Here is a 55,142-nt window from a genome sequence, read left to right on the forward strand (position 1 = left end):
CCCTGGCCCCCCCCCCCCCACCGCGCCGGCCGGGGGGGCCGCGGTCGTGAGGACCGCGGCCCGCCGGGCCTTGTCTCATGGGGACGCCCAGGGCCTCAGGCGTCGTCGGCGGGCTTCTCTTCCTCCTGGACGGCCAGGCCGAGCTGCTCCGCGAGCCACTTGTCGAACTCGATCGACGCGCGCACCCAGCTGACCGTCGACGACACGAAGTGCTCGAGGCTCACGCCCGTGCCGATCAGCATCTGCGCCTCGCCGATGAGACGGATCGTCGGCAGCTCGGCGCCCTCCTCCTCGTGGAGGTGGGTGTAGACCTTCGGCCACAGGGTCCTGCGGTTCCAGTCGTCGATCGCGTCGAGGATCCTGGCCTTCTCCGTGACGGCGTGCGGCCGGTCGTAGAAGGTCCGCACCGAGAAGACCTGCTGCTCGTCCTCGCCACGGAACATGAAGTACGTGCGGAAGTCCTCCCACGGCGCGGCGAGGTCGCCCTCGTCGTCGACGACGAACTTCAGCTCCATCTGCTCGAGAAGCTGCTTGACGAGATCCTGATCGGGAACGACGGGGCCCGCCGGTCCTGCGGCCTGAGGCTGGGGCTGGCCCCCGAAATTCGGAATCGAGGACGGATCGATGGTCACCGTGAATTTCCCTTCGTACGGATGCGGCCATCCTCTCCCATCCCCGGCGGGGGGTGGCAAGCCCCGCCGCCCGCGATCCGCTGCCGGCTGACAAAGATCCGGCCGCCGGAGCACAAAGGCGCCGGCGGCCGGGACGTCACACGAGCGCCGTCACTGCGCCGCGCCGACGATGAGGCCGTCCTCGAAACGGTCCACCCGTACGGTGTCGCCGTCCTTGACCTCGCCCGCGAGGATCTCCTTGGCGAGGCGGTCGCCGATCGCCGTCTGAATCAGCCGGCGCAGCGGGCGGGCGCCGTACGCGGGGTCGTTGCCCTCCTCGGCGAGCCAGGCCAGGGCCTCCGGCGTGACGTCCAGGGTCAGCCGGCGGTCCGCCAGCCGCTTGGCGAGCCGGCCGATCTGCAGCTCGGCGATGCGCGCCAGCTCGTCCTCGGCCAGGGCGGAGAAGACCACCAGGTCGTCGAGCCGGTTGAGGAACTCCGGCTTGAAGGACGCCCTCACCACGTCCAGGACCTGCTGCTTCTTCTGCTCCTCCTTGGTCGTCGGGTCCATCAGGTACTGGCTGCCGAGATTGGAGGTCAAAATCAGGATGGTGTTGCGGAAGTCCACCGTCCTGCCCTGCCCGTCGGTGAGCCGCCCGTCGTCGAGGACCTGGAGCAGGATGTCGAAGACCTCCGGATGAGCCTTCTCCACCTCGTCCAGCAGCACCACGCTGTACGGACGGCGGCGGACGGCCTCGGTGAGCTGGCCGCCCTCCTCGTAGCCGACGTAGCCGGGAGGCGCGCCGACCAGACGGGCGACGCTGTGCTTCTCGCCGTACTCCGACATGTCGATGCGGACCATGGCCCGCTCGTCGTCGAAGAGGAAGTCGGCCAGCGCCTTCGCCAGCTCGGTCTTGCCGACACCGGTCGGGCCGAGGAAGAGGAACGAGCCGGTGGGCCGGTCCGGGTCGGCGATCCCCGCCCGCGTCCTGCGCACGGCGTCGGAGACGGCCTGCACGGCCTCGCTCTGGCCGATCAGCCGCCGGCCCAGCTCCTGCTCCATGCGCAGCAGCTTCTGTGTCTCGCCCTCGAGGAGACGTCCGGCCGGGATGCCGGTCCAGGAGCCGACCACGTCCGCGATGTCGTCGGGGCCGACCTCCTCCTTGACCATGGTGTCCTTCGACGCCTCCTGCTCGGCCTCGGCCCGCGCGGCCTCCTCCAGCTCCCGCTCCAGGCCGGGGATCTCCCCGTACAGCAGCTTGGAGGCGGTGTCGAAGTCACCGTCGCGCTGGGCGCGTTCGGCCTGGCCGCGCAGGTCGTCGAGGCGCTCCTTGAGCTCACCGACGCGGTTCAGGCTCTCCTTCTCCTTCTCCCAGCGGGCAGTGAGGCCCCGCAGCTCCTCCTCCTTGTCGGCGAGGTCGCGGCGCAGCTTCTCCAGACGCTGCTTGGAGGCGGGGTCCGACTCGTTGTTGAGGGCGAGCTCCTCCATACGCAGCCGATCGACGGCGCGCTGCAGCTCGTCGATCTCGACGGGCGAGGAGTCGATCTCCATGCGCAGCCGGGACGCTGACTCGTCGACGAGGTCGATGGCCTTGTCCGGCAGGAAGCGGGAGGTGATGTACCGGTCGGAGAGGGTGGCGGCGGCGACGAGCGCGCTGTCGTTGATCTGCACCTTGTGGTGGGCCTCGTAACGGCCCTTGAGCCCGCGCAGGATCGCGATGGTGTCCTCGACGGTCGGCTCCGCGACGAGCACCTGCTGGAAGCGCCGTTCGAGAGCCGGGTCCTTCTCGATCCGCTCGCGGTACTCGTCGAGGGTGGTCGCGCCGACCATCCGCAGCTCGCCGCGGGCGAGCATCGGCTTCAGCATGTTGCCGGCGTCCATGGCGGAGTCGCCGCCGGCGCCTGCGCCGACGACGGTGTGCAGTTCGTCGATGAAGGTGATGATCTGGCCGTCGCTGTCCTTGATCTCGGACAGCACTGTCTTCAGCCGTTCCTCGAACTCGCCGCGGTATTTCGCGCCGGCGACCATGGCGCCGAGGTCGAGCGCGACGAGCCGCTTGTTGCGCAGCGACTCGGGGACGTCGCCCTTCACGATCCGCTGGGCGAGGCCCTCGACGACGGCGGTCTTGCCGACGCCGGGCTCGCCGATGAGCACCGGGTTGTTCTTCGTGCGTCGCGACAGCACCTGCACGACGCGGCGGATCTCCTGGTCCCGGCCGATGACCGGGTCGAGCTTGCCCTCGCGCGCAGCAGCGGTGAAGTCCGTACCGAACTTCTCCAGCGCCTTGTACTGACCCTCCGGGTCGGGTGTGGTCACCCGGCGCCCTCCCCTTGCCTTCTCGAACGCGTCCAGCAGCTTCTTCGCATCTGCGCCCTGCCGGTCCAGCACCTCGCCGACGGCGCCGCCCTTCGCGGCGATGCCGATGAGCAGGTGTTCCGTGGACAGGTAGTCGTCCCCGAGCTCCTTGGCGCGCTGCGCGGCGTCCGCGATGACGGCGAGCAGTTCGCGGTTGGGCTGGGGCGGGGCGACGGTGGAGCCGGTGACGCTGGGCAGCGACGCGAGGACGCGCTCGGCCCCGGACCGCACCGCCGCCTGGTCCGCTTCGACGGCGGCCAGCAGGTCGATGACGTTCTCGTTGTCCTGCCCCTCGAGCAGCGCCAGGAGCAGATGCGCCGGGGTCAGATCGGGGTGTCCGTCGGACACGGCCCGGCTGGTCGCGGCGTTGATCGCGTCCCGGCTCCTGTTGGTCAGCTCTGCGTCCACGTGCGCTCTCTCCTCCTCGCCGATGGAACTGTCACGTCCATACTGACTCCGACAACGTGCACAAAGTTGAGTCTATTCCACTCAGGGTGCCGCACGACAGGGCATCGGCCCACGGAGGTAGGTTCCGCCCCATGGCCATCGACCCTCGCAACCCCGACGCCTCGTACCTCAGCTTCTGGCGCGACCACCACATGTGCACGCTGACGACCCCGCGCCCGGACGGCACTCCGCACGTCGTGGCGGTAGGGGTGACGTACGACCCGCAGGGCGGCTTCGCCCGGGTGATCACCAACAAGCACAGCCGCAAGGTCGCGAACGTGCTGGCCGCCGGCCCGGAGGGGGCTCGGGTGGCGGTCTGCCAGGTCGACAAGGGCCGCTGGGCGACGCTGGAGGGCATCGCGACCATCCGCACGGAGGCGGAGGTGGTGGCGGACGCGGTGAGCCGCTACGCGGAGCGGTACGGACGCACCCCGAAGCCGAATCCGGACCGGGTGGTCATCGAGATCGCGCTGACCCGCGCGATGGGCCGGGCGTAGCGGGGGCGGGCGCAGGCGGGGCCGTTCGCACCCGGCCCGGGCGGCTACAGGCCGGGCCCGGTTCAGTCACGCCGCTGCCCGGATGTTTTCGGGCAGCACAACGGCGCCATCGTGTTTCAGGTCCACGATGGCGCCGCTGTGTGGGGGAAGCACCTGAGCGATTTGAAACGACGGGGGAATCGCTCAGGCACTGCGGGGGGTGGCGGTGGTGTCCGGCTCGGCCAGCTGGTGGTCACGCTGGTCGAGATTGACAAAAATCATGCCGTACCGAATGGCACAGCGGACGGGCTGCGGAGCCCCTCGGGGCCGGCGAAGACAGCGGTAGGCACGGACATCCTCGTCCTCCTCGCGCGCCACGACGATCGGCTCTCCGAACAGGGTGACCATCAACGAGTCGCCACGGTGCGGGATTGCCGTGACGAGGTCGATGAAGTGCCACCCGGAGCGGTAGGCCGTCGCCATCTCGCGCCGGAAGACCCTGTCGTCCGGAGGAATGGTCATGCGCCCGCGCCTGCAGGCGTGCTGTCCCACGAGAGATCGTCCTCGACGGCGACGACCGAGCGCGCAGGCTCGGAGTCCCACGAAGGTTCACCGCTGGTCGCAAAAAAGCTGAGACCTGCCGCCGCGACCGCAAGCGCGCAAAATATGCGAACCATCCTGTTCATGGAGAATCTCCACCCCATTCTGTCCAATACCCTCCCCCCGCGTCTAAGACGATGTCTCACACCGAACGCTTCTACCAGCGAGCACGGGCATCATGTTCCTGTAATTCAGGACCCTGAGGGGGTGTCAAATGACGTCGAAGCAGGATCATTTCGGACATAGCCATAGCGCTGGGGAACTATGCGAAGCGGGCAAAAAGCTCTATGCGGCAGCATTGCGTACCGGCCAACTGGCCCGGTCAGAGGCAGCGGACGCGCCCTGCCTGCTGGATCTCGCGCTGCTCAGGCCCGATCCCGACGACGCTCAGTGGCTGCGGCCCGTTCCCCCAGCACTGGCGCTCAATCAGCTGACGCACCCTCTCGAGCGGGAAATCCAGGAGCGTCGGCAACTTGCCCTCGCCATCGCGGACACTTTCGAGCCGTTCATGAGCATCACGGCACAGGACCTGTCGACCAGACACGCCATCACCGTGCTCGAGGGGCTCGGGCTCATCAACGCGACCCTTGACCGCGTCACCGCCGAGTGCACGGAGGAGCTGCTGACGGTCCAACCTGGCAGCGGACGCAAGCCCGATGCCCTGGCGCAGGGGCTGCGCAGGGCGGAACCGCTCATCAGGAATGGCGTGAAGATGCGCACCCTGTACCAGCACACGGCACGCCATCACCCCTCCATCCTGGCGTACGTGGAGCGTGTCGCTCCGTTCGGCGTGGAGGTGCGCACGCTCGAGGAGATCATCGAGCGCCTGATCATCATCGACCGCAGGGTGGCGCTCGTCCCCGCCCGCAGCGACCGGCAGGTCGCCCTCGAACTGCGCCACGAGGGACTGGTCCGCTATCTCGTCGGCGTCTTCGAGCAGTTCTGGCTCCACGCCACACCGTGGGAGGAGCAACTGTCGTATGCCCCCGAGTTGGACGGCATCACCAGCATTCAGCGCTCCATCGCCAAGCTGCTCGTCGAGGGCCACGTCGACGACTCCATCGCCCGCCGCCTCGGGATGAACGTGCGCACCTGCCGCGCCCACATCGCCAAACTGAACGCCACCCTGGGCAGCGGCAGCCGCGCCCAACTCGGCTACCTCATCGCGCAGTCGGGCATCCTGGACGACAAGGACTGACATACGTACTGCTCCGGCCCGTCATGGCGAGCCCTATTCACAACGCCGGGGAACAGGACCGGAAGCCCTCGCCATCTTGTTGCATCGCGTCGCCGCGCACAGATCCCCCGGCCATGCGCATCGCCTTGCCCGGCCATGGTCACCGTGGTTCCGACGCCACTTCGAGCATCCCAGACCGGGCAATGAGCACCCCGAGCTGCACGCGGTTTGCGCTGCCGAGCAGTTGGGCGAGGTGCGCGATGTGCTTTCGACACGTCCGCACACTGATTCCCAACCGCCGGGCTACTACCTCGTCCGTGTGCCCCTCCGCCAGCAGGCGGGATATCGCGAACTGACGCTCTGACACGCTGCCCAGAGAAGACGCCGGCGGTGTGGCTCCCAGCAGAGGCGAAGCCTGGTGCCACATCCGCTCGAAGACGGACACGAGGTACTTGACGAGCGCTGGGTGGCGCAGTTCCAAGGCGGCCGAAAGGCCGTCCTCACTCGCCGGGACGAAGGCCACCGCACGGTCCATGATGAACAGGCGCTGCGGCAGATCACTCAGGCTTCGCACCTCCAGCGCATCCCCGACCTGGTCGAGGAAACCCCTCAGTGCGGGACTGTGCACCGAAGCCCGCCCATAGAGGGTACGCATGCGCACCCCGTTGTCCCGGAGCCGTAGGTGCTTGGGCAGTGCGGCATCGAGGATCGACTCGCTGCGTGCACCCGGCTGTACGCACAGAAGCTCCGTGCGGCAAGCGTCGAGCGCCCTGTCGAGAGCAGCGTTGATACGGGGGAGCCCCTCCAACACCGTCATCCCGCCGACCGACCCGGCCGAGGCGTCGCCCTCGCGATAGCCAAAGCCTTCCAGCATCTGCGCGACCCTCGCCTGTCTCTCTCGCGAAGCGTGGATCTCCGCCTCGATGTCACGCAGCGCCACGTGCAGCGCAACCGACGGCAGTGTGGGAACCAGCCACTCCCTGTCGTCCGGGTCCGGGTGCAACAGCCCCAGGTCGATCAAGCACGGCGCCTGGGCCACCTCTCCGCGCCGCACACGACCACGCCGCAGCGCCTGCCCATAGCCCGATGAACCCGCCTCGCAAAGCTCGACAAGATCATGTGTGTGATGCGTCATCCCCGATCCCCCGCACCGGCTTACTCCCGCCACTGGCTCCAACCAGCGGTCCTACGAGGCCGGTTGAGGCCTATTCATACTTGAGCCGAATTCAGCCGCGGCCGTATGAGGGTGGTTTATGGCCACCGCCCGCATGAAGGCGGTAGCTCACCCCGATCCGGCCGCGGCGCAGTCGACTTCTCTCGGAAGCGGCGCAAACATCACGGATATTTGTTGCGCTGCACGAAGCGGAGCCGTCAGATGACGGCTGACCCGCCCCCTGTGGGCCGCCAGCGCCGCCAGGGTCAGTCACCGCGCGGACGCCAGGCGCGGGCCTGTCGGACAGCGACGGTGGACGCCCATAGCCACATCAGGACGCTGACGATCAGGACGATCCCCGACGCAGACCACAGCAGTTCGCGCGTGATGTAAGACTCTCCGTTCGCATTGACCGGGGCTGCAAGGCCTGCCGCGACCACGCTCCCGACAAGACCTGCGATGGCCAGTGGGGTGAGGACGGACCACGCCGCGCTGGTACGGAAGACGCGCAGGCCACCAGTGAGGACGGACAGGGGAGCGAGCGCACGTCCGTGGCGCAGGAATTCCGCCATGGCGCTGAGGCCGGCGGTCACAGCAAGCACGGTGATGCCGGTCACCCCGAGGAGAGTGCTCCAACGCCCCTGGTCCCGGTTGGGGATTCCGGCGGTCACCTGCTCCTCGCCCGGAGCACGCACTTGTGCGCCACGGGGGAACACCTCGTAGGACAGTCTCTTTACGGCGGCGGTGGAGAGGTCGCTTCCGTCACGACGCAGGATGACGAGGGGGAAGTCCGCTTCTGGGGCCGCGGCGCGCCGTGCGAGGTCGTGGGTGTCGGTGCGGTGGATGTCCAGGATCATCTCGTCATGCGGGGTCCATCGGATCAGTTCCTGCAGCCGGGGGTCCTCGGGTGTCTCGGTGATACGGCTTGTACCGGCGGGACAGGGAAGGCGCAGGGCGGCGAGGCCGGGGCAGTCGGCGTACAGGGCCATGGGGCTGTCGGGGCCGTCGGCCGGTGGGTCGAGAAGGACGGCTTCGGTGTCCGGCAGGCGGTCCAGGAAAGCGGTCATGTCCGCGGTGGTCACGTCGTCTCTGGCGCCGACGACGAGGGCGCTACGGCCTATGCGGTCGAGGGTGTGCTGTGCTTCGGCGCTCTGTGAACCGAACAGGCCCTGCCATGCGACCGCCTGCATGAGGATGATGAGGGCCACCGTGACACCGGTGACCAGCCGGGCGGTGGCGCCGGGGTGGGTGTGGGTGCGGCGTCCTGCCACAAGGGTGCCGGGCAGACCGTGTGCTTGCCCCCGGCGGGTGAGAACGCGTCCGCCGGCTGCGGTGGCGGTCGCGACGGCGGCGGGCAGGGTGAGGGTCGTACCGGCGATACCTGCCCATCCGATGAGGATGCGCGCAGCGGAGCCCTGCCCAGCGAAGTCGGGACCGTACATCGCGATGAGGAACATGACGGGGAACAGTGCGGCGATGCGGGGAAGCCAGACGGAGGGGGCCCCGCTGTGGGGACGCGTTCCGTTGGCGCTCCGGCGTGGTGCGAGGTCTGCGGTGACAACTGCCGCGAGGACAGCCAGGAGCGCTATGACGGGAGTGAGGGTGATCTGCCGACCGTGTTCGCGTAGGTACGCGGACGAGAGGATGTAGTCGGTGTAGGGGATGTGGGTGTTGTGCAGCAGGGTTGCGGTGACGGCCGCGGCACCAAGGAGCGCGCCAGCGAGCACCGGGAGGCCTGCTTCCCCGAGGGCGATGAGCGCTCGGTCCCTGCGCTGTCCGCCGAGTGCGGCGACCAGGGCGGTCCTGCGGTCGCGAGCGTGGGCGCCGGTGCGTGCGGCAACGAGGAGAAGGACAAGGCCCGGCAGGAGGAGCATGCCGGCCACAGCGGCCTGGAACATCCATTCCGCTTTGTCGTCCTGTCGTCCCGAGCCGGGTTCCAGGCCGGGCATGATCTGGCCGTCGGCAGGACCGAATCCGGTGATGAGCTCGCTCGGCCGCTCGGCACTGAGGCCGTCGCGCGGGCGGACGTAGGCGAGCCATTCGGTCGGCTCGTCCAGGCCGGATGCCTGGATCGTTCCGGCCAGCTTGCCGTAGCGGTGGTCGATGTCCTCTGCCGCACCCGCATTCCTCAGGGCCGGGGACAGCACTGCCTCACCGGGAGCAGGCCAGCGCTCCACTCCGGGCGGCAGCGGCGCGTTGCCCTGGTGCGGGGCCAGATACACGACGCTGAAGCGTCGTTCGCCGTCGAGCGAGTCGGCTCCCACAAGCCACACGGTGGAACCGAGGGAGCCTTCGCGTTCTGCGACGACAGGGGTCCTGGCGATGCGGTGCTGTTCCTTGCCCGTGTACACAGCGTGGACCGCGACGAGACTGCCCATGGCGAGGGTGAGGACCAGGGTGGCGAGGAGGAGGGCGACGAAGCGGGCACCGCCGGCCTCGGCTTTCCGGCCCGCAGTACGTCCGACGGCGAGGAGCTGACGTACCAGTCCTCTCGTGCTGGCGGCCATCAGTGCGCCTCTCGCGTGGCGACCGGTGCGAGGACTCCCGCGGTGAGGTGGAGGGCACGGTCCGCGCGGGCCGCGATGCCCGAATCGTGGGTGACGACGAGCAGTCCGCACGAGTACTGCCGCGGCAGGGCGAACAGCATGTCGGCGGTCTTGTCCCGGGTTTCGCTGTCCAAGGCGCCGGTCGGCTCATCGGCCAGCAGGACGGCCGGCTCGTTGATCAGAGCGCGTGCCACGGCCGTACGCTGCCGCTCTCCGCCGGAGAGTTCCTGGCTGGTCGCCGCTTGTGGCACGCCGAGTTCGTCGAGCAGGCGTTGTGCACGCTCGCGCACGTCACGCCCGCTGCGTCTGGCGAGGAGGGCGGCGAGGACGACATTGTCCAGCGGGCTGAGTTCCGGGAGAAGTTCACCGAACTGGAAGACCATACCGATCGACTCGGCACGTAATTGGGCGAGTTGGGATGCGCGGAGGCGGGTGGTCTCGGCGCCGGTGATGGTGACCGTTCCCATGTCCGGAGTGATCAGGCCCAGCGCGCAGGACAGGAGTGTGCTCTTCCCGGATCCGGACGGCCCGGTCACGGCGATCGACTCGCCCTCCCGCAAGGACAGCTGGAGACCGTCGAAGAGTGTTCGTCCGCCGATCCGATGCCTGAGCCCGGTGATCTCCAGTACCGTCCGCGTGTCTGCGGCGGTGCCCTCTGCTGTCTGCATGGGTACTCGTCCTCCCTGGGATGTAGGTGTCCGGGAACGCAGAAAATGCGGTGGGGCGTTCTAGACCGCCCCACCGCATCACAGTCGCTTAGTGTTCGTCGCCGGGGCGGTCGTCAGCGCCACAACTGTCCGGGCTGAGCTGGATGTTGACGCAGGCGGTCACCTTGCGGACGTAGTTGTTCTCGTTCATGCCGCTGTAGACCGTGGAGCCGTTGCCCCTGGAGTTGTCGAGGCGCAGACCAGTGTTGTCCCGACGGTCGTACAGGGTGTAGACGGAGTGCCTGTCTGCCGCAGTGTCGCTGATGGCGACCTGGCCGTTGGTGCCGTGGCTCCGGGCCTTCGCACCGTAGACCGACGAGTCCAGGTTTTCCCCCGCGCCGGCGAATGCCTGTCCGGCTCCGGAAAGTGCGAGTACGGCTGCGCCGCCTATCAGGATCCTGGATGCAGTTCTGCCGATGGACATAAGTCCTCCCCTGTTGTTGATGCAGTACTGGAAATGCGGAGACGGAGGAGCCTTGTTCTCTCACCGTCACGGCGCCGTAGGCTCCCATCCTGTCCCCGGCTGCCGCGTCATCGACTCTCTCGCAGCGGCGGCACGTCCAACACCGTCATGTTGTTGCACTGCACAAAGCGGAGCCCTGCACGCACCCTCTTCTATCGGCCGTTGAATTCAAGCCAGTGGAGACACTTCCTACTGGTGCAAGAGTGCCGACGATCCGGCACGCCTCCTGATTGCTGCAGCCCAGCCCCATGGGCGTGGAGTTACCAAGACTCAACCGGTCCAACATTCCTACGTGGCTAGGATTTGACCGACATCAACTTGATGCAGTTCAGAAAATCGGGGGGATTACATGGGGCGGGCTCCGACCAATCCAGCACACACGCACAGCCACCGACACCTCTGCGAACCCGGCCTCCGCCTCTACGGCGAGGCTTTACGCAAGGGCCGCATCACACATGCAGACCTCGCCGCCGCTCCCTGCCTCATCGAGATGGCGCTCCTCCACCCTGACCCGCACGACCCGGCGGTTGTGCGCCCGGTAGCTCCCGCCGCAGTTCTCGGTCGCCTTCTGGAGCCCATTGCAGAGAAGATCGGCAAACGGGCAGGGTTTGCCGCTCAGCTGGCCGACTTATTTGGTCAGTTGGACGCGATTCCGGCCACGGCGGCAGACCGTGCCGTCACTCTCATCGTCGGCAAGCCGCAGATCGACGCGGTACTCGGTGACACCCTGCAGACAGCCAGGGAAGAGGTCCTGACGGTGCAGCCGGGCAGCACCAGGAATCCGGAGATCATGCAGCAGAGTCTGCGTCGCTCTTTGACCCTGATCGGACAGGGTGTCCGGCTCCGGCACCTGTACCAGCATCCGGCGCGCTACAACCGTGCCATGAGGGAATACGTTGGCCAACTACCCCCAGGCGGGCTGGAGGTGCGTACCGTCGAGGCGACGATCGAGCGGACGATCATTCTCGACCGCACTGTCGCCTTCGTACCCGCGGCTGCCGGGCGGGAAGCGGCTCTCGAGATCCGCGACCCGAATCTGGTCGCCTGTCTCGTCCAGGTCTACGAGACGCTGTGGGCCTACGCGATACCGATCACGGAGCAGCTGAAGGCGGCGCCTGCCGACATACCGGTTACCGCCGTCCAGCGGAGCATCGCCCGGCTTCTCGCCGAGGGCCATACCGACGACGCCGTCTCCCGGCGTCTGGGCATCAACGTACGAACATGCCGCGCACACATCTCCCGGCTTATGCAGACGATCGGGGCGACCAATCGCACCCAGCTTGGTGCTCGCCTCGTGCAGTCGGGAATCGCCCAGCCCTCCATGGCGGCGGAGAACGCATGAGGTCAGACATGGACAACGGCCATTCGCACACACACGAAGCACACGAGCTCTGCGAAGCCGGAGCTTTGCTCTACACCGAGGCACTACGGCAGGGCCGCATCGCACGTGAAGACGTCGCCCCGGCCCCCTGCCTCATCGACATGGCACTGCTCCACTCCGACCCGCATGACCCCTCCGTCCTGTCCCCCGCACCACCCTCCGGGGCCCTCGCCAGGCTCCTGCGACCCGTCGCCCGCGACCTCCACGACCTCGCACGGACCGCAGCGGAACTCACCTCGGCTCTGGAACCCCTGATCTCCGTCTCGAATGAAGATCCCGGCCTCGCCCTCACCGTCCTCGACGGCGACCGGAAGATCGGTACGGCCATTGCGGATGCGGTCGGCGCCGCAGACGACGAAATCCTGACCGTGGAACCCTGCGTCACCCTGCCAGGCAAGTGGCCAAGCAGTTTCCTCGACCACGCCGAGCCCATCAGACAAGGCACGGCATGCCGCCTCATCCGCCAACTGGCGCCGGACGGCACCCCGAACATCGAGAGGAGCCTGCACCAGCTGCCCGACGGTCGCATGCGGATCCGTACGGTGGATCGAACCGTCGAAGCGCTGCTGATCGTCGACCGTACGGTGGTCTTCGTCCCGGTCCCACCACAGCGGGACAGGGCACTGGAAATCCGGCACCCCGCGCTGATCCAGTACTTCACCCAGTTCTACGAAGTGCTGTGGGCACTGGCCACACCCTGCACCGAAAGCGTGCCTACCACTCCGTCCGACGCTCCCGTGACCGATGTGCAGCAACGCATCGGGCAGTTGCTCGCCGCAGGCCATTCCGACGAGATCGTCGCCCGTCGTATCGGCGTCAGTGTGCGGACCTGTCGCTCGCACATCTCCCGACTGATGCAGGCGCTCGGCGCTTCGAGCCGCACCCACCTCGGTGCACTGCTCGCCCAGTCGGGCATCGTCGACGTGGGCGACCGTGCGGTCCCGCCCGCCCAGGGCACGTGATCGCCGCATGCAACAGGGCCGGAGAGCTGCCCGCTCTCCGGCCCCTCGCTCGCCGCACTCGGCGACAACCGCCGCCCTACTCCGGGCGCTTGGGCCGCCAGACGACCAGCGCGCTCGCCTGCTGCACGTCCTGGTACGGCACGAGGTCGCGCCGGTACGAGGCGTGCACCTGGGCCTCGCGCTGCTGCATCGCGACCGCGGCGCCCTCGACGGCCGCCGACAGCTCGGCGACCCGCTGCTGGAGCGCGGCGACCTGGTTCTCCAGCTCGATGATGCGCTTGATGCCGGCGAGGTTGATGCCCTCGTCCTGCGACAACTGCTGGACCGTACGCAGCAGTTCGATGTCACGGGCCGAGTAGCGCCGGCCCCGGCCAGGCGTGCGGTCGGGGGAGACGAGACCGAGGCGGTCGTACTGCCGCAGGGTCTGCGGGTGCAGGCCCGACAGCTGCGCGGCGACCGAGATGACGTACACCGGTGACTCGTCGGTCAGTTCGTAAGGGTTGCGACTGCGCCCCGACCGGTCCATATCAAGCTCCCTTCGCGGCCTGGAACAACTCCGCCCGCGGATCCTCGCCCGCGGTGGCTTCGCGGTAGGCCTCCAGCGCTTCCTTCGCCTTGTCGCCGAGCTCCTGGGGGACAGCTACCTCGACGGTGACCAGCAGGTCGCCTCGGGAGCCGTCCTTGCGGACCGCGCCCTTGCCGCGGGCACGCATCGTGCGGCCGCCCGGTGTGCCGGCCGGCAGCTTCAGCGTGACCGGGGGCCCACCGAGCGTCGGCACCTTCACCTCGCCGCCGAGCGCCGCCTCCGTGAAGGAGACCGGCACGGTGACGGTGAGGTTGTCGCCCTTGCGTCCGAAGACGGGGTGGGCGTCGACATGCACGACGACATACAGATCGCCCGCAGGACCGCCGCGCTCACCGGGGGCACCCTTGCCGCGCAGCCGGATGCGCTGCCCGTCCGAGACACCCGCGGGAATGCGGACCTGCATGGTGCGCGAGGACCGGGCCCGCCCGCTGCCCTTGCAGACCTCGCACGGGTCCTGGGCGATCAGGCCGCGGCCCTTGCAGTCCACGCACGGGTCGGTCAGCGAGAAGGAGCCGCTGCCGCCGCGCGAGACCTGGCCGGTGCCGACACAGGTCGGGCACACGCGGGGCGTGCCGTTCTTGTCGCCGGTGCCCGAACAGGCCTTGCACGCGGCCGAGCTGGACATCCTCAGCGGGACCGTCGCCCCGTCGACCGCCTCGGTGAAGCTGAGCGTCACCTCGGACTCGATGTCCTGGCCGCGGCGCGGCTGCGTGCGCGTGCCCGCGCCGGCACCCCGGTTGAACAGGCCGCCGAACACGTCGCCCAGCCCGCCGCCGAAGCCGCCCGCGCCACCCTGGCTCTGGCCCTGGGCGCCTCCGAAGAGGTCGCCCAGGTCGAAGTTGAAGGTGCCGCCGGGTCCGCCGGCGCCCGGTGCACGGAAGCCGCCGTTGCCGAACAGCGCGCGGGCGTCGTCGTACTCCTTGCGCCGCTTGGGGTCGCCGAGGACATCGGCGGCCTCGGAGATCTCCTTGAAGCGCTCCTCGGCCTGGGCGTCACCCTTGTTGGCGTCCGGGTGGAACTCGCGGGCGAGTTTCCGGTACGCCTTCTTGATCTCGGCCTCTGTGGCGTCCTTGGGGACGCCGAGAACCTTGTAGTAGTCCTTCTCGACGAAGTCCTTCGTGCTCATCGACGTCCCTCCTTCCGGACGTTTCCTGCGTCAGCCCTCTTCGGGGCCACCGCTCTCCTCGTCAGCCGGCTTCTCTTCCTTCTGCGCTGCCGGGGCCGCGCCCGGCTGGGGCTCGGCCACCGCGACCCGCGCGGGGCGGATCGTGCGCTCGCCGATGCGGTACCCCGGCTGGAGCACCGCGACGCACGTGGTCTCCGTGACATCCGGCGCGTACGAGTGCATCAGGGCCTCGTGGACGGTCGGGTCGAAGGGCTCGCCCTCCTTGCCGAACTGCTGCAGGCCCATCTTGGCGGCGGCCGTCTCGAGAGACTCGGCCACCGACTTGAACCCGCCCACCACTTCCCCGTGCTCCCGGGCGCGGCCGATGTCGTCGAGCACGGGCAGCAGTTCGGTCAGCAGAGTCGCCGTGGCGATCTCCTTGACCGTGACCCTGTCGCGCTCCACGCGGCGGCGGTAGTTCTGGTACTCGGCCTGGAGCCGCTGGAGATCCGCCGTGCGCTCGTTGAGAGCCGTACGGACCTGGTCCAGCTGCGCCGTCAGACCGGCGATCTTTGCTGCGTCCCCTGCCGGGGCCGCCGGGCCCTCCTGCTCGGAGGTCTCGGCGGACTCGGCGGCGTCGTCAGGTGTGGCGCCGGAGGGGACGTCGGGCTTCTCCTCGAAGCCCGGGGTCTCCTCCGTCACGCGGCACCGTCCTTCTTGGGCTTGTCCTCGTCGACGATCTCGGCGTCGACGACGTCGTCGTCGGCCTGAGCACCGGCCTGGCCCTCCGCACCGGCGTCGGCGCCGGCGGCGGCACCCTCGGGCGCGGCGTTGGCGTACATCGCCTGGCCGAGCTTCTGGCTGACCGCGGCGACCTTCTCCGTGGCGGTGCGGATCTCCGCGGTGTCCTCGCCCTTGAGCTTTTCCTTCAGCTCGGTGAGGGCGGTCTCGACCTCGGTCTTGACGTCACCGGGGACCTTTTCCTCGTTGTCCTTGAGGAACTTCTCGGTCTGGTAGACGAGCTGCTCGCCCTGGTTGCGGCTTTCGGCGGCCTCGCGGCGGGCGTGGTCCTCCTCCGCGTACTTCTCGGCCTCTTCGCGCATCCGGTTGACCTCGTCCTTCGGCAGCGAGGAGCCGCCGGTGACGGTCATCTTCTGCTCCTTGCCCGTGCCGAGGTCCTTCGCGGTCACGTGCATGATGCCGTTGGCGTCGATGTCGAAGGCGACCTCGATCTGCGGGACCCCGCGGGGGGCCGGCGGCAGACCGGTCAGCTCGAACATCCCGAGCTTCTTGTTGTACGCCGCGATCTCGCGCTCGCCCTGGTAGACCTGGATCTGCACGGACGGCTGGTTGTCCTCGGCCGTGGTGAAGATCTCGGACCGCTTGGTCGGGATCGTGGTGTTGCGCTCGATGAGCTTGGTCATGATGCCGCCCTTGGTCTCGATACCGAGGGACAGCGGGGTCACGTCGAGGAGCAGGACGTCCTTGACCTCACCCTTGAGGACACCGGCCTGCAGGGCGGCGCCGATGGCGACGACCTCGTCCGGGTTGACGCCCTTGTTGGCGTCCTTGCCTCCGGTGAGCTCCTTGACGAGCTCGGCGACGGCGGGCATACGGGTCGAGCCGCCGACGAGGACCACGTGGTCGATCTCGGACAGCGCGATGCCGGCGTCCTTGATCACGTTGTGGAACGGGGTCTTGCAGCGCTCGAGCAGGTCGGAGGTCAGCTGCTGGAACTGGGCGCGCGTGAGCTTCTCGTCCAAGTGCAGCGGGCCCTCGGCCGACGCCGTGATGTACGGGAGGTTGATCGTCGTCTCGGTGGAGGACGACAGCTCGATCTTCGCCTTCTCCGCGGCCTCGCGCAGGCGCTGCAGAGCCATCTTGTCCTTGGCCAGGTCGACGCCGTGACCGGACTGGAACTGCTTCACCAGGTAGTCGACGACGCGCTGGTCCCAGTCGTCACCACCGAGGTGGTTGTCACCGTTGGTGGCCTTCACCTCGACGACGCCGTCGCCGATCTCGAGCAGGGACACGTCGAAGGTGCCGCCACCGAGGTCGAAGACGAGGATCGTCTGGTCGTCCTTGTCCAGGCCGTACGCCAGGGCCGCCGCGGTCGGCTCGTTGACGATGCGCAGCACGTTCAGACCGGCGATCTCGCCGGCCTCCTTGGTGGCCTGACGCTCGGAGTCGTTGAAGTACGCCGGGACGGTGATCACCGCGTCGGTGACCTTCTCGCCCAGGTAGGACTCCGCGTCGCGCTTCAGCTTCTGCAGGATGAACGCGCTCATCTGCTGCGGGTTGAAGTTCTTCCCGTCGAGCTCGATCTTCCAGTCCGTGCCCATGTGGCGCTTGACGGACCGGATGGTCCTGTCGACGTTGGTGACCGCCTGACGCTTGGCCACCTCGCCGACCAGCACCTCACCGTTCTTCGCGAAGGCGACGACGGACGGCGTGGTCCTGGCACCCTCGGCGTTGGTGATGACGGTGGGCTCGCCGCCCTCCAGAACGCTGACGACGGAGTTAGTCGTGCCCAGGTCGATGCCGACCGCACGTGCCATTTCGATTCCTCCAGCTGACTTGAGTGGAACTGGCTCAAGGATGCATCACCCGTTCCGTGGAGTCAACAGACGTGAGTCGGGGACACTCAACTTTTATCCCGCCCTTACGTGCAGACCTGCCACCCACGCGCGTGGCGCGCCCTTCTTGAACGCACACATCTGGGAAAGTCATATCCGAAAAAAGCGATCAAGAACTGTCATTCGTGACGAGAGGGGCGTGCCCCGTGCCGGCAAAAAGAGCCGTCGATGTGACGGGCGCCCTGATCCTTCTTCTGCTGCTGTCGCCGGCCCTGCTGGCCGCCGCGGCCGCCGTCGCGGCCACTTCCGCGGGCCCGGTGCTGCAGCGGGCGGACCGGGTGGGCCGCGGTGGCCGCGCCTTCACGATGTTCACGTTCCGCACGAAGCGCGCGGGCACGGTCACAGCGGTGGGCCACGTACTGCACCGTCACTTCCTGGACCGGCTCCCCCAGCTGTTCAACGTCCTGCGCGGGGACATGTCACTGGTGGGCCCGCTGCCGCTGGCCGCGCGCGAGGCGGACGCGAAGGGCCCCGGCACCGGCCGCGCCAGGCTCGCCGTACGGCCCGGGATCACCGGCCTGTGGCAGGTCAGCGCACGCTCGGACCTCCCCTGGGAGGAAATGACGGTGCTCGACCTGCATTATGTGGAGCAGCACTGGCTGGGACTCGACCTGTTGATCCTGGCCCGTACCGTCCCCGCCGTGGTGGCAGGACGGCGTCCGACAGAGGTCATGCAGACGGCCCCGGTCAGGGTTGCCTGAGCGACACAGATCACCGCGCGCGCGGCTACAGTGCGGCCGGATAAGTGGGTACTCTCAGCACGGACTGAATAAGTTACCGCTTAGTAGTAGTGCTGGATCACCCACCCTCGCAGGCCCGAGGAGCCCCCAAATGCAACTCGCCGCGATCATCGTGTCGCTGACCCTGACGGTGGTCGGCGTCGCGCTCATCTCCCGAGCGGTCGCGCAGATCTACCGGTTCGTCAAGCTCGGCCAGCCCGTCCCCGCGGGCAGCCGTACGGACAACTGGCAGGCGCGCAGCGTCACGCTGGCCAAGGAGTTCGTCGGCCACACCCGGATGAACCGCTGGGGGGTCGTCGGCGTCGCGCACTGGTTCGTCGCCGTCGGCTTCCTCACACTCGGTCTGACGATCGTCACAGCGTACGGACAGCTCTTCCAGGCCGACTGGGTGCTGCCGGTCGTCGGCGGCTTCCTGCCGTACGAGGTCTACATCGAGTTCATCGCCCTCGGGACCACCGTCGGCATCCTCGTACTGATGGCGATCCGGCTGCTCAACCTGCCCTCCCGGGCCGGCCGCAAGTCGCGCTTCGCGGGCTCCAAGGCCTGGCAGGCGTACTTCGTCGAGTACGTCATCCTCGTCATCGGCCTCTGCATCATGGCCCTGCGCGGCCTCGAGGGCGCGATCCACCATGTCGAGAGCTACGACGCGGCCTACTGGGCCTCGTACCCGCTCGTCCTCGCCTTCAAGGGACTGAGCCTCGGCACGCTGCAGAACCTCGTGTACTTCTTCGCCATGGTCAAGCTCGGCGTGACCATGACCTGGGCCATCACCATCGGCCTCAACACCAACATGGGTGTGGCCTGGCACCGTTTCCTGGCGTTCCCGAACATCTGGTTCAAGCGCAACGCCACTGGTGAGACGGCCCTCGGCGAGCTGAAGCCGATGACGTCGGGCGGCAAGGAGATCGACTGGGAGGACCCGGGCGAGGACGACGTGTTCGGCGTCTCGCAGGTCGAGCAGTTCTCCTGGAAGGGCATCCTCGACTTCTCCACCTGCACCGAGTGCGGCCGCTGCCAGTCGCAGTGCCCCGCCTGGAACACCGGCAAGCCGCTCTCCCCGAAGCTGCTGATCATGTCGCTGCGCGACCACGCGCACGCCAAGGCCCCGTACCTGCTGGCCGGCGGCGGCAAGACCATGGAGGGCGAGGAGAAGGCCTCCGAGGAGCAGCTCAAGGACGTCCCCGCCGCGGCGCTGGCCGAGGCCGAGCGCCCGCTGATCGGCACCCTCGAAGAGAACGGCGTCATCGACCCGGACGTGCTGTGGTCCTGCACCACCTGCGGCGCCTGTGTCGAGCAGTGCCCGGTCGACATCGAGCACATCGACCACATCGTCGACATGCGCCGCTACCAGGTCATGATCGAGTCCTCGTTCCCGTCCGAGGCGGGCACGATGCTCAAGAACCTGGAGAAGAAGGGCAACCCCTGGGGCCTGGCCAAGAAGCAGCGGGTGGAGTGGACCAAGGAGGTCGACTTCGAGGTCCCGATCGTCGGCAAGGACGTCGAGGACCTCACCGAGGTCGACTACCTCTACTGGGTCGGCTGCGCCGGCGCCCTCGAGGACCGCGCCAAGAAGACCACCAAGGCCTTCGCGGAGCTGCTGCACATGGCGGGCGTCAAGTTCGCGATCATGGGCGGCGAGGAGAAGTGCACCGGCGACTCCCCGCGCCGCCTGGGCAACGAGCCGCTGTTCCAGCAGCTCGGCCAGGAGAACGTCGCGATGCTGAACATGGCGTTCGGCGAGGACGACGAGGACGAGTCGACGAAGAAGCCGAAGTCGGCCAAGAAGATCGTCGCGACCTGCCCGCACTGCTTCAACACGATCGCGAACGAGTACCCGCAGCTGGGCGGCGAGTTCGAGGTCATCCACCACACGCAGTTGCTGCAGCACCTCATCGACGAGGGCAAGCTCGTCCCCGTCACGCCGGTCGACGGCCTGATCACCTACCACGACCCGTGCTACCTGGGCCGCCACAACAAGGTCTACACGCCCCCGCGCGAGATCATGTCGGCCGTCCCGGGCCTGCGCCAGCAGGAGATGCATCGCCACAAGGAGCGCGGCTTCTGCTGCGGCGCCGGCGGCGCACGGATGTGGATGGAGGAGCGGATCGGCAAGCGCATCAACACCGAGCGCGTCGACGAGGCCCTGTCCCTCAACCCGGACATCGTCTCCACCGCCTGCCCGTTCTGCCTGGTCATGCTCACCGACTCCGTCAACGGCAAGAAGAACGACGGCAAGGCGCCGGAGTCCCTCCAGGTCGTCGACGTCGCGCAGCTGCTGCTCGACTCGGTGAAGACCCCGCCCGCCGATCCGGCGGCGGAGACCGAACCGGAGGGGGCGCCGGAACCGGAGCCCGTGAAGTAACCGTCTCCTTGTAGGAGAACAGTGAGCGGCCGGACCTGCCTCGGGGGCAGGACCGGCCGCTCACGTGTGTGACCGTCCGCCGCTCACGCGTGTACCGCCCGCCGCACCCACCCGTGACCAGCCGCCGCATAACCTTTGGCCTTCGATCAGTCGCGAACCATTGCCCGGGGCGACCTTCCGGACGAGCATCGTGGGGCGACCGCGACCGCGACCGCGACCGCAACCGCAACCGCAACCGCGGACACGAACAGAAACAGCGGATCAGGGGGAGGGCCTGTGCGCACACGAACGAGAGCGGCGACGGCACTGGCCGCCCTCTGCGCCTCCGCGGTGCTGCTGACGGCCCTGAGCGGCTGCGACAGCACCTCCGAGCCCGTCGCGTCGAAGGCCGAAGCGAAGAACGGCGACACGGACCCGGCCGCGGACCGCACCACCGAGACCTCGCTGCCCGTGCCGCGCGGCAAAGGCAGCCGGGTCCCCTACGACTTCAACGGCGACGGCCACCGCGACCTCGTGCTGAACGACCTGGTGAAGTCGCCCCGCGACAGCCACGGCGACGACGCGGGCATCGGCGTCGTCTACGGCACGAACACCGCCCGCCGCCTCGACCCCGCCGTCCGCCGGCTGCTCACGCCGCAGACCCACGGCGCCGAGGTCAAGGGCACACTGCCGGCCGCGTTCGACGCCGAGACCTCCTGCGACCTCGACAAGGACGGCTACGCGGACCTGGTGGTCGCGACCGACCCGCCGTACGACGGCATCGGCCGCCCTCCCGTGCCCCTCCAGCTGCTCTTCGGCTCCCCCACCGGAATCACCGGCAAGGCGGTCGTCCTGCGGATCCCCGAGCGGGCCCGCTACGGGAACGACTGGCCCGACCACCCCGTCTGCGGCGACTTCGACGGCGACGGCAGCGCCGACCTGGCCGTCACCGCCTCCGCCGGGCGCGTCAGCTTCCTGCGGGGCCCCTTCACCCGCGCCGGCGCCCCGCGCGCAGCCACCGCACCCGTCCCCGGCGGCGGCCCCGCCCTGGCGGCGCCCGCGCCGCGCGCCGACACGAACGGCGACGGCGCCGACGACCTCGTCGTCCTGCCCCGTACGCGCGAGGCGGGAGCCGCCGCCAAGGGCAGGATCCTGCTCGGCGGCCCGGCCGGCCCCGGCCGCCCCGGCGGCACGTACACCTTCGCCGCGGTCGAGCCCCCGCCCGCGCCCGCGCTGACGGCGGGGGAGACGAAGCCCGTCACGGACGTCCTCGCATACGCCGACTTCGACGGCGACAAGCGGCCGGACGTGGTGACCCGTACCCACCGGGGCGAGCGGGCCGACGTGGTCGCGCTGTACCCGGCGGCCGCCCCGAAGACCGCGGGCACACGGCCGGCGATCACCTTCAGCACGTCCGTCTTCCTACCCTGACCTGCTGCCGGGCGGCGCCGATCGGGCGCCGCGGCAGGGCCGTTGGGCGGCGTGGGGCAGGCCCCCCGGGGTTCCCTTAGGGGATGTCACAGGTCAGCCGCAAAGGCCTCCGGTTCCGGGTCTGCCGCCACCTCACGTTCGTGGACCGGGTACGTTCGATTACGTGGCTGGATTCAGGATCGGACGCGGCCGGGACAACCGCACCCAACAACAGCAGGCGCCGCAGGCGCCGCCGCCCTACCAGGGCGGTGGTCGTCCGGCAGCGCCGCCGTACGCGCAACAGCAGCGGCAGCAGCAGTGGCCCCAGGCCGGCGGCGGGCCCCGGCAGGGCGGCGGATACGACGAGCCGGAGTACTTCGGCGACCCGCACCCGCAGTACGCCCCGCCCCAGGACCCGTACGCGGCCAACAACCCGGGCCACACGCAGATGTTCAGCGTGCACGACGATCCCTACGGCGACGGCGCCACCTACCGCTCAGGAGCCGCGCCGGCGACCCCCGCGGGTCCGCGCCTGCACTGGAAGCAGCTGCTGAGCGGCATTGTGCTGCGACCCGGCCCGACGTTCCTGCAGATGCGCGACCACGCCGTCTGGGGCCCGGCGCTCGTCGTCACGTTCCTCTACGGCATGCTCGCGATCTTCGGCTTCGACGAGCCGCGGGACGAGGCGATCAACGCGACGCTCTCGAACGCGATCCCGTACGTGCTCGTCACGGGCGTCGCCTTCGTCATCAGCGGTCTGGTCCTCGGCGCGGTGACCCACACCCTGGCCCGCCAGCTGGGCGGCGACGGCGCATGGCAGCCGACGGTCGGCCTCTCCATGCTGATCATGTCCATCACGGACGCCCCCCGCCTGGTCTTCGCCCTCTTCCTCGGCGGCGAGAACTCTCTTGTCCAGGTGCTGGGATGGGCGACCTGGCTGGCGGCGGGCGCGCTGTTCACCTCGATGGTGAGCAAGTCGCACGACCTGCCGTGGCCGAAGGCGCTGGGCGCGTCGGCGATCCAGCTGGTCGCACTGCTGTCGATCATCAAGCTCGGCACGATCTGAGCGACCCGAGCGACATACAAGAGCGCCGTACAAGAAGGCCTCCGCCGATCCGGCGGAGGCCTTCTTCTGATGCGGGGAGAGCTGCACTGCGCCTGTCAGGCGTCGAGCACCTGACCGCTGCGCCGCACGACGGGCTTCTCCACACTCCAGGGCAAACGAAGTCAATGAGGGTAGTAGCCTTGCCCGATACCGAAACACCAGATCGCCGGCAGGGGAGGCCCCGATCATGGCACGCAAGGTGGGGATCTACACCCGGATCTCACGAGATGACGAGGGGGACGCACTCGGCGTCGGCCGTCAGCGCACAGACTGCGAGCGTCTAGCGGACCTGCGTACCTGGCAGTCGGTGAAGGTCTACGAAGACAACGACGTGTCCGCTTTCAAGCGCAACGTGGTGCGCGACGAGTTCGAGCTCATGCTGAAGGATCTGCAGGCCGGGTTGATCGATGGCGTCGTGGCATACGACCTGGACCGGTTGGCCCGTCAGCCGCGCGACCTTGAGCGGCTGATCGAGATCTTCGACGAGCGTCCACGGCTGGAATTCGCGACCGTCACCAACGACGTGAACCTAGGCACCGCCGACGGACGGACCATGGCGCGGATCATGGTGGCGTTCGCCAACAAGTCGTCGCACGACACGTCGCGCCGGATCAAGCGCAAGCACCTGGAGTTGGCTCAGCAGGGCAAGGCCAATGGAGGCCCCGCGCCGTACGGGTGGCAGAAGGACGACCGGAACAAGGTGGACCCCGTCGCCGCCGCGCACATCCGCCAGGCCCAGAAGGAAGTACTGGCCGGAGTGCGCATCGGCACGATTCGGCAGCGTTGGCACGCCGAGGGAATCGGCAACCCGCGCGAAGGCACCAAGCGCATGGCCCATCACCACGTCGAGCACATCCTCACCAGCCCCCGACTGTGTGGCTACCGCACGTACCACGGTGAGATCCTGCACGGTGACGACGGACAGCCAGTCAGGGGTGAATGGGACACGATCAACACGGTCGAGGAGTGGGAAGCCGTTTCCGCAGCAGTCGCTGATCGCAAGCAGGGCCGGCGGGCGGGCGACACACTCGCCCGCAAGTACCTGCTCTCAGGGATCGCGCGATGCGGACTGTGCAAGAGCAAGATCCGAGGGCAGATCAACCGGCGCTGGAAACCCGGCTCCAAGGGCACGAAGTACACCTACCAGTGCTCTCAGGTCAACGGCGGGTGCGGAAAGGTCGGCCGGGTCGGTGAACCGGTCGACAGGCTGATTACCCAACTCGCCCTTGCCGAGCAGCGCGAGAAGGCCGCTACGTCAGTCATGCCCACGGACGCCCGTTGGCCCAGGGAACAGGAGTTGGAAGACACCCTCACCGATATCGCCCGGCTCATCGAAGCCGAGAGGGCCAAGACGATCACTGTGTCCTCACTCTTGCAGTTGCTCCCAGGCAAGGAGCGGGAGCGCGATGCGTTGAAGTTGGAACGCGCCCGCTTCTACAAGGAGCAGAAGCAGGCGGAGGCCAAGGGCAACACTGCCAACCTGACACTAGAGGAGTTCTTCGCGCTGCCCATCGAACGGCAACGTGAGATCGTCCTGCACAGCGTCACGGCCGTGCTCATCCACCCCGCGGGCCGGGGCAAGCGCAAATTCGATCCCGACTTGATCGAGCCCATTTGGAACTGAGCGCACAAGAGACCCGGTTCCGGCCGGCGCCATCTGTTTTCAGCTAAACGGACCGAGGTCCCCTTCCACCCCACATGGAAGGGGACCTCCTATAGTTTAGCGGGTGGCGCTCTTCTTCCTATGGAGGCGTACGGTCACCACCAGAGAGGCAATCAGACCCGCCCCCCAGATTCCCAGCTCGATTTCTCCGATTCCAGATCCGAAGAAGAACAGGATGGCGGCAAACACTCCTACGATGAGGATGATTTTCCCGACGAGTGAACTCATCCTAGGCTCCTTAGACGCCGCTGGTGAAGCTGGTTCGGCCTGTGCCCTTCACCGTGGTGTAAACGTACGGGTACATGGTCGAGTAGCAACCGTACTTGAATATGCACAGCTCGACCTTCCGCTTCATCTTCGAGGTGGCCGAAGAGGCGGGGGTGGAGGTCTTCGAGTCGACGATGCGCCGGTTGTCGACATTGACGATCTCGGATGCGTTGGTGATGTCGTCGGCGCGGTAGCGCCAGGCGCGGACCTTGCCGCCGCCGTAGTTGAACTCTGCCCAGGTCTGGTACTTGTAGATGACCGAGCCGGAGTAGCTGCGGTGTGTGTGAGTGACGTGCGTCATCTTCCACCTGCCGCCCGTGATGCGGGTCCCGAATGAGCCGGCAGTATCGGCGGACTCGGCCGGGAGCGTCACCTCCCCGGGCTGAGGCTTTCCGTCGAGGTGAGCGGGAGGCATAACTTCCGCAAGCTCCTCCGGCGATAGAGGCTCTCCGTCCATCGGCGAGACCGCCTGCCCGCTTGCCGAGAAGGCGGCTTCCTTCGTGGTCACTTCGACCGGGCGCGTGGGGTCTGCCACCACAGCAGCCAGCTCGGGAATGGACCGGATCAGGTCCACGTCAGCCTGGGTCCAGCTTCCGTCCGCATGGCGCTGCAGAGCGGCGGCAACGGCGGGATCGGGTGCGTTGTCAACAGCCTGGGCGGTAGGAGTCAACGTCGCCACCACAGCTGCAGCACACACTACGGTGCTGGCGGCGAAATTCCAGGCGCTTCGGCGTCGTGCAGTGAACACAGATACTTCTCCCCTTAAGCATCGAAAGCGCAATGTGGGAATGCTGGCCGACCAGCCAGCGTGGGCATCCTGATGGTCAGTCAAGAATATGATCCCGCGCGCTTTTCCGTTGGCTTGATCAACTTAGCGGTGTGGAGGCGTCATGGTCACGCCAGTTGAGCAAGATGTGAGCTTGAGGGGAATCAGACACGCAGCGGTTTCGAATTCAACTTCGGCGCAGCACGGCCGGATCAGAGTTGACGGAGGCCGAAATGCTCCCCTCTGGCTCACCTCACACAGAGCGCCAAATTCTGATGTGCCATCAGCGGGACCGGTGCAGACAGCGGCCACTTCACACCGGTCAGCTCGAACCGTGCCACTGGCGGGAACGGTGCGCCCTCTCGGCTACATCCTGCCCTGTAGCAATAGGGCGCGGCGTATCCACTCCTCGTCGCGTTCGGGGGCCCGCAAGAGGTGCCGACGCAACCAAGCAGCCTCGGCAGTCTCATCCGGCGTGGCAGGCTCTCGCATCACACCAGCGGTGCTATTGCTCAGCGTCTGCATCGAGGGTGCGACCACAATCGTCACTGCCACACCTCCCCTTCAGTTGTGACCCGATCGGCTCGTTCGCGGGCTTGGGCGATGTCGTAGCGGGTCTGTGCGGCGATTAGTTCTTCGCCGGGGCGGTAGCCGCTGCTGAGGTAGGTCCACGAGGAGTCGGTGACGAGGGTGGTGTTCTCGTCGTGGGTGGGGAGGCCGGCCGCGGTGCGGGCGTGGTCGGCTTGTGCGGTGCGCCAAGCGCGGCGTACGTCGCGGAGTGCGCCGAGGGTGGTGGAGTAGGCGCGGCTCTTGCTGGAGAAGTGGCCGCGGAAGCCGAGCATGTGGGCCCACTTCCAGAGCTTGAGGTGTGTGAACTCAGGGAGGTGGCCGAGGGCCCAGGCGGTGCGGATCATTTGCCGGACGTGCTGTTGGACGCGGAGGTCCCGCAGGGGTTCGGCTTGTCCGGTGCCGTCGCAGTCCGGGCACCTTTCGCGTAGCTCTGCGAGGCCGCGTACGAAACCGCGTCCCTTGCAAGGGCGGCACACGAGCGTGCGGTCGACGGTGCCCGCTCCTTCGGCGCTCTTTGTGGCGTACTTGGCGACGTATCCGGCGACCTTGCTTTCGGTGTACTCGGCGACGCGGGCGTCGGTGAGTTCGCCGTTGCCGAGGGCTTTGATGGGGTCCACCTTGAACCGGCCGCCCCAAGCGATGATGCGTTCGCCGATGGCGTCGGAGTCGACGGTGAGCCGGGCGCGGTCGACGGACAGGCCCACGGCGACGCGAAGGGCGTCGAAGGTGGCCCAGGGTGGAGGCGGCGTGGTGTGGCCGTCGGGTCCGTCGAAGCGGATGACGGCGTGGAAGTGGACCAGGCCGCGCTTTTGGTACTCGGCGACCTTGGCGAAGGAGACGCGAAGGGCCGCGTTCAGCGCCTTCTGCGTCATGCCGAGGTGTTCGGCCAGGGCGCGGCGCAGGTAGGTGGTGAAGCGCGCCCAGAGCTGCCCGGCGTGCGCGTTCCAGAGCACGGCTCCCGTGTAGTCGTAGGTGGCCGGGTCCAGCGGGGTGCTCAAAGCCGGGTCGTCGTCGGCGTGCTGGACGCCGCAGCGGCAGCGGCGGGGTTTGCCCGCACTGTCGGTGCTGCGGTGGACGGGGCCGAAGGAGGGGGCGGTGAGGGTGACGAAGGCGCGGGGGTGGTCGCGGACGGTTTCGGCGACGTTCTTACCGCCGGACAGACCGGCCTTGATCAGGTGGTAAGTGTCGGCGGCGTACACCCGCGAGCAGGCGGGGCAACGGGTCGAGCGGCGGTTGCCGCACGCGGTGAGCAGGCGACCGGAGGGTTCGTCCTCGGAGCGGTAGGAGCGCACCACTTCTTTGGTGGCTTCGTTGGTGGTGATGGTCCAGCCGTGGAGATTGACAGGGCTGGTGCAGCCGCGCAGGTTGCGGACCTGTTCTTGCACGCGTTCGAAGTCGTGGGTGTTGGCCAGTTCGATCAGGTCCCGCAGGCCGGGACTAGCGATGTGGCGCAGGTCGAGTTGGCGGCGCATGAGTGGCGGGGTGTCCCTTCTGGCACGAAGGTGGAGAGAGGTGGTCGCCCGTCGAATCCGGTCGTCCGCCAGGCGGGCAGCAGCCGCTTGCGGGCGCTGGGCTGCTGCCCGCAGGCCTGGCGAGTCGAGCCAGGGCGGGCGGGTGAGCGTTACCGGGAAGGCCGGCGGGGAGTGCGGCGCTACAGGGCGGCGTGGAGGGCGGTGGCCATGGGAAGGCCGATGCCGAGCCGCATCTTGAGCTGTGCCGGGGTGATTGCCTCGCCGTGTTCGGCGTCGTGGGATGCGGCGATGGAGCGTGCTTCGGTGAGCAGCGGCTCAGGGACCTTGACCGTAGGCGCCACCGGGCCGGGCACCGGAACAGCCGGTGCTGCAGCCTCGACGGAGGTCGGAGCCCGATCGGTGGCCGGGGCCGCACCAGGCACCGGTTCGGTTTCGATCGGTGCAGCGGCCGGGGCCAGGGCGGGTTCGAGGGCTGGGTCGGCGGTGTCGGTGACCGAGGTAAAGGCGCGCAGGAGCTGTGGGCCGACGGTGCCCCAGCCGAGGAGGAGGAGCGGGGCGACCGCGTCCACGGCTGCGCGGCCGTAGTGTCCGGCGGCGATGGGTTCGGCGACGTTGAGGGCCAGTGTCAGCAGTCCGGAGAAGTGCATGAGCCGGGTTGCCGCTGTCATGTCCCTGGGCGGGACGCCGCGCAGGGAGAGGTAGCGCAGCGCGACCAGGAGGCCGACGACGGACAGGTCCACCATGGGGGCGATGAGTGGCGCGATCGGTTCGGGCACGCCCAGGCGCAGGGCGAGGGCCCACACGTTGCCGAAGGAGAAGACGAACGCGAGCAGGGCGATGACGATCATCACGGCTGTGACGGTGCGCTGGGTGATCCGGTCTTCAGTCGTCATGGGTGTTCACCTCCTTTCAACCGGCCTATGTCGGGGCGTTGGCGCTGCTCAGGCTGTGGTGTCGAGGTCCTTGCGGAGCACGACCTGTGTACGTCCGAGCTGTGCCTTGAGGAGTGCGGCGGGGTCCTGGGTGAGGTGGGCGGTTGCGTGGGCGAGGTCGGCGGCGCAGGCGTCGGGCACGTAGGGGGTGCGGATGCGAGTGAACCCGGGCTGCGACTGGTGGTTCATCGCGGCGACGCCGACATAGGCGGGGTCTTGCAGGTTGATCGGGTTGGCGTCGGGCCAGTTGCGGATCTCTTCACCGAGAGCCGCAACGGCAGCTTCGGCGGTCTTCTGCGCGAAGCTCAGGCCGACCGGGCACACGTCGCGGATAAATGTGGGGATCGCATCCCCGGTGGACTTCTGGGTTGCGAGGACGACGAGGATGCCGACGCTGCGACCCATCTTGACCAACTCTTCCACGAGGCGGGCGTTCTCCGCCGCCAGGGCTGCGAGTTTCTTCGTCTTGGGGTCACTGCCCTTGTGGTCGCGGAAGTAGGTGTGCGCCTCATCGATGATCAGCACGACGAGGGGCCATTCCTCGGTCGGGCCGACGTCCCACATCGACTTCACCCCGAGCACGGCTTTGATGGCCGAGGAGCGGTCACGGCGCAGGGCGACGAGGCGGTGGAAGAGGGTGTTGGCCTCTTCCAGGTCGTCGCCGACGAAGGCGAACATGCGCTTCACCAGGTCGGCGTAGTCGCCCTCATAGGCGGCCTTGACCTTGCCGTCCGCTCCGGCGAACTGCACCGCCGCCGAGGGTGCCCAGTCGCACATCAGGCAGTTGATGAGTGAGGTCTTGCCGAAGCCGGGGAGGCCGGCCACCGTCACGCCGGGCACCTGTGTGAGGTCCACCGACACGGGCCGCGCGTACTCGTCCAGGCCCAGATTCCACCGGGCCACCTCGTCCGGCACGAGACCGGTGGGGCGGTGTTCGGTCTTGAACTTGAGCGGATCAAGCCGCACGCCACGGATGACGACCTGACCAGGGTCGTCTTGGGTGACCGCAACCCGTGTGCAGCGCCAGGCGTTCGCCAGGTGCGGCGCCGCCTTCTGAAACTCCTCCAGACCGACGCCGGGCAGACAGGTCGCCCGCGCGATCACCCCATAGGCGTCGTGGGTGACCTTGAGGGCCGGGATCAGGACCCGCGGTTTGATGGGCTTGCCGTCTGTGTTCGACAGCGAGGCGAGCGCTGTCGGAGTCTTGTCGGTGGCCGCGAGCTTGAGCATCGGCGCGAGCCGCTTCCATCCCCGCCGCACCCGCACGGCCTGCCGGATGGACAGGCGAGTCATCGGGTCAGCCAACAGGTAGCGGACGATCCACCACACCGCCCAACCACCACCAGCGGTGAGCAGCAGGCCCACCACCAGGGGGCCGTAGACGCCCACCCCTTCGGCCAGTTGCGTTATGTCGGTCATTCGGGGTTCTCCTTGCTGAAGTCGTACAGGTAGCCCGCGAGGACCGATTCGAGGGCCGCCCAGTCGCCCACCTGTGTGACGGGCGGATAGCCGTAGGCGGCCAGGAGTGCGGCGACGGAGTTGACGAGGGATTCGGCGAACCGGGGGTCCGGCCCGGCGTGGCGTATCGGGTAGACACGCTCACCGCCGAGCCAGAACACCTCGTCGCCTGCGTGCTCGCTCACGCGGCGGTCTTCTTCGCTGCCTCAGCAGCTGGGCCTACCAATTCCAGCGAGGCCGCGCGGTAGGCGATGCCGTCCGAAAGCGAGCCATTGAAGATCCGCGCCCACGGGGTAGCGAACAGCTCCACCGGCATGACCGGCATACCGGGCTTAAGGCCGTTGGGAAGGCCGTTCTCCGGAACGGTGATCTTCAGCGCCTCCGCACGGTCCTCCTCCATGAAGAAGAGGGTGACCGTGTAGAGCTTCACGCCGGTCTCGCGGTCGGTGGCGAACTGCGTCTTCTCCTGATCGGTGTACTTCGGCACAGGCAGGGTGCCGACCATGAACGACGCGGACGGGAGCAGGCCAACACGGATACGGGCCATGGGTGTTACTTCCCTTCGTTGCGCTCCGCCGGAGTGGCGAGGCGTGATCACCATTCAACATAGCTGACCTAGCACTGTCAAGTGACAGTGGTGAGCTAGGTGGCAGCAGACATAGCGGAGCTATGTCAGTGGGGTGTGCTAGGGGTGCTAGGAGTCGCTACCCTGGGCGTCATGAGTCCAGCCCAAGAGAGCAAGCCCGACCGCCGGCCGCCATATCAGCACGCCGCCGACGAGCTTCGGCGCGACATCCTCAAGGGCCGGATCAAACCGGGCGAGCAGATGCCGTCGATTCGCGAGCTGCAAGACCGCTTCGGCGTCGCCAACATGACCGCGAGAAGCGCCCTCAACGTCCTACGCGACGAGGGATTGATCTACACGATCCACGGCCGGGGCAGTTTCGTCGCCGACCACGACACGACCGGTCAGTTCGGCATCGACTACACCCCGCCCGCCTGGTACCTGGCCAATGCCCCCAAGGCACCCGAGAAGGCGAAGGAACCGGAGGCGAAACCCGACGACACAGAAGCCGCCGGGGCCACCCTCACCGACCTACTCACCGCCTTGCGCGACGAAATCCGGGCACTCAGCGCGGACAACCAGGATATCCGCCAGGAGATCGCGGCACTGAAGGCCCGAGTCGAGGCCGACGAGCGTTCCTGAGCTGCGCCAGCTCTTCCCGCATTTCCTCCGACTCACGACGCAGCCGTGCCACCGTAGCTGCCATTTCCCGAATCATGGTGGACACCTCGGGCACATCCCGAACGTGAATGCTGATCAACTCCCTTTTCTGCGGGCGTATCTGCTCGCTCATGACTTCCCCGTTCCGTTCGTGCCGTTGTGCCGTACTGCATCCACCCAAGCGACCGAGGCTTGCCCGAAAGCTTGCCCACGGCTTGCCCGCCTGCCGACCAAGGCTTGCCCACCCCAGCAGCGGAACCGGAAACCCCGCCGGGCAAGCCCTCCCCAGGTCTAACAGGCCCGCCGACCTTGCCCACGGCAGACGACAACCACGCCTCACCGGACGGGATACAAGAAGCAAGCCCGTCCCGTGCGACGGGAATTGCACCCGCCGTTGCGTCCACTGCCTTTGTTTCGCCGTGTGCCGGGCCCGACCACCTTTCGACCTGGGACCTTGAATGGTCCGGAGAACCACCGGTTTGGCTAACCGGCACTTCGCGGCTATGTTGCGCCGCCCGATCCCTCACGGATCACCCATAGAGGTATCGCCGAGGCCGCCCGTGCGACCCCGAGCCTCTGTGACGCCAACCACTCCCCTCACCCCTCTCACGTCGAACTGGCGAGCACCAGCAATGCACTTCGCTCTTCGCTTGCTACAGGTGCCGAATTCCAGCCCCGTGTGACACTTCGTGACGACCGTCACATACCGAGTCACATTTGCCGCCGTAGCAATGCCAGACCAGCACACACCACTCCCCGAACCACTCCCCGAATCAGGCCCTGAAGGTCACGAAACGATTACGGCCCATTCAGTGCGTTCCGCGCCACGCATCACGAACATCCTGCAATGACTTGCCTGTGGATAAGTTTCCGCGAACCCAAGCACAAAGTGCCCCAACTCGGAGATAGAGGGGCATATATCCGCAGAACTCACTTGCCGGGCACAGGCGCGGACGGCGGGGCGCACGACGACCGGCCAAGGCGCGGGCAAGGCCGAGCTGTTCAGAGTTTCTTTACTGGATCAAGGCGGCCCGCTTACGCGGTCCGCGCGCGCTGGCGGCCCATGGCCGCCGCCGCTCCATGTCTTCGCCACCGCTCACGGCGGCCCGCCCGCTCAGCGCGCATGACCGCGAAGGCGGACAGCCAGCCCAGGAAGCAGCCCGACCAGCCCGCGCAGCACCAGGCCGACACCAGCGACCAGAGCCCATCCTCAGCCCCCGGCCATCAGCCCAAGGCAGACCCAGCCCGCTGACCACCACGCCGGCCGCACAGGCGAAGGCCCCGGAGCCGCACCAGGCAGGTCAAGAAGGGCGCAGCATCCGGGGCGCCAAGGTGTTGCCGTCCCCCCCGGAAAGGGCCCGGACGGTGAGCACCTCAGCCAGTCAACGAGCGCCCTCAGGAACGGATACGGGTGCCATACGCGGGAGGTGGCTAGAGCCGGGGCGACCGGCCTCCACGGCTTTAGCCACCTCCCCGGCCGGGGCCCCTCGTCGAGCAAGCCCAGGGGGCCACTCGGACACATTGCGGGCAGGATACAAAGCCTGCCCGAGTAGCCGGACAGCGTACGGCCCCCTGACCATGCCCGACCCCCAACCGGGCAGGACACCGGCCAAAGCCGCTCCAGCCGGACGCGATCACACCCGCGCCACCCAGACCCACCCCACCAAGCCAACCCCGCCAGCCACACCGCAAACCGCTCCAATCCTCTCAACTCAGCTTCACCGGAGAGGGGTTGCGATCGAGCCCGCATTCAGGCACGACGAACACCCCGGTACCATCGGCACCGGGGTTCTGAACAGGGACACCCCGACCGGACCACCCCGCGCTGTCCAGGCTCAGGGGCGGTCCGGTCTTTCGTTGTTGTGCATCGGACTCCGCCAGCGGCATCAGTTGACGGATGGGCCTCGCTCAGCTCAGCGCCTTGCCCACTTCGTAGATGGTGGGCCGGTCCTCAGGCGTGACGCTGAGCATTGCCTCGACCAGGGGGCCCAACTCCCCGGGCACAGTCACGGAACGACGCCGTCCGTCCGCGATGGCCTGCCGCTGCACCGGACGCGGTGCGTCGTCGGGATACTCGACCGCCCGCCATCCAGTAGCGGAGATCAGAAGCGAGGCGCCGAGGGCATAGATGTCAGCGGCCTGGGTCGGCTCGGCTTCGCCGGTGGCGAGCACGCTGCGTGCGATCTCCGGTGCCTCGTAGTGGACGAGGCAGCCCCGGAAGGGGAAGTCGTATCCGCCAGGGATATGCCCGCCGCGGGCCAGGGCGAGGTCGATGAGGTGCGTCCGCTCGAGACCGACGATGAAGTGAGCCGGTTGCACATCCCCGTGAGCCCAGCCCGCCGCGTGCAGTTCGGCCAGGACCTCCACACATCCCAGGACCACACTCGTGTGCGGTTCGACGGACGAACCCTCTGTGCGGCACGGCTCCCACAGTCGATACAGGTCCGGACCCTCACGCCACGGCTGGACATTCCACGTTCCGTGCTCCCACTCCCCGTACGCGATGTCATCGGCACCGAGGCGATGGAGAACCGCACCCTCACGGGCCGGTGCGAGTGCCGTCCACGGCTGGCCCGGCCACTCGGGCGTGGCCTCGATCGGGTATCCGAGCTTCACCGCGAACCGGCCTCGAGCGCATTCCACGTCCCAGACCGAGGACCCGCGGCGGTTCAGCACGAGACGCTGAGACGCGGGCATGAGCGCGTCGAGCACCGTGATTGGCAGTTCTGGAGTCCGGCCAAACAAGGTGGTTCGCTCCTTTCATGGGCGCGGCGGCCGACCCCGGTGCAGAGGTCGGCCGCGCGCGCTGTTGCCGAGGGACTACGCCTGACCGTAGGGCCGCCCACAGTCAGCGTCGCACTGCGCCAGGTTCTCGCCGTTCACGGTCCACAGGTCGTCGAAGACCATGAATCCAGCTGCCTTCATCGCGTGAGCCGACGCGGCGACCAACTTCGGGTCACGCGCTCCCCCACCCGGCTTCGGGTTGTGGTGCAGGAAGCGACCCGCGTACTTCTCGCAGAGCCCCGCGTACTCCTTCGTGTGCAGGATGAGCGCGTGGAGCCCAAGATCCACGTCATCAGACGGGACCATGGACACGGTGGCGGTGGCAGCAGTGACCAGGAAGGCCACGGCCTGGTCCGCGATCCGCTCGGCACGCTCGGGCGTCTGTCCGTCGTGGACGACCACGAAGCGGGTGAGGCTTTCGAACAGCTCCTCGCCCGCCACCGCGCGTCCGGTCTTCTGGTCGTTCGCCGTTGCCGTCATGCGTACATCTCCTTGTGTGAGCGGTGCAGGGCACTTACCTCCCGCCCCGGCCGTCGAGCTCGGCTCATAGACGACTGAGAAGCGGGCTTGGATGACCAGCCCCGGACGGGGACGGGGAGCCGTAGATTGGCACCCGTCCGAGGCTGGCCGGTCTACTGGCTGGTGCCAAGGGCCATCCCAAGCACCAGCCCGCACGAGGCGCTGATGCAGATGATGAACAGGACCCCGGGCGTGCCGGCCGACGACGCGCATCACAGCCCGGACCGGCTGTTGCCGTTCCTCACGGCCAGGCGCGCGCTCAGTTCTTCCCGCGCCCTGAGTGCCGTGACTCTCTCAGGCATGGCGTCCCATTCGATGCCGCCACTCACCGGCCGCATCTGCACCCGTCCACCGAGCTGCCCCATCACAACCCCGACCCGCCCGGTGTCCACGTCCTTCGCAACGTCGCCGATGCCAGGTCGCGACTCGGGAGGGTCTACGCCCGATAAGGGCGTTGATTTGTGTGTGGTCATCGCCATGCCCCCTGATGGTGAGCCTTTTGCCGTCACAGCAAGCATCGAGGCGGTCACATGTCGGGACTAGTGTGATCCGTAGTGTGAAGTTCCCTCAGGGCTTGGGCACTTGCATCCCGGCGTGGCACTTTCGAGGGGGAGGATGGACGGTATGAGGATCGGCGAGCTGATCAGAGAGCTGCGTAAAGCCCGCGGATGGTCGCAGGGGCGGTTGGCGTCGGAGATCAACGATGCTCACGGCACTGCCCTGACGCGGGAGTACGTCAGCAACTGGGAGTGTTCCAAGATTCAGCCAGGAGGTTTCTACCTCCGTGCCCTCTCCGCCGTGCTTGACGTGCCCCTAGCCGTACTTGAGGACGATGTGAAGCGCCGAACCTTTTTGACCGACGTGGCCGGGGCTGCAATAGCTCCGGTCGTCGCCTCTGACCTGTTGTCCATGGGCTTCGCGGCCCGTCTCCAAGGCGGCCCCACGACGGACGCATGGGAAGCCAAGCTAGCCACGTATGGCACCCAATACATGTCCATGGGAGCCGCAGACATTCAACGCCAGGTCGCCGGCGAACTGGTCGCAGTCCAGCAGCAACTGGAGCAGCCCCGACTCTGGTCCGTCGCCTCACGCCTGATGACCCTGTACGCCAAGACGTTCCCCGGTTCAGACGGGGCCAAGGCAGTGCACTGGTACCGGATGGCCGCCCAGTCCGCCGACCAATCGGGCGACGACGACGCCCGCGTCTGGGTCCGAGGAAGGGCGGCCATCGCTCTCGGCTACGAAGGCGCGTCGCTCGGCGTCGCAGACGTCCTCGCGGATCAGGCCATGGCGATCAGCAAGAGGCCTTCCTTGGGCCTCTTGAACGCGATCATGGGTAAAGCGCACGCAGCAGCGATCCGGGGCGACCGCACCGCCGCTCTGTCCCTTGCCGAGGAGGGGCGTCGCGTCTTCGATCGCGCAGGCTCCCATGAGCAGACGTCGGACTACACGGTGCCGTGGTGGCGCATGAACGTGTTCCTGTCACTCTTGCTCGCACGGCTGGGAGACGAGAAGGGAGCAATCGAGGCCCAGGAGCAGGCCGCACGAGAGCTGCCCGAGACCCTTCCGCGGTTCGCGACGCACCTTGAGATGCATCGTGGCTTGATGATCGCCCGCAGTGGTGATCCTCGCGGGGGCGCCGAGTATGCCCGAGCCGCTATGGCCGCCCTACCGCCAGAGAAGCACTCGCTCACCCTCCGACTCTTGATGGTAGAGATCGAGCAGACGTGACAGAAGGGCTGCGACTATCGGTCGGAGCCCTTCCACCTCCCGCGCGTGGCGGAAGATCACTACGTCACGGTCTCCCGCCGGACCCACGCCCGAGAGGTACAGTTTCCGCAGGTCAGGCGGCTCTTTATAGAGCCTCGCGTGACGGAGTGATCGGTGTGCCAGACTTACGGCATGGAGGCAATGCAGACCACGGGAAGTTGATCCAGTCGTCGGTGCGCTTCCAGACGTACTCGCACTTCACGAGCGAGTGCGACTTCTCATAGATGACCGCGGACCGGACCTCCGCCACGTGGTCCAGGCAGAAGTCGTGTACGAGCTTGAGCGTCTTGCCGGTGTCGGCGACGTCGTCCGCGATGAGGACCTTCTTGTTGGAGAAGTCGATCGCGTTCGGCACAGGCGCCAGCATGACCGGCATCTCGAGCGTGGTCCCCACACCCGTGTAGAACTCGACGTTCACCAGGTGGATGTTCTTGCAGTCCAGCGCGTACGCCAGCCCGCCGGCCACGAACACACCACCGCGCGCGATGGACAGCACGACGTCGGGCTCGTACCCGTCGTCGGCGATCGTCTGCGCCAGCTCGCGGATCGCGCCGCCGAACTTCTCGTACGTCAGGTTCTCGCGTACGTCACTCATGTCGTCCGGCCCTCACACCTGCGTCCGATGGAAATTGATGAACGACCGGGAGGCCGTCGGCCCGCGCTGCCCCTGGTACCGCGAGCCGTAGCGCGCGCTCCCGTACGGCTCCTCCGCGGGCGAGCTGAGCCGGAACATGCAGAGCTGCCCGATCTTCATGCCCGGCCAGAGCTTGATCGGCAGCGTGGCGAGATTCGACAACTCGAGCGTCACGTGCCCGGAGAACCCGGGGTCGATGAAGCCGGCCGTCGAGTGCGTCACCAGACCGAGCCGCCCGAGACTGGACTTCCCCTCCAGCCTCGACGCAAGATCGTCCGGCAGCGAGATGACCTCGTAGGTCGACGCGAGCACGAACTCGCCGGGGTGCAGGATGAACGCCTCGTCCCCCTCCGGCTCGACGAGCCGGGTCAGATCGCTCTGCTCCACCGCCGGATCGATGTGCGGGTAGCGGTGATTCTCGAACACCCGGAAGTAGCGGTCCAGCCGCACATCGATGCTCGAGGGCTGCACCATGGATTCGTCGTACGGATCGATGCGCACGCGCCCGGCGTCGATCTCGGCCCGGATGTCCTTGTCTGAGAGAAGCACGTCCCGAGGATACGCAGAGCGCGCGGGCGGCCCCCAATCGGACACCTGCCCACGCGCCCCGTCCGTCTCCGGCGCTCCGCGCCTACGCCTCTACCGCTTGCTCTGCTGCCCCTGCCCCACGGGCACGGCACTCCTCAGCCGCGCACAGCGCGGACACCGGATGAGCCGCCCGGGCCCGATCCGGTCGGCCCCCAGCTGCTGCAACGGAAACGAAGCGGTACTGAACACGTGCCCCTCGGCACAGCGAACGAGGGTGCGCTCCATCAAGTCCATCGGGCCCCTTCCCCAGCGAATGCGGATGACCCACACATTAGGGGATGACCCGGACACCACCACACGCGGCACTCCGCCCGCCACGGTACGCCCCAACTCCCGCTCCCCGCACCCGCGTACGGGCCCCGAAGAGCACAAAAGCCCCGCGGCGAAATACACCGTGGGGCGAGCGATGGGGTAGAGTGTGCGACGATGCGGCACCGATCACCGGTGCGCTGCGCGGGTGTAGTTTAATGGTAGAACATGAGCTTCCCAAGCTCAGAGCGCGGGTTCGATTCCCGTCACCCGCTCCACGACGAAGGCCCAGGTCAATGACCGGGGCCTCGCTGCTTGTCTAGACCATTTCGAGGCGGCGTGCCATTCGCGTGCCATACGACCGCTCCGGACCTGCACCGATGGCACGCGACGGGCTACGGAGCGGCTGTCAACGCCTCGACGTCCCCTATCGTGAGATCGACTTCAAGTGACCTGCGCCACAGGCGCCCGCGTTACGCGTCGTGTGCAAGCGTGAAGTTCTGAGACTTCGCGATCAGCGTCTTGCGGCGCGCGGGGCCGAACTGGGCCGGCGCGGCACCAGCGGGTGCACGGTCGCACCGCCCCCTGTGCCGGATACCGAGCCCGACTGCCGGCGGCGCACGTCGAGATCGATGTCGGCGGCGAGCCGTTGCTGATGCTCCTTGGTGGAGTGCTGGTAGATCAGCTGTGCCCGTTCCGAGGACTGGCCAGCTCGGACCATGAGGTCCTTCAGCTTGGTGCTCGCGTCGGCGGCGAGGGTGTTGCCGGTGTGCCTCAGCAGCCGCCAGGCCGTTGGCGTTGAGGCGACCGAACCGAACACCCCTGCCTGGTCCCGCAGTACGGCCAGATCCGCGATGGCCTCGCCGCCGTCGGCGAGCATCACTGCCAGATCGGTGGCGATCCTGCCCGGATCATGCCCGGTCCCGCGCGGCCGAAGCGGCCCGACGCTGGAAGGCCCGCGAGACGAGGACACTTGGTCTGCCGGCAGCCGGCCGAAGAGGGCCTGCCCGAACTCGTCAACCCCCTCGCCAAAGCCAGCGATTGACCTACCTGCACGATGACGTACGGGTCGGGCAGCGGCGCTAGTGCTGCCACGGCTTCGGTACCGCCGTGGTGCCGGGAGGCGATCGCTCTCCACCAAACCGCCGAGAACCATCGTGCCCCCGAGGGTGCCCGCCCGTGATCATTGAGGCACCCCGACCAGGCCGCATGACGCCTTGTTTCCTCCCCCCGTGCCGTCGGTGATCACGAGCACCGGGGCGGTCGGCGGGAAGTCGTCAGCCCGATGCAACAGATCGATTCCCGGCTGGAGTTCCGTCCCGCCACGGCCGCGCACACTACCCGGGCCCGCGATCTCGGCCGACGGCAGACAGCCGGTGCCGTACCGACCGGGCAAGCGGTCGCACTGGTCCGGGAGTAGGCAGGTTCCTCGTCACAGTTCGGAGCCGAAGTGGAATTCGCTCCGGCATCCGCGATAGAGAAGAATCATGAGCAACTACGGGGGATCCCCTCATGGGAACGGCGAGCCGAGCAGCTTCATACTCCGCCCGCCGCAGCCCGACCCGTCCCGGCCGGCCCCGGCACCGTACCCCGCGCCGGGGCACCATGCGCCGCAGCCGCAGTCCGACGCGACGGACCCCGGTGCGGGGCGGCTGATCGCCGGACGGTACCGGCTGCTGGCCAAACTGGGGCACGGTGGCATGGGTACCGTGTGGCGGGCTGCGGACGAGACGATCGGCCGCGAGGTCGCCGTCAAGGAGCCCCGGCTCCCCGACCACCTTCCCGAACGCGAGCGTGCCAACGCCTTTGAGCGGATGCGCCGCGAGGCGCGTGCCGCGGCGAGACTCGATCACCCGGCAGTGGTGAATGTGCACGATGTGGCAGTCGAGGGGGGCCAGCCCTGGATCGTGATGGAGCTGGTGCAGGGCAGCTCCCTCGGTGCTGTCCTGCAGGAAGGGACGCTGGGCTCACGCGAGGCCGCGCGGATCGGCCTGCAGGTGCTCGGGGCCTTGGAGGCCGCGCATCAGGCCGGCATCCTGCATCGTGACGTCAAGCCCGACAATGTCCTGCTCGGGCGTCACGACCGGGTGGTCCTCACCGACTTCGGCATCGCCCAGATCGAGGGCGAGACCAGTCTGACCGACACCGGCGGCTTCGTCGGGTCACCGGAGTTCATCGCGCCCGAGCGGGTCCTGGGCCAGCGCCCGGGGCCGGCGAGCGATCTCTGGGCGCTCGGCGTCGTGCTGTACGCGGCGACGGAGGGCGTGTCCCCGTTCCGGCGCGGTAACACCCCGGCCACTCTGCAGTCTGTCCTCAACACCGATCCGCCCGTGCCAGGAGCAGCGCAGGGCCCGCTCGCACAGGCCATCGGTGGCCTGCTGGTGAAGGACCCGGCCCGGCGGATGTCCGCGGACCGGGCACGCCGTCTTCTGGAGGATGCTGCCGCGCCCCCGCCGCCCACGCCGACGGTGGTGCACTCCGCACTGCCGCAGAGCAATGGCGGCGAGCAGGGCGTGACCCTGAGCCGCAAGGCGCTGCTCGGCACGGGCGGCGCGGTGGTCGCCGCGTTCGTCGCCATGGCCCTGGTGCTGGCGAACCCGTTCGCCGCCGGCGCCGATCACGACGGCAAGTGGAAGCAGCGGGCCGAGAAGCAGCTCGGCGCGACAGTGTCGGCGCCGGACGCCTATGAACGGTGGACGCCGAAGGAGTCCAACAGCGACCAGGACTGGGTCCGGTACGAGGACCCGAGCGGTGCGGTCTGGATCATGCTCGACCTGACCCGCAAGGACGACAGCCTGAGCGGGATCGCGGGCACGGCCGCCGCGGAGGCGTACGACGACGCCGAGACGTTCCGCGAGACCGGCAACAGCGACCTGGGAGTCAGCTCCGACTCGAAGCTGAAGATGCAGACGAAGGTCGACATCGACTACAAGGGCCAGAAGGCCGCCACGAACTCGGGCTCCTTCGTGGACACCTCGGACAGCGACTACCCAGACCCCCGCGAGTTCCGCATCTTCTACTACAAGACCAAGTCCGGTGACATGTACAAGCTGACCATCCTGTACCCGGGCAAGGGTGATCTGACGGAGCGGGGCCGAGAGGTCGCCGAGCGCACTATCAAGGAGCTGGACATCAACCAGCTCTGAGCCCTGTCCGCGAAGTCGCGCCGTGGCGCCTAGGGGCGGGCGACGAGACTTCGCGTTCCGCCGACCCCGGCGAGGGTGCGAGCGGTGACTGCTCCAAGGCGTTCGCGCCCCGGTCGGCCTGACGGAGCGACACCAGCGTGCGCCGAAGACCCCTGAACCCGGAGGTTGACCGAACACAGCGCACGGCGCAGGGCCGGCCATCTACGAGGACGTGACTGCGGGGTGCCGTGCCACAACGTGCCAGTAGGAACGGTAAAGAGCGGTCAGCAGGGGGTTCGCAGGGCCGTCGAAACAGGGCCAACAGTGGATATTCACGCAGGCCAGGGCCATGTTCACGCCCAAATGCCTGGTGATTCCCAAGCTCAGAGCGCAGGTTCGATTCCCGTCACCCGCTCCACGAGAAAGCCCCAGGCCAGCGGCCCGGGGCTTTTTTGTTGTCTAGACCGCGCTAAGCGCCTTGCACCAGATCCGCACCAGCTGACCCAGCCCGCCTGCAACTTCCTGCTGCCGGTCCAAGTCGGAGTGCTGATAGATCAGCGCCGCCTTCTCCGAGGACTGCCCGGCGCGGACCATCGTGTCCTTGAGGGTGGCCCCGGACCGGGTCGCGAGGGTGTGGCCGGTGTGACGAAGGTCGTAGAAGCGGAAGCCGTCCGGCATGCCGACGAGAGCGCGGACCCGGCGCCACTTCCGCCCGAAGAACGCCGGAACGGCTTGCCCCTCTCCCCCACGAACAGAAGTCCGTCCCCTCCCTTCTCTGCGTACCAGTCGAGATGCCGCCGAAGGTCAGTCCGCAGAAAGGCCGGCAGGACCACGAGCCACTTGCCCGCCTCCGACACGGTGTCGCATGGAGCACGAAGGCCGGTCCTCAACTCGGGCGCAGCCATGCGCACGCAGACGGTCATCGCGTCCAGGTCGACGTCCTTGCGCCGCAGCTCGGCTTGCTCCTCCGGCCGCATAGGGCCGTACGCGCCGAGGTAGACCATCAGCCGCCAGCGAGGACCGAGAGCGTCGGCGAGCGCGTCGACCTGGTCGACGGTGGCGACGGGCCGTTCGGCCGCGGTTTCCTTGCCCGCCCCCGGATACGACAAGGGTTGCGGCGGATCAGCTCGTTTCGACGGCCGTCTTCTATTTGTCCGCCCAGCCAGCATCATCCGCAAAGGACCGAACGGGGAGTTCTACCTCAAGAAGCGCGGCGAGGGCTGCAAGCACGTCCAGGCGGTCATCGCTCTGGCCCGCCTACGGGCGAGCGTGTTGTGGGCGCTGCTGCGTGACGGACGGTTCTTCACCGCCGCCCCACCGATCACGCAAGCGGCTTGACTTCGTCATTGAGACTCCCGCCCAAAGCCGCTACACCGACCTCAGCTTGACGCTTGCGCGCCGCCTCCTGCCGACCAAAGATCGGGTGTCACCGGCTGGTGGTATGTCTTGGGCGTGGATGACACGATCTCGGGTGCGATAGCCCTGTTGCTTGAGGTCTTTCCGGCAGACGTTCGCCGCCGCCCTCTGGGTTGGGAGGCGCTTCGGGCCTCGGAGGACGTGCACGGCGTAGTACTGCCGGAGCCGTATCGCACCTTCGTGGCCGAGATCTCGAACGGCACGGACGACGGTCCGCCTGAGGAAGATGGTCTGCTCCGCCTGGGAGAGAAGCCGAGCAACTGGGCCTCTTGGGAGGCGGACTTCTGGATGAGCCCAGAGCCCTTCTCGACGGACATCGCCAACGCGCTGTTCCTCGATGATGTCGTGGCAGCCAGGCTTGGCGAGGAGGGCAACCCCTGGACCACCCGCGTATGGGCCGACGTGATTGAACCCCTGCCAGACGCGGGCTGACATCCGTAGCTGACATCAACGACAGCGCACAACCGCAGCATGCGGCAGCTTTGAACGAAGCGATGGCCCACGGTGAGAGGCGCCCCGGGGTGTCTCCGATCGAACTCCTGAAGCGGTGCTCACAGCGTTTCGATTTGTGCCCGCCAGATCGGTGAGACAAGCACGCCAACTCGCACGCTCAGACGGCAGCGTCGGACAGCACCGCCTCTATGAAATCGGCCGGCGGCTGGTAGTCATGGGCTTCGACGTAATGAGCGATCAGCTCAGGGGCGGCGTAGGCGACGCCGTCGCCCATCACTCGTATCTCGGCGCTTCCCCGAGGGCCGTCGAGGCGCCTGGCAGTGAGAAGCGAGGTGCACCAGGGGCAGAGGTAGAAGCCGCGGGTCTGCTGTGCTCGGTGGGTGCGGGTCATATCCTTCAGCGCCTCCACGAGACCGGGCGGTGAAGCACCCTTGGCATACGTCTTGCCACGATCGAGCCAGCCGACGTTGAGCAATGTGACGCCCCGCCAGACACCCGACGCCGTCGGATCCCAGTTGTCCCTGTCGTACGTGTACGGCGTCAGGTCTGCGTAGTGCGTCATGGCGGTTGTCTACCAGCAGCCGCACCAGATGAGCACCGGAAGCAGCGGTGACCACGGTCATTCGGGGACGACGCCCGAAGGTCAGCGACCGGCCTGACGTGAGTGCCTGTGCAGGTCAGGGACGTAGTTGTGGACAAACGATCAGTGATTCCCAACCTCAGAGCGCGGGTTCGATTCCCGTCACCCGCTCCACGACGAAGGCGCCGTCGGGTCCCATCGTGTAGAACTGCGGCGGTCCCATAGCTGCCACTGCTCTCCGCATTTCCGCTTCCTTCTCTGCCGGGTCGGGTCCGTTCGGGTCCCGTACGAGGAAGCCGTGGAGTTTGATGTTCTCCGCATCGACGTCCCCGGACTCCGGCATGCCCTCCTGGATGAAGCCACAGAGCGCACGTAGCGCGTCTTCACCGAGCTCCAGAGGATGAAAGGGCAGGGCGTACGGCCCCTCTTCCTCTCCCGGCCACGGAATGACGTCCGCCGGACGTTCCCCGGCCCAGTAGGGAAGTTCGAAGGGGAGCGGTTTCCCGATGTTCTCGATGACCCCATCGTCCGGCGACAGGCTCAGAGACCTAATGAGCCGTCCGTCCTCCCACACAGCGAACGCCAGCCAGTCCACGACGCTGTGCATGGCGTGCAGGACCAACCGGCGGCCGGCACTCGCCGCGATGAGATGCTCGGGGAGCTGTGACGGGGCATCGATCATCACGCGCCGATCGCAGACGATGTCCACGCCGGGCCAGCTGGCCGCATAGGTCGTTCCGTCCGGCGGATACACGCCGTCGTACAGATCCGAGCCTTCGCTCTCCTCGATCTCGCACCCCGGATTGAGGCGCCGCATCATCGCGGACGTCTGCCCCAAGTCCGACGCCCCACCTGCCGCAGCAGGCCGGGTACATCGCCGTCGGCATACATGAGCAGACCGGATTTGGCTCCCAAGGCCCCTCCCCAAACGCAATGCTCAAACGTGGCTGCACGGTATCCCCCCGCTACGACACCGGAGCAGCGTCATCAGCGCGGCTGCCTTCGGCGTCTCTGGGCCGTCCGAGGACGATCCGGAGCGACCGACAACGACCAATGACGGCCGGTCGGGGGCACCTGGCCAGGCTCTGGGCCAGCGAAAACGCAGGTAGCTAAGATCCCCGGCATGACCCAGGGCAGGAAGTAGCCCTAGGTCGGATCCTGAGACTGCGCCGAGAAGTTGTGCCACTCGTGACCGCATCCGCCGGCGCAGTGCAGCGCCCGCCTGCGGGTGTCGGCAATGCTGAAGAGGGCGACGAGCAGGCGAAACGACTTCGTGAGTTCATACGCCGGAAGGTCTTCCATCCCGAAGCGCCACTTCGTGAGCATCACCGCAGGCGTGTGGGTGGGGCGAATGCCAGAGCGCGCGATGCTCTCCGGAACGTCGCCCTCGCAGGCACGGGCCTGCCCGCAGAACAGCACCAGGGCGTGCAAGACCCTGCGCTGGTCATCCTCCGGCAGGCTCTCGAACCACTCGACACCCTCAGTCGTGGATCTGAGCCCTTGTGCGAGTTCGTTCAGGATCACCTCGTGTGCGTACAACACAGCCTCCCAGCCCCACGCGATCAGGCCGACGGTACGCCCACGACACCTGCGAGAGAGGTCGGCGTTCGTGGATCGTCGATGTCAACCGTGATCTCGAACCCCGCGGTCGAACTGAAGACAGCGACGTTTCCGGACAGCTGAATCCGATCAAATGGGTTGGATTCCATGAAGAAAATCGCCCAGATCAGCGCACGGTCAGCTGTCAGCCGTGCAACGAACCCCTCCGACCCGTACGACCCCTCGCCGCCCCACAGCAGCCCCTTACTCCCCAGGTCCACGGCGGCCAGCCCATCGACCTCGGACGTCCAGGAGGGATCGGTCTCCAGCATCTCATCCAGGTTGAACGGCGCGAGCATCCGCAAACCGCTCGGGGCGTCGGAGTCGAGGGCAACATCGCAGGAGTGGCCGTCGGCGAAATGCAGTGCATCTCTGATGGGCAGCTGAAATGCCCCCCAAAGGCGCTCGATAGGGACGTCGTGGGTCATGCCCGTGCCTCGACGCCGAGTTCGGACAGCAGTCGGCGGATACGCTGCTCGATCTCGTCGCGGATGGGGCGGACGGCGGCCACGCCTTGGCCGGCGGGGTCGTCGAGCTTCCAGTCGAGGTAGCGCTTGCCGGGGAAGTAGGGGCAGGCGTCGCCGCAACCCATGGTGATCACCACGTCGGAGGCCTGCACTGCTTCGGGGGTGAGGATCTTCGGCCGTTGGGCGGAGATGTCGATGCCGGACTCCCGCATGGCTTCGACCACCGCAGGGTTCACGGTGTCGGCCGGTGCGGAACCGGCGGAGCGGACTTCCACCTGTTCGCCTGCGAGGTGGGCGAGGAATGCGGCGGCCATCTGCGACCGGCCTGCGTTGTGGACGCAGACGAACAGCACGGACGGGATTTCGGGAGCGCTCACGTGCGGATCTTCTTTCGTCGGGGTGGGTTCAGCGGCCGGAGGCGGCGAGTTCTGGCTCAACGCGGGCGACGATCACGTCGTCCGCGGCTGGGCGGGACCGGCCGAACAGCGCGGCGACCAGGACGACACCGAGGACCGCGCCGACGAGTTGGGCCGCGATGAACGGCGGCACGGAGTCGGGTGCGATCCCGGCGAAGGTGTCGGTGAATGCACGGCCGATGGTCACTGCCGGGTTCGCGAAGCTGGTGGAGGAGGTGAACCAGTACGCCGCTCCGATATAGGAGGCAACCGCGACCGGGCCGATGCGCTGCTGTCCCGTGCGAGCCAGCCCGAAGACGAGGAGGACCAGACCCGCGGTGGCGACGACCTCGCCGAGCCACAGGTGGCCGGCGGACCGGTCGTGCGTCGAGAACCGCACCAGAGGCTCGGCGAACATCGCGTTCGCCAGCACCGCGCCGCCAATGCCGCCGGCCACCTGCGCAGGCACGTACGCCGCCACGTCCCGCAGCGCCAGACCGTCATCGCCTCGGCGGCCGGTCCACCAGGCGGCCAGCGTGACCACCGGGTTGAAGTGGGCTCCCGAGACCGGGCCGAGCAGGGCGATCAGCATGCCGAGACCGAAGACGGTCGCCAGCGAGTTGGCCAGTAGCTGCACACCCACATCGCGCGTCAGCTCGGTCGCCTGGATGCCGGAGCCGACCACGACGGTCACCAGAGCCGCCGTGCCCACCAGCTCGACCAGGACGCGGCGGCCGAGCGAAGGGGTGCCGGTCATCGAGCGACTCCCGCAGCAACGGTGCCGGCCGGAGCCTGGAGGAGAGAAGAGAGCCTGGCGAGCGCAGCGGGCAGCACCCAGTAGTAGACCCAGGTCCCGCGCCGCTCCGAACCGACCAGGCCCGCCTCGCGCAGCACCTTCAGATGTTGGGAGATCGTCGGCTGTGACACGTCGAACGGGCCGATGAGGTCACAGACGCAGGCCTCGCCACCCTCGTGCGAGGCAATCAAGGACAGCAGACGCAGGCGCACCGGGTCCGACAGCGCCTTGAACATCCGGGAAAGGTCAACGGCTGCCTCCACGCCCAGCGGCTCGCGGACCATCGGCGAGCAGCACGCCGCCTGATCGTCCAGCCCGAGCAGAGGCAGCTCCGATTTCGACATGTGTCTATGTTGACAGCCATCTAATCGAGTGCCAACCTCGGCTTCAGCAGGCTGTATCGATGAGCGTCGATTCAGCGCCGGATCAGGACCAGGAGACCGCCATGTCCCGCGTTCAGCTCGCCCTGCGTGTCAACGACCTTGAAGGCTCCATCGCCTTCTACTCCAAGCTTTTCGGCGTCGAGCCCGCCAAGCTCCGCCCCGGTTACGCGAACTTCGCGATCACCGAGCCTCCGCTCAAGCTCGTCCTGATCGAGGGCGAGGCCGACGAGGACACCCGCCTGGACCACCTCGGCGTGGAAGTGGAGTCCACCGAGCAGGTCACCGCCGCGACCGGCCGGCTCCAGGAAGCAGGCCTCGCCACGTTCGAGGAGAACGACACCTCCTGCTGCTACGCGCTGCAGGACAAGGTGTGGGTGACCGGTCCGGGCAAGGAGCCGTGGGAGGTGTACGTCGTCAAGGCCGATGCCGACAACCTCGGCAGGAGCAGCGAAGGCGCACCGGACGCCTGCTGCGGCACCACCGACTGCTGCGCCCCCGAGGAGCAGGCCCTCGACCCGAACCAGACCCCGGCCGAGGCGAAGGCCGCCGCCGGATGCGCCTGCGGCGGCTGACGCACCGCGTGCGGCCTCGGGCACGCGCAGGGAGCGCCGAGGATGCCGGAGAGGCGAGGCGTCCACGTACGCGTGCCCGAGCCAGGGCCGGTCGGGCAGCGCACCGGCCCCGGCCTGCGGTGCGGTGGGTGGCACACTGGCCGGTGTCCTGCCGAGGGAGTCGCAGTGTCGATGTTGAGCAACATCCGCCAGGCGGTCCGCCGCAGCTACCGGCGTGCCGTGGACCTCAGCCATCCGGCGCGATCGCCCCTGGGCGGCGCGGTCGTGAACTGCGTGGTCTATGTCAAGGGCGTGCGGCAGGACGGCTGCGCCGACGCCGAGGAGGCTCTGAGGCGGGTCCGTAAGGTGGGTGACGGGTTCGTCTGGATCGGCCTGCACGAGCCGGACCCGCAGGAGTTCACCGGCCTCGCAGAGCTGTTCGGCCTTCACCCGCTCGCGATCGAGGACGCGGTCCACGCACATCAGCGGCCCAAGGTGGAGCGGTACGACGACACGCTGTTCGCGGTTTTCAAGACGGTCCGCTACGTCGAGCACGCGGAGCTGACGGCCACCAGCGAGGTGGTGGACACCGGCGAACTCATGGCCTTCGTCGGCACCGACTTCGTCATCACCATCCGGCACGGAGGACACGGCTCCCTGGGCCCCCTGCGGGAGGCTCTCGAAGCCGGCCCGGAGCAGCTGGCCAAGGGCCCGGCCGCGGTGCTGCACGCCATAGCGGATCACGTGGTCGACGACTACCTCGCCGTCACCGACGCCGTGCAGAGCGACCTCGACGCCGTGGAGAGCGCCGTCTTCAGCGACCACAGCGGCAGGGGCGACGCGGGCCGCATCTACCAGCTCAAGCGCGAGCTGCTGGAACTCAAGCGGGCCGTGGCGCCCCTGGACCGGCCGCTGCACCAACTCGCCACCCAGACCATGCCCGTCATCGAACCGGACATCCGTGCCTACTTCCGTGACGTGGCCGACCACCTGACCAGGGCCACCGAGCAGATCGCCTCCTACGACGCGCTGCTGGACTCCATCCTCCAGGCCCACCTCGCCCAGGTGACCGTCGCCCAGAACGAGGACATGCGCAAGATCACAGCCTGGGCCGCGATCATCGCCGTGCCGACCATGGTGTGCGGCGTGTACGGCATGAACTTCGACCACATGCCCGAACTCCGCTGGACCTACGGCTACCCCCTGGTCCTGGGCGTCATCGCCGTCGCCTGCTTCACCCTCCACCGGGGCTTCCGCCGCAACGGCTGGCTCTGACCCACACTCTCGAGCGACCGGGGCCGTCCGACCCATCCGCCACGTGCCCGACCGAGAGACCGCCCAGGGCGTGGCCACGGCCGCCCGGGGAGCGGCGGGGTGAGGACGGGCCGATTTCAGAGGACGGCCGTCTTCAGAGCTCTCTGCCAGACTTCCGAGCATGAAACTCGATCAGGCGCTCGTGGACGCGGCGTTGGAACTCCTGGACCGCCGCTGGCCCGCGGGCGAACCCGGCGGCGCTGCCGCCGTGCGGCTCGCCGACGGCGGCATCCTCACCAGCGTCGGACTGGACAACATGCACGGATCAGTTGCGCTCTGCCAGGAGACCGGGGCCTTCATCCAGGCCTACACCCAGGACCGGATCGTCACCGCCTCCGTCTGTGTCTGCCGTGACCCGGAACGCGACAGGATCCTGATCCTGCCGCCCTGTGGCGTCTGCCAGGAACGGCTCGCGCTGTGGGGGCCGGCCGTCGAGGTAGCCGTCCCGCGGGAAGGGGATCCCACCCAGTGGGAGGCACGGACCCTGGCCGAGGTGCACCCGTACTACTGGGGCCCGCAGTTCGCCGATGGGCAGTGGCCCTCCCAGGCACAGCACTCCGAGTGACGGCGCACTCGCGTCTCCTGCCCAGGGGGACAGCAGCATCCCCACTCCACTGCCCTGGCCGTTCCTGATGCGGAGGATGAGGGCGTCTCATCGCCGTTGAACAGGGCCGCGGCAGCTCGGATCTTGATACGAGCAACGGTTCGGCGGTCACTGCGGGGGCTCCCCTTGGGGACGAGGCACGAGGTGCGACCCTTAGCCATTCGCACTATTTTGGGGCGAAATGTCGCGTCGGCTTGTGGCCGGAGCCGCAGAACGGAGACGCCGTGAACCGCCCCCGCCTCGCCCCCGCCGTACTTGCACCGCTCATCGCCGTCTCACTGGCCGCCTGCGGCTCCGGCAGCGACGAGGGGTCCGGGGCTCCCACGACGACCAGCCCTCCCGGCGCGACCGAGTCCGCGTCGCCGACGGATACGAGCACCGCCACGCCGCGCACCCAGAAGGACCTCGAGGAGTCCGTGTCCGCGGAGGAGGCACGCGTCCGGGCCTCCGCGTCCGCCGAGCTGAGCACGGTCGAGGGCCGCGGCAACGCGACGGGGGACGTGTCCCTGCAAGGAGTGGCCACCACACGCTCGGACGGGCTGCGGACCGGTCTGGTCAGGGTGACCAACTCGACCGACAAGAAGGCCTTCTACTCGGTCCAGGTGGACTTCGTCACCGGTGACGGGACCGTCGTCGACTCCGTAGTGGTCGGCTTCCCGGACGTCGAACCCGGCCAGCGGTCCGCGCGATACATCTCCAGCCGCAAGGCCGGGGAGTCGGACACCCCGACGACACCGCGCATCGCCAAGGCCGAGCGCAGCTGACACCGCGAGGCGAGGTGTTGCTGTTGCGGAGCTCGCCGGAGCCGTCGGCCTCGGCATCCCGTCCCAGGGGGACATGACGCCGAGGCCGACGGCTTCGATATCGCTGTCAGAGGTGGGCCGAACGGCGCTTCCTCCGAAAGCCGACGCCTCCCCGGCTCCGTCTCAGCGGGCCTGGGCGGCCGCGAGCTGGCCGACGAGGGTGGCGAACGGCATGTCGAGATCGGCGTACACGTCCTGTGCGATCGGGAGCGCGTTGTCGGCGAGCATCTCGACGACCAGGGTGGCGTAGTCGCTCACGACCACCCCCGCCTGCTGAAGCCGCAGCAGGCCGGTCTCGCGCTTGGTCGCGGAGAAGGTTCCGGAGGCGTCGACGGCGACGTACGCGCTGTACCCGGCGGCGGTCGCGGCCATCGCGGGCAGCGCCGCGCAGACCTCGAGCGAGATCCCGGCGATGAGGATCTTGTCGCGTCCGGTCTCCTCGACGGCGCTCTTGACCCGGTCGTCGTGCCACGCGTTGACGGTGCTCCGGTCGATCACCTTGAGGTCGTGCGGCAGTTCGGCCTGCAGCTCGGGGATGAGCGGTCCCCACATGCTGTCCGCCGAGGTGGTGGTGACGACGACGGGGATGTTCAGGCGCAGTGCCGCCCTGGTCAGGCGGGTGACGTTGTGCTTGAGCTCACCGACGCCGATGTCGCGGACGCCGGTGCACAGCCCGATCTGGTGATCCACCAGCAGGAGCGTGGTGTTGTCCGTGGTGAGGGCTTCGTGGAGTCGGTTCCGGGTGGTCATGCTCTCTCCTTGGTCCATGGCTGCACGGGTTGGCTTGCAGGGGTTGCTTCGAGGAGTCGGCCGTCGGCGTCACGGGCTGGCCGCCGTCGCGCCGGTACACCGATGGTTGACCCGCCGCCCGGTGACCCGTAAATGTTTCATCTGTGGCTGAATCCTCGTGTGCCGAGTTCGACTTGACCTCCGTCGACCTCGCCCGGCTGAGGTTCGCCTTCTCACCCGTGTCGGAGGCGGTGGCGAGCCTGCGCGTCCTGCAGGACCCCGGCCGGCACGCACTGCACCTGCCGTGGATCCGGGCGGTACGCCCGCGGCTCGCCGGCCTCGACCTGCGGCTGCTGCTCGAACTGGTCCCGCTCGGGCCTTACATCGTCGACTTCCTGACCCCGCCGCCCACGGGCCCCCTGCCGGACGTCGATGCCGAGCTGCGGCTCGTCGCCGGGGCCGATCCGGCCAGAGCCGTGGGCGAGGTGAGCAGGGTTCCCGGCGTCGACACCCCGGTCGTCGCCGAGTTCCTCGCCGACCCGGCGGCCGGCGTCGCCCGCACGGCCGTCGAGCTGCGCCGGTACTGGGAGGCGGCGCTGGCCCCGTTCTGGCCGCGGATCCGGGGGCTGTTCGAGTCGGAGGTGCTGCGCCGCTCCCGGCAGCTGACCCGCGACGGCGCGGGCGCCATGTTCAACGACCTGCATCCGAACATCACGTGGGACCAGGGCCGCCTGAGCGTTCGGACCCGTGCCTGGCGGCGCAGCGGACCGCTCCGCGGCGACGGCATGATCCTCGTCCCGAGCGTCTTCCACTGGCCGGACACCACGGTGATGGCCGAGCCCTACCAGCCGCTCCTCATGTACCCGGCGCCCGGTGTCGCCACGGTCTGGTCGCGTGAGGCCGCACCCACCACCGACGCGCTCAACGCCCTCATAGGGCGGACCCGCGCCCGGATTCTCGTCACTCTCACCGAGGCGGCCACGACGAGCATCCTGGCCCGCAGACTGTCCATGGCACCCGGCGCGGTCAGCCAGCACCTGAAAGTGCTGTGCGAGAGCAGCCTGGTCACCCGGCGCCGCAGCGGTCGCGAGGTGTTCTACGAGCGCTCGCCGCTGGGCGACTCGTTGTGCGCGGCCTGCTGAGGCGGACCGCAGCACAGGCCCGCGGCCCGGTGAGTGCCGCAAGGAGTCCCGGCCGCTGACGGCACCGGACGAACGCCTGACGTCGGCCGCGGGGGCCTTTGGCCGCAGGCCGGTCCCGGAGCGGCCCGAGTCCGTGCACAAACCAGCTCCGATCCGTACACAAACCCCCTCCGACCAGGGGCTACGGGCCCTCGACCGGAGTAAAGTCGAGGCACTGGGCGCACTTCACGTCCCCCGCCCTCACCTGGGGTCGTTCCCGGCGATCGACAACACCGAAAAGGACCTGACGCGCCGGGCCGGCGGCTGCCGGCGACGGGTGACGTTACGGACGCCCTGAGCAGGGAACCCGCAGGTGGAAGCACGATGACAAAGCCCCCCTGGCTGCTCGTCGGGCCGTCGGCCTGCGGCCGAGGGATGTGAGAAGCCATGGAGACAGTCATCACCGTGGCGGCGATCCTCGCCATGATCGCTGTCGGGGTGGCCCTGATCCGGCGCCTCGACGCTCAGCACGGCGCACGGATCGCGTCGTACCACTACAGCGACGTCAGGCCGGGAATCCGCCGTCGTCGGTCGCACAAGCACCGTCGACCGACCGACCGGGGTACCGGCACGGAGAACCCCGACGGCGACCCCGGATGACGCCCGGCGGCCGCCCGCACCGGCCGCCCGCACCGGTCGCCCGCACCGGTCGCCCACGATCCGCTGAGGGAGCAAAACGCATGATTCAGCCGGCAGACATCCGTGAGTGGCGCGAAAACGACGTCGTCGACGAAAACGGAAACAAGATCGGTTCGCTCGAAGCCGTCTATGTGGACACGAGCACCGACGAACCGGCCATGGCCACGGTTCGCTCAGGGCTCCCCACGCGTCAGCGCCTGCTCTTCGTCCCGATCGTCGATGCCGTGGTCGGGCCCCGCTACCTCCGGGTCCCGTACGCCAAGGGCCACGTCAAGAAGGCGCCGTCCATCGACACGGACGGTGTTCTTCCCGCCGAGGACGAGCAAGCGATCTTCACGCACTACGGCATGGCCTACCGGCCCGGCGCGGACGGTGTGCGGCAGCTCGCACGCCGCTGAACGAAGCGCCCGCCATCGTTGTCCATCAAAGGAGGTGCCCGTCGTATGGCGCTCTTCCTGCTCCTGGCCATCCTCGCCGTCGTGCTAGGGATCGTCGGCGTCACCGAGGGTCTGATGTACCTGCTGATCATCGGCATCGCCGTCCTGGTGCTCGACGTGGCCTTCTTCGGTGTCCGCTGGTTCCGGCGCGCCCACCCGGCCCGCTGAGGGGACGCCGATGGCCACGGTCCACGGCCCGGGCGGAGACGGTCCATGCCTGTGATCGTCGGAACGTCGGGATGGCAGTACAGGGACTGGCGGGGCGTTCTCTATCCACCCGGCGTTCCGCAGCGGTTGTGGCTGGAGGAGTACGCCGGGCAGTTCGCCACCGTCGAGAACAACAACGCCTTCTACCGGCTCCCCACCGAGGAAGTCTTCGCATCGTGGCGCGAGCGGACACCCGACGGTTTCGTGATGGCGGTCAAGGCCAGCCGCTACCTCACCCACCTGAAGCGGCTGCGCGACCCCGAGGAGCCGGTGCACCGTCTGCTGGACCGCGCCGCCGGACTGGGTGACCGGCTGGGGCCCGTGCTGCTCCAACTGCCGCCGAACTTCCGGGTGGACACCGAAGCCCTGGACGCCTGCCTGGGGTACTTCCCCCGCACGGTCCGCGTGGCCGTGGAGCTGCGCCACGCGTCGTGGTGGGCGGAGGAGCAACGGCTCCGCACGGTGCTGGAACGGCACGGCAGCGCCCTGTGCTGGGCCGACCGGGGCTCCCGCCCGGTGACCCCGCTGTGGCGGACGGCGCCTTGGGGCTACCTGCGCTTCCACGCCGGCCTCGCGCAGCCGGCGCCGCGGTACGGCCACCAGGCGCTGCGGTCCTGGGCAGGCCGCATCGCCGAGGCGTGGCCGGACGAGGACGACGTGTACGTCTACTTCAACAACGACCCGGGCGGCGCGGCCGTCCTCGACGCCACGGAGTTCGCCCACGCGGCGACCGCGGCCGGCCGCACGGTGAGCCGCACGCCTCCGAGACACCGAGTGGGCGGGTTCTGATCCGCGGGCATCCTGGGAGGAGGGGCGGCAGGTCCGTTCGGCCGGGGCCGGGCAGGCCGTGCGGCCGTCGCGTTCAGGGCGTACGGGCGATGCGGTAGGACGTCAGGGCCCAGATGACGAAGAGGTCGATCGCGATCACGATCACCGACCAGAACGGCGCGTACGGCAGGAACAGGAACTGCAGGATCACACTGAGGGACACCAGCAGGATGCCGGCATAGCGCGCCCAGGCCGCGCCCTTGAGCACTCCCGCGCCGGTCACCGCGACGGCGAGGCCGAGGACGATGTGGATCCAGCCCCAACCGGTGAGGTCGATGCGGTACACGTAGTTGCCGACCTTGCCGTACACGTCGTCCCCGACGACGGCGGCGATGCCCTGAAGCACGGCGAGAACGCCGCTGCAGAGCATGAGGACGCCCGCGAAGGCGACCCCGCCCCGGACCCAGCCGCTGATCGGGTCGGTGCCGGGGGCATCTGAGCGGCCGTGCGGGCCGTGGCCGGCCGTTCGTTGCTCGTGGCTCATACGAGGTCCTGTTCGTCGTCCCGGCCACGCGGCGTGGACGGGCTTCGAGCCTCTGACGGTGTACGGGCGACGGCCATCGGGGTGCGGCTGTCCGAGTGACCCGGCCGGGCGCGGGGCTGTGTGCGGCGTTCGGTGGTACGCGGGTGGCGGACCGCCGTCGGCGGACCCGTTGCGGGAGGAGCCGTCCGGGGGCGGCCTGGTGTCACCGGCGGGCTCCGCCGACGGCGGCGTCGGGAGCGACGGGGCGCAGGAGGCCCTGGGCGGGGAATCACAGGGCAGGAAACGACCGCGGGAGCGGGGCACGACCGCGACGACGGCCAGGACTGAGCCCGCCGGGTCGCGCCGGGTCGGGCGAGGTCATATAGGAGATACGCCACTTGCCATCGTCCTGGCAGAACCGGTAGGGCTAGTAAAGACACAACCGACACGGCCGGCTTTGGAGGCGCCGCTCAC

At 68.1% G+C, this 55,142-nt stretch carries 55 protein-coding genes, 1 tRNA gene and 4 pseudogenes; 24 read left to right on the forward strand and 36 right to left on the reverse strand.

The genetic code is table 11. The features are described 5' to 3' along the window. Positions 1 to 95: 95 nt before the first annotated feature. Entirely contained in the window at positions 96 to 632 is a 537-nt protein-coding gene (locus ABZ070_RS06980; protein ID WP_356630772.1) for a YbjN domain-containing protein, read from the reverse strand. Positions 633 to 782: 150 nt separating this feature from the next. Then, positions 783 to 3,374: an ATP-dependent chaperone ClpB gene (gene clpB, locus ABZ070_RS06985; protein ID WP_356630774.1), complete on the reverse strand. Its 2,592-nt coding sequence runs from the start codon at positions 3,372 to 3,374 to the stop codon at positions 783 to 785. Between the two features lie 131 nt (positions 3,375 to 3,505). Here clpB and ABZ070_RS06990 point away from each other — a divergent pair, with 131 nt between their 5' ends. Further along, complete coding sequence (locus tag ABZ070_RS06990) at positions 3,506 to 3,910, forward strand: TIGR03618 family F420-dependent PPOX class oxidoreductase (RefSeq protein WP_356630776.1); 405 nt, start codon at positions 3,506 to 3,508, stop codon at positions 3,908 to 3,910. 183 nt (positions 3,911 to 4,093) lie between these two features. On the opposite strand, the gene ABZ070_RS06995 is transcribed toward ABZ070_RS06990, so the two are convergent. Beyond that, positions 4,094 to 4,411: a (2Fe-2S)-binding protein gene (locus ABZ070_RS06995; protein WP_100108277.1), complete on the reverse strand. Its 318-nt coding sequence runs from the start codon at positions 4,409 to 4,411 to the stop codon at positions 4,094 to 4,096. Between the two features lie 292 nt (positions 4,412 to 4,703). Between ABZ070_RS06995 and ABZ070_RS07000 the strand changes: the two genes are divergently transcribed. Further along, entirely contained in the window at positions 4,704 to 5,687 is a 984-nt protein-coding gene (locus ABZ070_RS07000; RefSeq protein ID WP_356630779.1) for a helix-turn-helix transcriptional regulator, read from the forward strand. 139 nt (positions 5,688 to 5,826) lie between these two features. Here the strand turns inward: ABZ070_RS07000 and ABZ070_RS07005 are convergent, their stop codons facing one another. From ABZ070_RS07005 to ABZ070_RS07020, 4 genes are all read right to left on the reverse strand, one after another. Continuing rightward, entirely contained in the window at positions 5,827 to 6,801 is a 975-nt protein-coding gene (locus tag ABZ070_RS07005) for a helix-turn-helix transcriptional regulator (RefSeq protein ID WP_356630781.1), read from the reverse strand. Positions 6,802 to 7,085: 284 nt separating this feature from the next. Then, positions 7,086 to 9,326, reverse strand: coding sequence for an ABC transporter permease (locus ABZ070_RS07010; protein WP_356630783.1), 2,241 nt, complete (start codon positions 9,324 to 9,326; stop codon positions 7,086 to 7,088). Further along, positions 9,326 to 10,033 (reverse strand): ABC transporter ATP-binding protein, encoded by a 708-nt coding sequence (locus ABZ070_RS07015; RefSeq protein ID WP_356630785.1) that lies wholly within the window; start codon positions 10,031 to 10,033, stop codon positions 9,326 to 9,328. The genes ABZ070_RS07010 and ABZ070_RS07015 overlap by 1 nt, the downstream gene beginning before the upstream one ends. Positions 10,034 to 10,121: 88 nt before the next feature. Then, positions 10,122 to 10,496 carry a hypothetical protein gene (locus ABZ070_RS07020; protein WP_356630787.1) on the reverse strand — a complete coding sequence of 125 codons (375 nt, stop codon included), beginning with the start codon at positions 10,494 to 10,496 and terminating at the stop codon, positions 10,122 to 10,124. A 529-nt stretch (positions 10,497 to 11,025) separates the two neighbouring features. Here ABZ070_RS07020 and ABZ070_RS07025 point away from each other — a divergent pair. Both ABZ070_RS07025 and ABZ070_RS07030 read left to right on the forward strand, forming a co-directional pair. After that, positions 11,026 to 11,877, forward strand: coding sequence for a LuxR C-terminal-related transcriptional regulator (locus tag ABZ070_RS07025; RefSeq protein ID WP_356630789.1), 852 nt, complete (start codon positions 11,026 to 11,028; stop codon positions 11,875 to 11,877). Continuing rightward, entirely contained in the window at positions 11,874 to 12,878 is a 1,005-nt protein-coding gene (locus ABZ070_RS07030) for a LuxR C-terminal-related transcriptional regulator (RefSeq protein WP_356630791.1), read from the forward strand. The genes ABZ070_RS07025 and ABZ070_RS07030 overlap by 4 nt, the downstream gene beginning before the upstream one ends. A gap of 76 nt (positions 12,879 to 12,954) precedes the next feature. On the opposite strand, the gene ABZ070_RS07035 is transcribed toward ABZ070_RS07030, so the two are convergent. Genes ABZ070_RS07035 through dnaK form a run of 4 tightly spaced genes read right to left on the reverse strand, consistent with a single transcriptional unit; the run spans position 12,955 to position 17,127 of the window. Next, the gene (locus ABZ070_RS07035; RefSeq protein WP_356630793.1) at positions 12,955 to 13,404 is read right to left on the reverse strand and encodes a helix-turn-helix domain-containing protein; all 450 of its coding nucleotides are present in this window, start codon (positions 13,402 to 13,404) and stop codon (positions 12,955 to 12,957) included. A 1-nt stretch (position 13,405) separates the two neighbouring features. Then, positions 13,406 to 14,590 carry a molecular chaperone DnaJ gene (gene dnaJ / locus ABZ070_RS07040; protein ID WP_356630795.1) on the reverse strand — a complete coding sequence of 395 codons (1,185 nt, stop codon included), beginning with the start codon at positions 14,588 to 14,590 and terminating at the stop codon, positions 13,406 to 13,408. A gap of 30 nt (positions 14,591 to 14,620) precedes the next feature. Further along, positions 14,621 to 15,271 (reverse strand): nucleotide exchange factor GrpE, encoded by a 651-nt coding sequence (grpE, locus tag ABZ070_RS07045; protein ID WP_356630797.1) that lies wholly within the window; start codon positions 15,269 to 15,271, stop codon positions 14,621 to 14,623. Next, on the reverse strand, positions 15,268 to 17,127 hold the full coding sequence (gene dnaK, locus ABZ070_RS07050) for a molecular chaperone DnaK (RefSeq protein ID WP_356630799.1): 1,860 nt from the start codon (positions 17,125 to 17,127) through the stop codon (positions 15,268 to 15,270). The genes grpE and dnaK overlap by 4 nt, the downstream gene beginning before the upstream one ends. Positions 17,128 to 17,351: 224 nt before the next feature. Between dnaK and ABZ070_RS07055 the strand changes: the two genes are divergently transcribed. The 5 genes from ABZ070_RS07055 (at position 17,352) to ABZ070_RS07075 (ending at position 24,425) form a co-directional block, all read left to right on the forward strand. Next, positions 17,352 to 17,906, forward strand: coding sequence for a sugar transferase (locus tag ABZ070_RS07055; RefSeq protein ID WP_356630801.1), 555 nt, complete (start codon positions 17,352 to 17,354; stop codon positions 17,904 to 17,906). A gap of 130 nt (positions 17,907 to 18,036) precedes the next feature. Beyond that, the gene (locus tag ABZ070_RS07060) at positions 18,037 to 20,307 is read left to right on the forward strand and encodes a (Fe-S)-binding protein (protein ID WP_356630803.1); all 2,271 of its coding nucleotides are present in this window, start codon (positions 18,037 to 18,039) and stop codon (positions 20,305 to 20,307) included. A 276-nt stretch (positions 20,308 to 20,583) separates the two neighbouring features. Beyond that, positions 20,584 to 21,717 carry a VCBS repeat-containing protein gene (locus ABZ070_RS07065; RefSeq protein ID WP_356630805.1) on the forward strand — a complete coding sequence of 378 codons (1,134 nt, stop codon included), beginning with the start codon at positions 20,584 to 20,586 and terminating at the stop codon, positions 21,715 to 21,717. A gap of 163 nt (positions 21,718 to 21,880) precedes the next feature. Continuing rightward, positions 21,881 to 22,762: a Yip1 family protein gene (locus tag ABZ070_RS07070; protein ID WP_356630807.1), complete on the forward strand. Its 882-nt coding sequence runs from the start codon at positions 21,881 to 21,883 to the stop codon at positions 22,760 to 22,762. A gap of 226 nt (positions 22,763 to 22,988) precedes the next feature. Further along, positions 22,989 to 24,425: a recombinase family protein gene (locus tag ABZ070_RS07075; RefSeq protein ID WP_356630809.1), complete on the forward strand. Its 1,437-nt coding sequence runs from the start codon at positions 22,989 to 22,991 to the stop codon at positions 24,423 to 24,425. Positions 24,426 to 24,521: 96 nt separating this feature from the next. Here ABZ070_RS07075 and ABZ070_RS07080 read toward each other — a convergent pair whose 3' ends face one another. The 7 genes from ABZ070_RS07080 to ABZ070_RS07110 all read right to left on the reverse strand — a co-directional run bounded on the left by ABZ070_RS07080 (position 24,522) and on the right by ABZ070_RS07110 (position 30,476). After that, complete coding sequence (locus ABZ070_RS07080) at positions 24,522 to 24,692, reverse strand: hypothetical protein (protein ID WP_356630811.1); 171 nt, start codon at positions 24,690 to 24,692, stop codon at positions 24,522 to 24,524. A 10-nt stretch (positions 24,693 to 24,702) separates the two neighbouring features. Further along, positions 24,703 to 25,479, reverse strand: coding sequence for a hypothetical protein (locus ABZ070_RS07085; RefSeq protein WP_356630813.1), 777 nt, complete (start codon positions 25,477 to 25,479; stop codon positions 24,703 to 24,705). 563 nt (positions 25,480 to 26,042) lie between these two features. After that, positions 26,043 to 27,539: a replication initiator gene (locus tag ABZ070_RS07090; RefSeq protein ID WP_356630815.1), complete on the reverse strand. Its 1,497-nt coding sequence runs from the start codon at positions 27,537 to 27,539 to the stop codon at positions 26,043 to 26,045. Positions 27,540 to 27,718: 179 nt separating this feature from the next. Beyond that, on the reverse strand, positions 27,719 to 28,432 hold the full coding sequence (locus ABZ070_RS07095) for a DUF2637 domain-containing protein (protein ID WP_356630817.1): 714 nt from the start codon (positions 28,430 to 28,432) through the stop codon (positions 27,719 to 27,721). Positions 28,433 to 28,480: 48 nt separating this feature from the next. Continuing rightward, complete coding sequence (locus ABZ070_RS07100) at positions 28,481 to 29,890, reverse strand: cell division protein FtsK (RefSeq protein WP_356630819.1); 1,410 nt, start codon at positions 29,888 to 29,890, stop codon at positions 28,481 to 28,483. After that, positions 29,887 to 30,114: a hypothetical protein gene (locus tag ABZ070_RS07105; RefSeq protein WP_356630821.1), complete on the reverse strand. Its 228-nt coding sequence runs from the start codon at positions 30,112 to 30,114 to the stop codon at positions 29,887 to 29,889. The genes ABZ070_RS07100 and ABZ070_RS07105 overlap by 4 nt, the downstream gene beginning before the upstream one ends. Next, entirely contained in the window at positions 30,111 to 30,476 is a 366-nt protein-coding gene (locus ABZ070_RS07110) for a hypothetical protein (RefSeq protein WP_356630823.1), read from the reverse strand. The genes ABZ070_RS07105 and ABZ070_RS07110 overlap by 4 nt, the downstream gene beginning before the upstream one ends. Positions 30,477 to 30,647: 171 nt before the next feature. Here ABZ070_RS07110 and ABZ070_RS07115 point away from each other — a divergent pair, with 171 nt between their 5' ends. After that, positions 30,648 to 31,136, forward strand: coding sequence for an SCO5717 family growth-regulating ATPase (locus tag ABZ070_RS07115; protein WP_356630825.1), 489 nt, complete (start codon positions 30,648 to 30,650; stop codon positions 31,134 to 31,136). Between the two features lie 1,926 nt (positions 31,137 to 33,062). Here ABZ070_RS07115 and ABZ070_RS07120 read toward each other — a convergent pair. The 3 genes from ABZ070_RS07120 to ABZ070_RS07130 form a co-directional block, all read right to left on the reverse strand. Beyond that, positions 33,063 to 33,851 carry a protein kinase gene (locus ABZ070_RS07120; RefSeq protein ID WP_356630827.1) on the reverse strand — a complete coding sequence of 263 codons (789 nt, stop codon included), beginning with the start codon at positions 33,849 to 33,851 and terminating at the stop codon, positions 33,063 to 33,065. Between the two features lie 123 nt (positions 33,852 to 33,974). After that, a complete protein-coding gene (locus tag ABZ070_RS07125; RefSeq protein WP_356630829.1) occupies positions 33,975 to 34,418 on the reverse strand; it encodes a hypothetical protein in 444 nt (147 codons plus the stop codon). Between the two features lie 251 nt (positions 34,419 to 34,669). Beyond that, positions 34,670 to 34,930: a hypothetical protein gene (locus ABZ070_RS07130; protein WP_356630877.1), complete on the reverse strand. Its 261-nt coding sequence runs from the start codon at positions 34,928 to 34,930 to the stop codon at positions 34,670 to 34,672. A 151-nt stretch (positions 34,931 to 35,081) separates the two neighbouring features. Between ABZ070_RS07130 and ABZ070_RS07135 the strand changes: the two genes are divergently transcribed. Next, positions 35,082 to 36,188 carry a helix-turn-helix transcriptional regulator gene (locus tag ABZ070_RS07135; RefSeq protein ID WP_356630831.1) on the forward strand — a complete coding sequence of 369 codons (1,107 nt, stop codon included), beginning with the start codon at positions 35,082 to 35,084 and terminating at the stop codon, positions 36,186 to 36,188. Positions 36,189 to 36,312: 124 nt separating this feature from the next. Here ABZ070_RS07135 and ABZ070_RS07140 read toward each other — a convergent pair whose 3' ends face one another. The 3 genes from ABZ070_RS07140 to ABZ070_RS07150 form a co-directional block, all read right to left on the reverse strand. Then, positions 36,313 to 36,822: a phosphoribosyltransferase gene (locus ABZ070_RS07140; protein WP_356630833.1), complete on the reverse strand. Its 510-nt coding sequence runs from the start codon at positions 36,820 to 36,822 to the stop codon at positions 36,313 to 36,315. Positions 36,823 to 36,834: 12 nt separating this feature from the next. Further along, the gene (gene dcd / locus ABZ070_RS07145; RefSeq protein ID WP_356630835.1) at positions 36,835 to 37,410 is read right to left on the reverse strand and encodes a dCTP deaminase; all 576 of its coding nucleotides are present in this window, start codon (positions 37,408 to 37,410) and stop codon (positions 36,835 to 36,837) included. 90 nt (positions 37,411 to 37,500) lie between these two features. Next, the gene (locus ABZ070_RS07150) at positions 37,501 to 37,683 is read right to left on the reverse strand and encodes a hypothetical protein (protein WP_356630837.1); all 183 of its coding nucleotides are present in this window, start codon (positions 37,681 to 37,683) and stop codon (positions 37,501 to 37,503) included. Between the two features lie 219 nt (positions 37,684 to 37,902). Between ABZ070_RS07150 and ABZ070_RS07155 the strand changes: the two genes are divergently transcribed. Further along, positions 37,903 to 37,976: transfer RNA gene (locus ABZ070_RS07155), tRNA-Gly, on the forward strand. 236 nt (positions 37,977 to 38,212) lie between these two features. On the opposite strand, the pseudogene ABZ070_RS07160 reads toward ABZ070_RS07155, so the two are convergent. Together ABZ070_RS07160 and ABZ070_RS07165 are read right to left on the reverse strand one after the other, a co-directional pair. Continuing rightward, a pseudogene (locus tag ABZ070_RS07160) lies at positions 38,213 to 38,476 on the reverse strand (site-specific integrase); the annotation flags it as partial. Then, positions 38,474 to 38,647 (reverse strand): annotated as a pseudogene (locus tag ABZ070_RS07165) (IS1380 family transposase); the annotation flags it as partial. The pseudogenes ABZ070_RS07160 and ABZ070_RS07165, both read right to left, overlap by 3 nt. A 538-nt stretch (positions 38,648 to 39,185) precedes the next feature. Here ABZ070_RS07165 and ABZ070_RS07170 point away from each other — a divergent pair. After that, positions 39,186 to 40,844, forward strand: a complete 1,659-nt coding sequence (locus ABZ070_RS07170; RefSeq protein ID WP_356630839.1) for a serine/threonine-protein kinase — start codon at positions 39,186 to 39,188, stop codon at positions 40,842 to 40,844. A gap of 438 nt (positions 40,845 to 41,282) precedes the next feature. Here the strand turns inward: ABZ070_RS07170 and ABZ070_RS07175 are convergent. Beyond that, positions 41,283 to 41,955: pseudogene (locus ABZ070_RS07175) on the reverse strand (tyrosine-type recombinase/integrase); the annotation flags it as partial. A gap of 32 nt (positions 41,956 to 41,987) precedes the next feature. Here ABZ070_RS07175 and ABZ070_RS07180 point away from each other — a divergent pair. Together ABZ070_RS07180 and ABZ070_RS07185 are read left to right on the forward strand one after the other, a co-directional pair. Continuing rightward, positions 41,988 to 42,161, forward strand: a pseudogene (locus ABZ070_RS07180) (IS110 family transposase); the annotation flags it as partial. A 114-nt stretch (positions 42,162 to 42,275) separates the two neighbouring features. Further along, positions 42,276 to 42,671, forward strand: coding sequence for a hypothetical protein (locus ABZ070_RS07185; protein ID WP_356630841.1), 396 nt, complete (start codon positions 42,276 to 42,278; stop codon positions 42,669 to 42,671). Between the two features lie 178 nt (positions 42,672 to 42,849). Here the strand turns inward: ABZ070_RS07185 and ABZ070_RS07190 are convergent, their stop codons facing one another. The 7 genes from ABZ070_RS07190 to ABZ070_RS07220 all read right to left on the reverse strand — a co-directional run bounded on the left by ABZ070_RS07190 (position 42,850) and on the right by ABZ070_RS07220 (position 46,873). Further along, entirely contained in the window at positions 42,850 to 43,254 is a 405-nt protein-coding gene (locus tag ABZ070_RS07190) for a hypothetical protein (RefSeq protein WP_356630843.1), read from the reverse strand. Positions 43,255 to 43,411: 157 nt separating this feature from the next. Continuing rightward, complete coding sequence (locus tag ABZ070_RS07195) at positions 43,412 to 44,110, reverse strand: hypothetical protein (protein WP_356630845.1); 699 nt, start codon at positions 44,108 to 44,110, stop codon at positions 43,412 to 43,414. A 308-nt stretch (positions 44,111 to 44,418) separates the two neighbouring features. Then, positions 44,419 to 44,796, reverse strand: a complete 378-nt coding sequence (locus ABZ070_RS07200; RefSeq protein WP_356630847.1) for a DUF5958 family protein — start codon at positions 44,794 to 44,796, stop codon at positions 44,419 to 44,421. Positions 44,797 to 44,834: 38 nt separating this feature from the next. Beyond that, entirely contained in the window at positions 44,835 to 45,299 is a 465-nt protein-coding gene (locus ABZ070_RS07205) for a hypothetical protein (RefSeq protein ID WP_356630849.1), read from the reverse strand. Further along, positions 45,296 to 45,715: an arsenate reductase ArsC gene (locus tag ABZ070_RS07210; RefSeq protein ID WP_356630851.1), complete on the reverse strand. Its 420-nt coding sequence runs from the start codon at positions 45,713 to 45,715 to the stop codon at positions 45,296 to 45,298. Before ABZ070_RS07210 ends, ABZ070_RS07205 begins: the two co-directional genes overlap by 4 nt. A 28-nt stretch (positions 45,716 to 45,743) precedes the next feature. Then, positions 45,744 to 46,490: an MIP/aquaporin family protein gene (locus ABZ070_RS07215; protein WP_356630853.1), complete on the reverse strand. Its 747-nt coding sequence runs from the start codon at positions 46,488 to 46,490 to the stop codon at positions 45,744 to 45,746. Then, entirely contained in the window at positions 46,487 to 46,873 is a 387-nt protein-coding gene (locus ABZ070_RS07220) for a metalloregulator ArsR/SmtB family transcription factor (protein WP_356630855.1), read from the reverse strand. Before ABZ070_RS07220 ends, ABZ070_RS07215 begins: the two co-directional genes overlap by 4 nt. Before the next feature lie 101 nt (positions 46,874 to 46,974). Here ABZ070_RS07220 and ABZ070_RS07225 point away from each other — a divergent pair, with 101 nt between their 5' ends. From ABZ070_RS07225 to ABZ070_RS07240, 4 genes are all read left to right on the forward strand, one after another. Next, entirely contained in the window at positions 46,975 to 47,484 is a 510-nt protein-coding gene (locus ABZ070_RS07225; RefSeq protein ID WP_356630879.1) for an ArsI/CadI family heavy metal resistance metalloenzyme, read from the forward strand. Positions 47,485 to 47,655: 171 nt separating this feature from the next. Beyond that, positions 47,656 to 48,738, forward strand: coding sequence for a magnesium/cobalt transporter CorA (gene corA / locus ABZ070_RS07230; protein ID WP_356630857.1), 1,083 nt, complete (start codon positions 47,656 to 47,658; stop codon positions 48,736 to 48,738). A gap of 160 nt (positions 48,739 to 48,898) precedes the next feature. Next, positions 48,899 to 49,342: a cytidine deaminase gene (locus ABZ070_RS07235; protein WP_356630859.1), complete on the forward strand. Its 444-nt coding sequence runs from the start codon at positions 48,899 to 48,901 to the stop codon at positions 49,340 to 49,342. Between the two features lie 263 nt (positions 49,343 to 49,605). After that, positions 49,606 to 50,145 carry a hypothetical protein gene (locus tag ABZ070_RS07240; RefSeq protein WP_356630861.1) on the forward strand — a complete coding sequence of 180 codons (540 nt, stop codon included), beginning with the start codon at positions 49,606 to 49,608 and terminating at the stop codon, positions 50,143 to 50,145. Positions 50,146 to 50,307: 162 nt separating this feature from the next. On the opposite strand, the gene ABZ070_RS07245 is transcribed toward ABZ070_RS07240, so the two are convergent. Then, entirely contained in the window at positions 50,308 to 50,934 is a 627-nt protein-coding gene (locus tag ABZ070_RS07245; RefSeq protein WP_356630863.1) for an isochorismatase family protein, read from the reverse strand. A gap of 143 nt (positions 50,935 to 51,077) precedes the next feature. Here ABZ070_RS07245 and ABZ070_RS07250 point away from each other — a divergent pair, with 143 nt between their 5' ends. From ABZ070_RS07250 to ABZ070_RS07270, 5 genes are all read left to right on the forward strand, one after another. Beyond that, the gene (locus tag ABZ070_RS07250; protein WP_356630865.1) at positions 51,078 to 52,055 is read left to right on the forward strand and encodes a DUF5937 family protein; all 978 of its coding nucleotides are present in this window, start codon (positions 51,078 to 51,080) and stop codon (positions 52,053 to 52,055) included. Positions 52,056 to 52,481: 426 nt separating this feature from the next. Beyond that, positions 52,482 to 52,694 carry a hypothetical protein gene (locus ABZ070_RS07255; RefSeq protein ID WP_356630867.1) on the forward strand — a complete coding sequence of 71 codons (213 nt, stop codon included), beginning with the start codon at positions 52,482 to 52,484 and terminating at the stop codon, positions 52,692 to 52,694. Between the two features lie 80 nt (positions 52,695 to 52,774). Further along, positions 52,775 to 53,131 (forward strand): PRC-barrel domain-containing protein, encoded by a 357-nt coding sequence (locus ABZ070_RS07260; RefSeq protein ID WP_356630869.1) that lies wholly within the window; start codon positions 52,775 to 52,777, stop codon positions 53,129 to 53,131. Between the two features lie 45 nt (positions 53,132 to 53,176). Further along, positions 53,177 to 53,338 carry a hypothetical protein gene (locus ABZ070_RS07265; RefSeq protein WP_356630871.1) on the forward strand — a complete coding sequence of 54 codons (162 nt, stop codon included), beginning with the start codon at positions 53,177 to 53,179 and terminating at the stop codon, positions 53,336 to 53,338. 45 nt (positions 53,339 to 53,383) lie between these two features. Further along, positions 53,384 to 54,166 (forward strand): DUF72 domain-containing protein, encoded by a 783-nt coding sequence (locus tag ABZ070_RS07270; protein WP_356630873.1) that lies wholly within the window; start codon positions 53,384 to 53,386, stop codon positions 54,164 to 54,166. 73 nt (positions 54,167 to 54,239) lie between these two features. Here the strand turns inward: ABZ070_RS07270 and ABZ070_RS07275 are convergent, their stop codons facing one another. Further along, positions 54,240 to 54,689, reverse strand: a complete 450-nt coding sequence (locus ABZ070_RS07275) for a hypothetical protein (protein ID WP_356630875.1) — start codon at positions 54,687 to 54,689, stop codon at positions 54,240 to 54,242. Positions 54,690 to 55,142: the final 453 nt, after the last annotated feature.

This window comes from Streptomyces sp. NPDC006283 (assembly GCF_040613325.1).
Classification (GTDB): domain Bacteria; phylum Actinomycetota; class Actinomycetes; order Streptomycetales; family Streptomycetaceae; genus Streptomyces.

Bases quoted from the DNA above. Each gene is read 5' to 3' on its own strand.
- corA (WP_356630857.1), top strand. From the start codon at position 47,656: ATGTTGAGCAACATCCGCCAGGCGGTCCGCCGCAGCTACCGGCGTGCC.
- ABZ070_RS07245 (WP_356630863.1), bottom strand. From the start codon at position 50,934: ATGACCACCCGGAACCGACTCCACGAAGCCCTCACCACGGACAACACC.
- ABZ070_RS07125 (WP_356630829.1), bottom strand. From the start codon at position 34,418: ATGACGGCAACGGCGAACGACCAGAAGACCGGACGCGCGGTGGCGGGC.
- ABZ070_RS07130 (WP_356630877.1), bottom strand. From the start codon at position 34,930: ATGACCACACACAAATCAACGCCCTTATCGGGCGTAGACCCTCCCGAG.
- ABZ070_RS07225 (WP_356630879.1), top strand. From the start codon at position 46,975: ATGTCCCGCGTTCAGCTCGCCCTGCGTGTCAACGACCTTGAAGGCTCC.
- ABZ070_RS07030 (WP_356630791.1), top strand. From the start codon at position 11,874: ATGAGGTCAGACATGGACAACGGCCATTCGCACACACACGAAGCACAC.
- ABZ070_RS07265 (WP_356630871.1), top strand. From the start codon at position 53,177: ATGGCGCTCTTCCTGCTCCTGGCCATCCTCGCCGTCGTGCTAGGGATC.
- ABZ070_RS07015 (WP_356630785.1), bottom strand. From the start codon at position 10,033: ATGCAGACAGCAGAGGGCACCGCCGCAGACACGCGGACGGTACTGGAG.
- ABZ070_RS07080 (WP_356630811.1), bottom strand. From the start codon at position 24,692: ATGAGTTCACTCGTCGGGAAAATCATCCTCATCGTAGGAGTGTTTGCC.
- ABZ070_RS07090 (WP_356630815.1), bottom strand. From the start codon at position 27,539: ATGCGCCGCCAACTCGACCTGCGCCACATCGCTAGTCCCGGCCTGCGG.
- ABZ070_RS07000 (WP_356630779.1), top strand. From the start codon at position 4,704: ATGACGTCGAAGCAGGATCATTTCGGACATAGCCATAGCGCTGGGGAA.
- ABZ070_RS07120 (WP_356630827.1), bottom strand. From the start codon at position 33,851: ATGCCCGCGTCTCAGCGTCTCGTGCTGAACCGCCGCGGGTCCTCGGTC.
- ABZ070_RS07140 (WP_356630833.1), bottom strand. From the start codon at position 36,822: ATGAGTGACGTACGCGAGAACCTGACGTACGAGAAGTTCGGCGGCGCG.
- ABZ070_RS07150 (WP_356630837.1), bottom strand. From the start codon at position 37,683: ATGGACTTGATGGAGCGCACCCTCGTTCGCTGTGCCGAGGGGCACGTG.
- ABZ070_RS06995 (WP_100108277.1), bottom strand. From the start codon at position 4,411: ATGACCATTCCTCCGGACGACAGGGTCTTCCGGCGCGAGATGGCGACG.
- ABZ070_RS07095 (WP_356630817.1), bottom strand. From the start codon at position 28,432: ATGACGACTGAAGACCGGATCACCCAGCGCACCGTCACAGCCGTGATG.
- ABZ070_RS07010 (WP_356630783.1), bottom strand. From the start codon at position 9,326: ATGGCCGCCAGCACGAGAGGACTGGTACGTCAGCTCCTCGCCGTCGGA.
- ABZ070_RS07100 (WP_356630819.1), bottom strand. From the start codon at position 29,890: ATGACCGACATAACGCAACTGGCCGAAGGGGTGGGCGTCTACGGCCCC.
- ABZ070_RS07205 (WP_356630849.1), bottom strand. From the start codon at position 45,299: ATGACCCACGACGTCCCTATCGAGCGCCTTTGGGGGGCATTTCAGCTG.
- ABZ070_RS07005 (WP_356630781.1), bottom strand. From the start codon at position 6,801: ATGACGCATCACACACATGATCTTGTCGAGCTTTGCGAGGCGGGTTCA.
- ABZ070_RS07170 (WP_356630839.1), top strand. From the start codon at position 39,186: ATGAGCAACTACGGGGGATCCCCTCATGGGAACGGCGAGCCGAGCAGC.
- dnaJ (WP_356630795.1), bottom strand. From the start codon at position 14,590: ATGAGCACGAAGGACTTCGTCGAGAAGGACTACTACAAGGTTCTCGGC.
- ABZ070_RS07035 (WP_356630793.1), bottom strand. From the start codon at position 13,404: ATGGACCGGTCGGGGCGCAGTCGCAACCCTTACGAACTGACCGACGAG.
- ABZ070_RS07220 (WP_356630855.1), bottom strand. From the start codon at position 46,873: ATGTCGAAATCGGAGCTGCCTCTGCTCGGGCTGGACGATCAGGCGGCG.
- ABZ070_RS07025 (WP_356630789.1), top strand. From the start codon at position 11,026: ATGGCGCTCCTCCACCCTGACCCGCACGACCCGGCGGTTGTGCGCCCG.
- ABZ070_RS07275 (WP_356630875.1), bottom strand. From the start codon at position 54,689: ATGAGCCACGAGCAACGAACGGCCGGCCACGGCCCGCACGGCCGCTCA.
- ABZ070_RS07215 (WP_356630853.1), bottom strand. From the start codon at position 46,490: ATGACCGGCACCCCTTCGCTCGGCCGCCGCGTCCTGGTCGAGCTGGTG.
- ABZ070_RS07020 (WP_356630787.1), bottom strand. From the start codon at position 10,496: ATGTCCATCGGCAGAACTGCATCCAGGATCCTGATAGGCGGCGCAGCC.
- dnaK (WP_356630799.1), bottom strand. From the start codon at position 17,127: ATGGCACGTGCGGTCGGCATCGACCTGGGCACGACTAACTCCGTCGTC.
- ABZ070_RS07270 (WP_356630873.1), top strand. From the start codon at position 53,384: ATGCCTGTGATCGTCGGAACGTCGGGATGGCAGTACAGGGACTGGCGG.
- ABZ070_RS07115 (WP_356630825.1), top strand. From the start codon at position 30,648: ATGAGTCCAGCCCAAGAGAGCAAGCCCGACCGCCGGCCGCCATATCAG.
- ABZ070_RS07235 (WP_356630859.1), top strand. From the start codon at position 48,899: ATGAAACTCGATCAGGCGCTCGTGGACGCGGCGTTGGAACTCCTGGAC.
- ABZ070_RS07135 (WP_356630831.1), top strand. From the start codon at position 35,082: ATGAGGATCGGCGAGCTGATCAGAGAGCTGCGTAAAGCCCGCGGATGG.
- ABZ070_RS07060 (WP_356630803.1), top strand. From the start codon at position 18,037: ATGCAACTCGCCGCGATCATCGTGTCGCTGACCCTGACGGTGGTCGGC.
- ABZ070_RS06990 (WP_356630776.1), top strand. From the start codon at position 3,506: ATGGCCATCGACCCTCGCAACCCCGACGCCTCGTACCTCAGCTTCTGG.
- ABZ070_RS07075 (WP_356630809.1), top strand. From the start codon at position 22,989: ATGGCACGCAAGGTGGGGATCTACACCCGGATCTCACGAGATGACGAG.
- ABZ070_RS07255 (WP_356630867.1), top strand. From the start codon at position 52,482: ATGGAGACAGTCATCACCGTGGCGGCGATCCTCGCCATGATCGCTGTC.
- ABZ070_RS07190 (WP_356630843.1), bottom strand. From the start codon at position 43,254: ATGACGCACTACGCAGACCTGACGCCGTACACGTACGACAGGGACAAC.
- ABZ070_RS07110 (WP_356630823.1), bottom strand. From the start codon at position 30,476: ATGGCCCGTATCCGTGTTGGCCTGCTCCCGTCCGCGTCGTTCATGGTC.
- ABZ070_RS07260 (WP_356630869.1), top strand. From the start codon at position 52,775: ATGATTCAGCCGGCAGACATCCGTGAGTGGCGCGAAAACGACGTCGTC.